Annotated in this window: 54 protein-coding genes and 5 tRNA genes (1 of these 59 running past the window's edge); 18 read left to right on the top strand and 41 right to left on the bottom strand. The window is 55.9% G+C overall.

The window, feature by feature from the left end; translation table 11 throughout:
* Together recQ and pldA are read right to left on the bottom strand one after the other, a co-directional pair.
* Positions 1-828: the beginning of an ATP-dependent DNA helicase RecQ gene (recQ, locus tag AC2CGP_RS22840; protein ID WP_213760033.1), read on the bottom strand. The gene continues 999 nt to the left of window position 1, outside the view; the window shows 828 of its 1,827 coding nt (coding positions 1-828); its start codon is at positions 826-828; the stop codon falls past the left edge of the window.
* Between the two features lie 67 nt (positions 829-895).
* Positions 896-1,768 (bottom strand): phospholipase A, encoded by an 873-nt coding sequence (pldA, locus tag AC2CGP_RS22835; protein ID WP_213760034.1) that lies wholly within the window; start codon positions 1,766-1,768, stop codon positions 896-898.
* A 153-nt stretch (positions 1,769-1,921) separates the two neighbouring features.
* On the opposite strand from pldA, the gene yigI reads away from it, so the two are divergent.
* Together yigI and rarD are read left to right on the top strand one after the other, a co-directional pair.
* Positions 1,922-2,386, top strand: a complete 465-nt coding sequence (yigI, locus tag AC2CGP_RS22830; RefSeq protein ID WP_004097567.1) for an acyl-CoA thioesterase YigI — start codon at positions 1,922-1,924, stop codon at positions 2,384-2,386.
* A gap of 48 nt (positions 2,387-2,434) precedes the next feature.
* Positions 2,435-3,328 carry an EamA family transporter RarD gene (gene rarD / locus AC2CGP_RS22825; protein WP_047036941.1) on the top strand — a complete coding sequence of 298 codons (894 nt, stop codon included), beginning with the start codon at positions 2,435-2,437 and terminating at the stop codon, positions 3,326-3,328.
* Positions 3,329-3,416: 88 nt separating this feature from the next.
* On the opposite strand, the gene corA is transcribed toward rarD, so the two are convergent.
* From corA to lptM, 8 genes are all read right to left on the bottom strand, one after another.
* Complete coding sequence (gene corA / locus AC2CGP_RS22820) at positions 3,417-4,367, bottom strand: magnesium/cobalt transporter CorA (RefSeq protein ID WP_002883400.1); 951 nt, start codon at positions 4,365-4,367, stop codon at positions 3,417-3,419.
* A 150-nt stretch (positions 4,368-4,517) separates the two neighbouring features.
* Positions 4,518-4,574 (bottom strand): YsgD/CorL family protein, encoded by a 57-nt coding sequence (ysgD, locus tag AC2CGP_RS22815; RefSeq protein ID WP_349815745.1) that lies wholly within the window; start codon positions 4,572-4,574, stop codon positions 4,518-4,520.
* A 148-nt stretch (positions 4,575-4,722) separates the two neighbouring features.
* Complete coding sequence (uvrD, locus tag AC2CGP_RS22810; protein ID WP_032709535.1) at positions 4,723-6,885, bottom strand: DNA helicase II; 2,163 nt, start codon at positions 6,883-6,885, stop codon at positions 4,723-4,725.
* 63 nt (positions 6,886-6,948) lie between these two features.
* The gene (yigB, locus tag AC2CGP_RS22805; RefSeq protein ID WP_015368862.1) at positions 6,949-7,665 is read right to left on the bottom strand and encodes a 5-amino-6-(5-phospho-D-ribitylamino)uracil phosphatase YigB; all 717 of its coding nucleotides are present in this window, start codon (positions 7,663-7,665) and stop codon (positions 6,949-6,951) included.
* Positions 7,665-8,567, bottom strand: coding sequence for a tyrosine recombinase XerC (gene xerC / locus AC2CGP_RS22800; RefSeq protein ID WP_015703983.1), 903 nt, complete (start codon positions 8,565-8,567; stop codon positions 7,665-7,667). Before xerC ends, yigB begins: the two co-directional genes overlap by 1 nt.
* On the bottom strand, positions 8,564-9,271 hold the full coding sequence (locus tag AC2CGP_RS22795) for a DUF484 domain-containing protein (RefSeq protein ID WP_015368864.1): 708 nt from the start codon (positions 9,269-9,271) through the stop codon (positions 8,564-8,566). Before AC2CGP_RS22795 ends, xerC begins: the two co-directional genes overlap by 4 nt.
* Positions 9,268-10,092 (bottom strand): diaminopimelate epimerase, encoded by an 825-nt coding sequence (dapF, locus tag AC2CGP_RS22790; RefSeq protein WP_015368865.1) that lies wholly within the window; start codon positions 10,090-10,092, stop codon positions 9,268-9,270. The genes AC2CGP_RS22795 and dapF overlap by 4 nt, the downstream gene beginning before the upstream one ends.
* Positions 10,093-10,127: 35 nt before the next feature.
* Positions 10,128-10,331: an LPS translocon maturation chaperone LptM gene (gene lptM, locus AC2CGP_RS22785; RefSeq protein ID WP_020077593.1), complete on the bottom strand. Its 204-nt coding sequence runs from the start codon at positions 10,329-10,331 to the stop codon at positions 10,128-10,130.
* A 139-nt stretch (positions 10,332-10,470) separates the two neighbouring features.
* Here lptM and cyaY point away from each other — a divergent pair, with 139 nt between their 5' ends.
* Positions 10,471-10,791: an iron donor protein CyaY gene (gene cyaY / locus AC2CGP_RS22780; protein ID WP_015368867.1), complete on the top strand. Its 321-nt coding sequence runs from the start codon at positions 10,471-10,473 to the stop codon at positions 10,789-10,791.
* A 133-nt stretch (positions 10,792-10,924) separates the two neighbouring features.
* On the opposite strand, the gene cyaA is transcribed toward cyaY, so the two are convergent.
* Positions 10,925-13,477 carry a class I adenylate cyclase gene (gene cyaA, locus AC2CGP_RS22775; RefSeq protein ID WP_015368868.1) on the bottom strand — a complete coding sequence of 851 codons (2,553 nt, stop codon included), beginning with the start codon at positions 13,475-13,477 and terminating at the stop codon, positions 10,925-10,927.
* A 350-nt stretch (positions 13,478-13,827) separates the two neighbouring features.
* Between cyaA and hemC the strand changes: the two genes are divergently transcribed.
* Genes hemC through AC2CGP_RS22750 form a run of 5 tightly spaced genes read left to right on the top strand, consistent with a single transcriptional unit; the run spans position 13,828 to position 18,533 of the window.
* A complete protein-coding gene (hemC, locus tag AC2CGP_RS22770; RefSeq protein ID WP_032715387.1) occupies positions 13,828-14,769 on the top strand; it encodes a hydroxymethylbilane synthase in 942 nt (313 codons plus the stop codon).
* Positions 14,766-15,506, top strand: a complete 741-nt coding sequence (gene hemD / locus AC2CGP_RS22765) for a uroporphyrinogen-III synthase (RefSeq protein WP_015703978.1) — start codon at positions 14,766-14,768, stop codon at positions 15,504-15,506. The genes hemC and hemD overlap by 4 nt, the downstream gene beginning before the upstream one ends.
* Positions 15,507-15,527: 21 nt before the next feature.
* Positions 15,528-16,700: a uroporphyrinogen-III C-methyltransferase gene (hemX, locus tag AC2CGP_RS22760; protein ID WP_015703977.1), complete on the top strand. Its 1,173-nt coding sequence runs from the start codon at positions 15,528-15,530 to the stop codon at positions 16,698-16,700.
* A 3-nt stretch (positions 16,701-16,703) separates the two neighbouring features.
* Entirely contained in the window at positions 16,704-17,900 is a 1,197-nt protein-coding gene (gene hemY / locus AC2CGP_RS22755; RefSeq protein ID WP_475702420.1) for a protoheme IX biogenesis protein HemY, read from the top strand.
* Positions 17,901-17,960: 60 nt separating this feature from the next.
* Entirely contained in the window at positions 17,961-18,533 is a 573-nt protein-coding gene (locus tag AC2CGP_RS22750; protein ID WP_042894672.1) for a hypothetical protein, read from the top strand.
* 393 nt (positions 18,534-18,926) lie between these two features.
* On the opposite strand, the gene AC2CGP_RS22745 is transcribed toward AC2CGP_RS22750, so the two are convergent.
* The 20 genes from AC2CGP_RS22745 to trxA all read right to left on the bottom strand — a co-directional run bounded on the left by AC2CGP_RS22745 (position 18,927) and on the right by trxA (position 35,997).
* Positions 18,927-19,003 (bottom strand) — tRNA-Pro (locus tag AC2CGP_RS22745).
* Positions 19,004-19,045: 42 nt separating this feature from the next.
* Positions 19,046-19,132, bottom strand: a tRNA-Leu gene (locus AC2CGP_RS22740).
* A gap of 22 nt (positions 19,133-19,154) precedes the next feature.
* A tRNA-His gene (locus AC2CGP_RS22735) sits at positions 19,155-19,230 on the bottom strand.
* A 55-nt stretch (positions 19,231-19,285) separates the two neighbouring features.
* Positions 19,286-19,362, bottom strand: a tRNA-Arg gene (locus AC2CGP_RS22730).
* 102 nt (positions 19,363-19,464) lie between these two features.
* On the bottom strand, positions 19,465-20,850 hold the full coding sequence (gene thrP / locus AC2CGP_RS22725) for a bifunctional threonine/serine APC transporter ThrP (protein WP_015368873.1): 1,386 nt from the start codon (positions 20,848-20,850) through the stop codon (positions 19,465-19,467).
* A 205-nt stretch (positions 20,851-21,055) separates the two neighbouring features.
* Positions 21,056-21,796 (bottom strand): lipopolysaccharide N-acetylmannosaminouronosyltransferase, encoded by a 741-nt coding sequence (gene wecG, locus AC2CGP_RS22720; RefSeq protein ID WP_047057116.1) that lies wholly within the window; start codon positions 21,794-21,796, stop codon positions 21,056-21,058.
* 11 nt (positions 21,797-21,807) lie between these two features.
* Positions 21,808-23,154 carry an ECA oligosaccharide polymerase gene (gene wzyE / locus AC2CGP_RS22715; RefSeq protein WP_213760036.1) on the bottom strand — a complete coding sequence of 449 codons (1,347 nt, stop codon included), beginning with the start codon at positions 23,152-23,154 and terminating at the stop codon, positions 21,808-21,810.
* Complete coding sequence (locus tag AC2CGP_RS22710) at positions 23,151-24,227, bottom strand: TDP-N-acetylfucosamine:lipid II N-acetylfucosaminyltransferase (protein WP_213760038.1); 1,077 nt, start codon at positions 24,225-24,227, stop codon at positions 23,151-23,153. The genes wzyE and AC2CGP_RS22710 overlap by 4 nt, the downstream gene beginning before the upstream one ends.
* Positions 24,224-25,474, bottom strand: a complete 1,251-nt coding sequence (gene wzxE, locus AC2CGP_RS22705; RefSeq protein WP_015703974.1) for a lipid III flippase WzxE — start codon at positions 25,472-25,474, stop codon at positions 24,224-24,226. The genes AC2CGP_RS22710 and wzxE overlap by 4 nt, the downstream gene beginning before the upstream one ends.
* A 1-nt stretch (position 25,475) precedes the next feature.
* Complete coding sequence (rffA, locus tag AC2CGP_RS22700) at positions 25,476-26,606, bottom strand: dTDP-4-amino-4,6-dideoxygalactose transaminase (RefSeq protein ID WP_015368878.1); 1,131 nt, start codon at positions 26,604-26,606, stop codon at positions 25,476-25,478.
* A gap of 4 nt (positions 26,607-26,610) precedes the next feature.
* Positions 26,611-27,285, bottom strand: coding sequence for a dTDP-4-amino-4,6-dideoxy-D-galactose acyltransferase (gene rffC, locus AC2CGP_RS22695; RefSeq protein WP_042894670.1), 675 nt, complete (start codon positions 27,283-27,285; stop codon positions 26,611-26,613).
* Entirely contained in the window at positions 27,263-28,144 is an 882-nt protein-coding gene (gene rfbA / locus AC2CGP_RS22690) for a glucose-1-phosphate thymidylyltransferase RfbA (protein WP_015368880.1), read from the bottom strand. The genes rffC and rfbA overlap by 23 nt, the downstream gene beginning before the upstream one ends.
* Positions 28,145-28,162: 18 nt before the next feature.
* Positions 28,163-29,230 carry a dTDP-glucose 4,6-dehydratase gene (gene rffG, locus AC2CGP_RS22685; protein ID WP_015368881.1) on the bottom strand — a complete coding sequence of 356 codons (1,068 nt, stop codon included), beginning with the start codon at positions 29,228-29,230 and terminating at the stop codon, positions 28,163-28,165.
* Positions 29,227-30,489: a UDP-N-acetyl-D-mannosamine dehydrogenase gene (gene wecC, locus AC2CGP_RS22680; protein WP_015368882.1), complete on the bottom strand. Its 1,263-nt coding sequence runs from the start codon at positions 30,487-30,489 to the stop codon at positions 29,227-29,229. Before wecC ends, rffG begins: the two co-directional genes overlap by 4 nt.
* On the bottom strand, positions 30,486-31,616 hold the full coding sequence (gene wecB, locus AC2CGP_RS22675) for a non-hydrolyzing UDP-N-acetylglucosamine 2-epimerase (RefSeq protein WP_015703970.1): 1,131 nt from the start codon (positions 31,614-31,616) through the stop codon (positions 30,486-30,488). The genes wecC and wecB overlap by 4 nt, the downstream gene beginning before the upstream one ends.
* Before the next feature lie 55 nt (positions 31,617-31,671).
* Positions 31,672-32,718: an ECA polysaccharide chain length modulation protein gene (gene wzzE / locus AC2CGP_RS22670; RefSeq protein ID WP_032715380.1), complete on the bottom strand. Its 1,047-nt coding sequence runs from the start codon at positions 32,716-32,718 to the stop codon at positions 31,672-31,674.
* A gap of 13 nt (positions 32,719-32,731) precedes the next feature.
* Positions 32,732-33,835, bottom strand: coding sequence for a UDP-N-acetylglucosamine--undecaprenyl-phosphate N-acetylglucosaminephosphotransferase (wecA, locus tag AC2CGP_RS22665; RefSeq protein WP_015368885.1), 1,104 nt, complete (start codon positions 33,833-33,835; stop codon positions 32,732-32,734).
* 241 nt (positions 33,836-34,076) lie between these two features.
* A complete protein-coding gene (rho, locus tag AC2CGP_RS22660) occupies positions 34,077-35,336 on the bottom strand; it encodes a transcription termination factor Rho (RefSeq protein WP_002883293.1) in 1,260 nt (419 codons plus the stop codon).
* 86 nt (positions 35,337-35,422) lie between these two features.
* Positions 35,423-35,524 carry a rho operon leader peptide gene (locus AC2CGP_RS22655; protein WP_049245627.1) on the bottom strand — a complete coding sequence of 34 codons (102 nt, stop codon included), beginning with the start codon at positions 35,522-35,524 and terminating at the stop codon, positions 35,423-35,425.
* A gap of 143 nt (positions 35,525-35,667) precedes the next feature.
* On the bottom strand, positions 35,668-35,997 hold the full coding sequence (gene trxA, locus AC2CGP_RS22650) for a thioredoxin TrxA (RefSeq protein ID WP_002883224.1): 330 nt from the start codon (positions 35,995-35,997) through the stop codon (positions 35,668-35,670).
* Positions 35,998-36,340: 343 nt separating this feature from the next.
* On the opposite strand from trxA, the gene rhlB reads away from it, so the two are divergent.
* From rhlB to AC2CGP_RS22625, 5 genes are all read left to right on the top strand, one after another.
* A complete protein-coding gene (gene rhlB, locus AC2CGP_RS22645) occupies positions 36,341-37,606 on the top strand; it encodes an ATP-dependent RNA helicase RhlB (protein WP_015368886.1) in 1,266 nt (421 codons plus the stop codon).
* A gap of 89 nt (positions 37,607-37,695) precedes the next feature.
* Positions 37,696-39,201: a guanosine-5'-triphosphate,3'-diphosphate diphosphatase gene (gppA, locus tag AC2CGP_RS22640; RefSeq protein ID WP_162182314.1), complete on the top strand. Its 1,506-nt coding sequence runs from the start codon at positions 37,696-37,698 to the stop codon at positions 39,199-39,201.
* Between the two features lie 19 nt (positions 39,202-39,220).
* Positions 39,221-40,138, top strand: coding sequence for a LysR family transcriptional regulator (locus AC2CGP_RS22635; protein WP_063410736.1), 918 nt, complete (start codon positions 39,221-39,223; stop codon positions 40,136-40,138).
* 131 nt (positions 40,139-40,269) lie between these two features.
* A complete protein-coding gene (locus AC2CGP_RS22630) occupies positions 40,270-41,268 on the top strand; it encodes an amidohydrolase family protein (RefSeq protein ID WP_015368889.1) in 999 nt (332 codons plus the stop codon).
* Between the two features lie 61 nt (positions 41,269-41,329).
* Positions 41,330-42,052, top strand: coding sequence for a DUF554 domain-containing protein (locus AC2CGP_RS22625; RefSeq protein WP_015368890.1), 723 nt, complete (start codon positions 41,330-41,332; stop codon positions 42,050-42,052).
* Between the two features lie 4 nt (positions 42,053-42,056).
* Here AC2CGP_RS22625 and rep read toward each other — a convergent pair whose 3' ends face one another.
* Positions 42,057-44,078: a DNA helicase Rep gene (rep, locus tag AC2CGP_RS22620; RefSeq protein ID WP_213760039.1), complete on the bottom strand. Its 2,022-nt coding sequence runs from the start codon at positions 44,076-44,078 to the stop codon at positions 42,057-42,059.
* Positions 44,079-44,190: 112 nt separating this feature from the next.
* Between rep and ppiC (AC2CGP_RS22615) the strand changes: the two genes are divergently transcribed.
* Complete coding sequence (gene ppiC, locus AC2CGP_RS22615) at positions 44,191-44,472, top strand: peptidylprolyl isomerase PpiC (protein WP_015368892.1); 282 nt, start codon at positions 44,191-44,193, stop codon at positions 44,470-44,472.
* 51 nt (positions 44,473-44,523) lie between these two features.
* Positions 44,524-44,805, top strand: coding sequence for a peptidylprolyl isomerase PpiC (gene ppiC, locus AC2CGP_RS22610; protein ID WP_213760040.1), 282 nt, complete (start codon positions 44,524-44,526; stop codon positions 44,803-44,805).
* Between the two features lie 202 nt (positions 44,806-45,007).
* Here ppiC (AC2CGP_RS22610) and ilvC read toward each other — a convergent pair whose 3' ends face one another.
* Entirely contained in the window at positions 45,008-46,483 is a 1,476-nt protein-coding gene (ilvC, locus tag AC2CGP_RS22605) for a ketol-acid reductoisomerase (RefSeq protein ID WP_015703965.1), read from the bottom strand.
* A gap of 155 nt (positions 46,484-46,638) precedes the next feature.
* Between ilvC and ilvY the strand changes: the two genes are divergently transcribed.
* Positions 46,639-47,529 (top strand): HTH-type transcriptional activator IlvY, encoded by an 891-nt coding sequence (gene ilvY, locus AC2CGP_RS22600; protein WP_484502458.1) that lies wholly within the window; start codon positions 46,639-46,641, stop codon positions 47,527-47,529.
* Here ilvY and ilvA read toward each other — a convergent pair.
* The 6 genes from ilvA to ilvL all read right to left on the bottom strand — a co-directional run bounded on the left by ilvA (position 47,526) and on the right by ilvL (position 54,072).
* Positions 47,526-49,070, bottom strand: a complete 1,545-nt coding sequence (gene ilvA, locus AC2CGP_RS22595; protein ID WP_015368895.1) for a threonine ammonia-lyase, biosynthetic — start codon at positions 49,068-49,070, stop codon at positions 47,526-47,528. The genes ilvY and ilvA overlap by 4 nt on opposite strands.
* Before the next feature lie 2 nt (positions 49,071-49,072).
* Positions 49,073-50,923, bottom strand: a complete 1,851-nt coding sequence (gene ilvD, locus AC2CGP_RS22590) for a dihydroxy-acid dehydratase (protein WP_015368896.1) — start codon at positions 50,921-50,923, stop codon at positions 49,073-49,075.
* Between the two features lie 60 nt (positions 50,924-50,983).
* On the bottom strand, positions 50,984-51,913 hold the full coding sequence (locus tag AC2CGP_RS22585) for a branched-chain amino acid transaminase (protein WP_008807980.1): 930 nt from the start codon (positions 51,911-51,913) through the stop codon (positions 50,984-50,986).
* A gap of 19 nt (positions 51,914-51,932) precedes the next feature.
* The gene (gene ilvM / locus AC2CGP_RS22580) at positions 51,933-52,190 is read right to left on the bottom strand and encodes an acetolactate synthase 2 small subunit (RefSeq protein ID WP_015368897.1); all 258 of its coding nucleotides are present in this window, start codon (positions 52,188-52,190) and stop codon (positions 51,933-51,935) included.
* Positions 52,187-53,833 carry an acetolactate synthase 2 catalytic subunit gene (gene ilvG / locus AC2CGP_RS22575; protein WP_484502457.1) on the bottom strand — a complete coding sequence of 549 codons (1,647 nt, stop codon included), beginning with the start codon at positions 53,831-53,833 and terminating at the stop codon, positions 52,187-52,189. Before ilvG ends, ilvM begins: the two co-directional genes overlap by 4 nt.
* 140 nt (positions 53,834-53,973) lie before the next feature.
* Positions 53,974-54,072: an ilv operon leader peptide gene (gene ilvL / locus AC2CGP_RS22570; protein WP_001311244.1), complete on the bottom strand. Its 99-nt coding sequence runs from the start codon at positions 54,070-54,072 to the stop codon at positions 53,974-53,976.
* A 354-nt stretch (positions 54,073-54,426) separates the two neighbouring features.
* On the opposite strand from ilvL, the gene AC2CGP_RS22565 reads away from it, so the two are divergent.
* Positions 54,427-55,947: a YifB family Mg chelatase-like AAA ATPase gene (locus AC2CGP_RS22565; RefSeq protein ID WP_209163002.1), complete on the top strand. Its 1,521-nt coding sequence runs from the start codon at positions 54,427-54,429 to the stop codon at positions 55,945-55,947.
* 23 nt (positions 55,948-55,970) lie between these two features.
* Here AC2CGP_RS22565 and AC2CGP_RS22560 read toward each other — a convergent pair whose 3' ends face one another.
* Positions 55,971-56,309 (bottom strand): MaoP family protein, encoded by a 339-nt coding sequence (locus AC2CGP_RS22560; RefSeq protein ID WP_015368901.1) that lies wholly within the window; start codon positions 56,307-56,309, stop codon positions 55,971-55,973.
* A gap of 118 nt (positions 56,310-56,427) precedes the next feature.
* On the opposite strand from AC2CGP_RS22560, the gene hdfR reads away from it, so the two are divergent.
* A complete protein-coding gene (gene hdfR, locus AC2CGP_RS22555; RefSeq protein ID WP_015703960.1) occupies positions 56,428-57,249 on the top strand; it encodes an HTH-type transcriptional regulator HdfR in 822 nt (273 codons plus the stop codon).
* Positions 57,250-57,351: 102 nt separating this feature from the next.
* Here the strand turns inward: hdfR and AC2CGP_RS22550 are convergent.
* Positions 57,352-57,427, bottom strand: a tRNA-Trp gene (locus AC2CGP_RS22550).
* Between the last annotated feature and the right edge of the window lie 121 nt (positions 57,428-57,548).

Here is a 57,548-nt window from a genome sequence, read left to right as displayed (position 1 = left end):
GGCACGAATATCATTTTCCAGACCAGCATGGTAGGCCGCCGCGCTGATGCCGCGGCTTTGCAGCCTGGCGGCGGTGTCTTCAACTTTAGAACGGCTGTTACAGTAGATAATCCCTGATTTACCGCGCTGATCCTGGACGTATCGCATCAACTGATCGAGCGGCTTAAATTTCTCCATCAGCATATAGCGGATATTGGGGCGATCAAAGCTACTGACCTGAATCAGCGGATCGTTGAGCCCCAGCAGGCGAACAATATCGCGGCGGGTGGTGTCATCCGCGGTGGCGGTGAGCGCCATAAACGGAATATGCGGCATCCGCTGGCGCAGCTGGCCCAACGCGGCATATTCCGGGCGGAAATCATGGCCCCACTGCGAGATACAGTGCGCCTCATCTACCGCCAGCATCGCTAAGTTCCAGTGGCTCAGATGCTCGAGAAAGTTGTCCAGCATCAGGCGTTCCGGCGCGATATACAGCAGACGAACCTGCCCGCTGCGGCAGCCCGCCATCACTTCTTGCTGCTGCTCGCGGCTTTGCGTTGAATTAAGACAGGCCGCGGCGACGCCGTTCGCCAGCAGCTGATCGACCTGGTCTTTCATCAGCGAAATCAGCGGCGACACGACAACCGTCAGGCCGCCGAGGACCAATGCAGGTACCTGGTAGCACAGCGACTTACCGCCGCCGGTCGGCATCACTACAAGGCAATCGCGGCCTTCCAGCGCCGTGGCGATGATCGATTCCTGGCCCGGGCGGAACTGCTGGTAGCCGAAGGTCTCTTGTAAAACCTGCTTAGCCAGCGATTCCTGATTTAATACTTCCGCCTGTGCCACGTTGACCCCATTCGCCTGAAAAGAAAACAGGCGCTATTTTCAGCGCCTGCGAGCCAGAGTGCAACGATTAAAACAGATCGTTGAGCATCACGCCGACGCCGACGCGCGTCTGATTGAAGTTATAGTCGATGAGCGACTCGCCATAACCGCTGTACACCTGAGTATAGGCGCGCACGTGCTTGGTAATAGGGTAACTGACCCCGATTTCCGCGCCGCCGTAGCCGGTATTCCAGTTATATTGCCCCTGAGCGCTAAAAATAGCCTCCCCCAGCTGGTAGCCAATCTTCAGGCGGTAGTAACCCATGTATTTGGTGATATCGGGGTTATCATCGGTACTGCCGACCACATACCACGGCTTCACTTCAACCAGCCAGTTACCGTTTTGCGCCATCAGGCGAGTATACAGGCGGTTCCAGCTACGTGACGTTGGATCGGAACGGCCGTTAGAGTCGTGGTTATAGCCGACTTCGATATCGCGCAAGGTCCAGCCGGCAAACTCATAATCCGTCGCGAAGCCAAGGAAGAGCTGAGGCTCGTAGTTGGTTTCGCGAAACGGCGCCGAGCCTTTACTGTTAGAGAGCTGCCACCAGGATTTTTGCTTATAGGAGGCGCCAAGCAGCGAATTATCGCCGAGAATACCGCGCCATAACGGGAACGCCAGGCTGAGCTGGAACTTCACCTCATCCTTACGCGCGTCATCGGCCCAGTCGTAACTACGAATTGCCTCTTTATTGAGATCGCTGGTCCATGTATAGAGCAGATAGTTGCTCTCATAAGGATAAAGCAGGAACGGATTATCATGATCCTGCAGCAGGTTGGCGATAATACTGCCCCGTACCGCGGGTTTGTCATGAACGGTTTGTTCAATCGGCGCGTCCTGCGCCAGAACGCCTGCTGGTAACGCGCTAAGCGCCAGCAGCCAGGCTAAAGAGATACGCATTACTGTTCTCCTGAAGAATGGTTCTTATTAATGTTTTGTCCTGCTGCCATTCTACCTATTTATCTACCTCCCGCTGCGTTATCGCCTCCGAAAGTGGAAATCAATATTTTTGAAGCATAAAATCAACATTTCATTAACGAATGGACCCCTGCTATGTCTGAACTGACCGCCGCCGCCGCGCTAAAGCTGGTGGGAGAGATTTTTGTTTATCACATGCCTTTTAACCGTGCCCTTGGGCTGGAACTGGAACGGTATGAAAAGGAGTTTGCCCAGCTCAGCTTTAATAATCAGCCGATGATGGTTGGCAACTGGGCGCAGAGTATTCTGCACGGCGGCGTTATTGCGTCTGCGCTGGATGTCGCCGCGGGGTTGGTCTGCGTCGGCAGCACCCTGACTCGCCATGACACCATCAACGAAGAAGAGCTGCGCCAACGCCTCTCGCGGATGGGAACTATCGATTTGCGCGTCGATTATTTACGCCCTGGCCGCGGCGAACGCTTCACCGCGACCAGCAGCCTGCTGCGTGCCGGAAACAAAGTCGCCGTGGCTCGCGTCGAGCTGCATAACGAAGAGCAGGTTTATATCGCCAGCGCCACGGCCACCTATATGGTGGGTTGATTGCCGCAGATCGAGTAACATCACTCTCTTTGGCAATGGATTCTACCAATGGACGCAAAACAAACGCGGCTGGGCGTTATGCTGGCGCTGGCCGCCTATTTTATCTGGGGTATCGCGCCGGCGTACTTCAAACTTATTTACTACGTTCCCGCCGATGAAATCCTGACGCATCGCGTGATCTGGTCTTTCTTTTTCATGGTGGCGCTCATCAGCGTCAGCCGCCAGTGGCCGCAGGTAAAAAAACTGCTAAAAACCCCGCGCAAGATCTTCCTGCTCGCGCTCTCTGCAGTGCTGGTCGGCGGCAACTGGCTGCTCTTTATCTGGGCGGTCAATAACCACCATATGCTGGAAGCTAGCCTCGGCTACTTTATTAACCCGCTGGTTAATATCGTGCTCGGGATGATTTTCCTCGGCGAGCGCTTCCGCCGCATGCAGTGGCTGGCGGTTGTGCTGGCTGCCTGTGGCGTGCTGGTGCAACTATGGACCTTCGGTTCGCTGCCGATCATCGGTCTGGGGCTAGCCTTCAGCTTTGCCTTCTACGGACTGGTACGTAAGAAAATCGCCGTCGATGCGCAGACCGGCATGTTGGTGGAAACGCTATGGCTGCTGCCAGTGGCGGCGATCTGGCTTTTCGGCATCACCGATAGCCCAACCAGCCATATGGGAGACAACCCCTGGTCGCTCAATTTACTGCTGATGGCCGCGGGCGTGGTAACTACCATCCCCCTGCTGTGCTTTACCGGTGCGGCAACCCGCCTGCGCTTGTCGACGTTGGGCTTTTTCCAGTACATTGGCCCGACGCTGATGTTCCTGCTGGCGGTAACGTTCTACGGTGAAGTGCCGGGCACGGATAAGATGGTAACCTTCGCCTTTATCTGGGTGGCGCTGGCGATATTCGTGATGGATGCGGTATATACGCAAAGACGGGGGCGCCGGGGATAGGATATTACCCGATGTCGGCTACGCCTTATCCGGCCTACAAAAGCACAACACGTAGGCCCGGATAAGCGAAGCGCATCCGGCACAACAACTACAGCCAGTTTTTACGCTTGAAGTAGAGATACGGCGCCAGGCCGGCCAACATCATAAACACGATGGCTCCCGGATAACCAAAGCTCCAGTGTAGTTCCGGCATAAACTCAAAGTTCATCCCATAACTGGACGCCACCAGCGTCGGCGGCAGGAACACAACCGAAACCACCGAGAAGATCTTGATAATGCGGTTCTGCTCGATGTTGATAAAGCCCATCGCCGCCTGCATCAGGAAGTTCACCTTCTGGAACAGCGATTCGTTGTGCGGCAGCAGGGATTCGATATCTCGCAGGATCTCTCGCGCCTGTTCCAGCTGGCCTGCCGGCAGGCGCGCCTTGCGCACGAGGAAGTTTAGCGCGCGCTGGGTATCCATCAGACAGAGGCGAACCTTCCAGCCGATATCTTCCAGTTCCGCCAGCGTCGACAGCGCTTCGTCGTACTCGTCGCCCTGGTGGCCTTCCATAATCACGCGGCTCAGCTTTTCCAGGTCGCTGTAGATGTTTTCTATCTCATCCGCCAGCTGTTCGATTTTGGTCTCGAACAGATCTAACAGCAGCTCATAGGCGTTGCCGTCGACCAGCGTCTGGTTACGCACGCGCATGCGGTACAGGCGAAAAGCGGGTAGTTCACGCTCGCGCAATGTAAACAGGCGGCCTTCGCGGATGGTAAACGCCACGGTTGAGTTACCGGCGTGATCGTCGGCATCTTCGAAAAAGAAAAAGGAGTGGATGTGTAAACCATCTTCGTCTTCAAAGAAACGCGCTGACGCTTCGATGTCTTCCAGTTCCGGGCGCGTCGCCAGGTTCTGGCCTAACTCCGTTTGCACACGGCTACGTTCGTCATCGTCTGGCTCGACCAGATCGACCCACACCGAGCTGGCGAGATGCTTGATCTCATCGGCCTCAAGGCGCGTTAAACGATTATTTTCCAGTTGAAATGCGCTCAGCATGACCGGGACTCCCAATACAAAAAATTTATCGGACAGTTCGATGGGCACACAGAAACTATTTGGGTTTCAGACCATTAAGCCTGACTCAGAGCGACGGGGATAGGACGAGTCGCCGACAACCGCTAAGGCTATCGGCATAAGGGGATAGCCTTAGGAGTTGTTCCTGAATGACAGGAAGTTGAGCCAGCATCTACTGGGTGTGTCCAAGGCGAATGTCCTCTTAGCGTAATCGTGCGCGCATGTTACGCCAGCGCCAAAACGGCGTCAACACGCAAGGGAACGCTAAAGAGCAAATCCTGCCCTTTAGCATATAAGGCTAGCAGATTATTACAAAAAAATTATATTTTTCTTAAAGTTACACCGTTTCCAGCCGGGCATAGGCGGCAACCAGCCATTTAATTCCCTGCCCCTGGAATGCCACCTGCAGCCGGCTATGTTCACCGCTGCCCTCAAGGTTTACGATGGTACCTTCGCCGAACTTCGGATGCCGGACCCGCTGACCCAGTTTATAGCCGGTATCGTTCTCCGCCACCGGGGTACCGAGGCGCTGATGGTTAACCGGGCGGCTCACCGTCGCCCGTAACCGCACCTCTTCCACGCACTCTTCCGGCAGCTCGCCGATAAAGCGCGATGGGCGATGGTAAACCTCTTTGCCGTATAAACGACGGGTTTCGGCGTAGGTCAGCGTCAGTTTCTGCATCGCGCGCGTCACGCCGACGTAGGCCAGACGACGCTCTTCCTCCAGACGACCGCCCTCATCAAGCGCCATCTGGCTCGGGAACATCCCCTCTTCAACGCCGACGATAAACACCTGCGGGAACTCCAGCCCTTTTGCCGAGTGCAGAGTCATCAGCTGTACCGCATCCTGCCAGGTATCCGCCTGCCCTTCGCCGGCTTCCAGCGCGGCGTGGGAGAGGAACGCCTGTAGCGGCATCAGATCTTCATCTTCTTCGTTGTAGCTGAACTGGCGCGTCGCCGTCACCAGTTCCTCTAAGTTTTCGATACGGGTCTGGCCCTTCTCGCCTTTTTCCTGCTCGTACATCATACGCAGGCCGGAATCTTTAATGACCCGGTCAGTCTGGACATGCAGCGGCATATCGGCAGTTTCCTGCGCCAGCGCGTCGATAAGCTCCATAAAGCGCTGCAGAGCGCTGGCCGCGCGGCCTGCCAGCACTTTCTCTTTGAGCAGCTCGCGGCAGGCCTGCCACAGCGTCAGCTGACGATCGCGCGAGGTCTGGCGCACCACATCCAGGGTACGATCGCCGATGCCGCGGGTAGGCGTATTGACCACGCGCTCAAACGCCGCGTCATCGTTGCGGTTGGCAATCAGACGCAGATAAGAGAGCGCATCTTTGATTTCCTGACGTTCGAAGAAGCGCATGCCGCCGTAGATACGGTACGGCATGCTGGCCTGTAGCAGCGCCTCTTCCAGCACGCGCGACTGGGCGTTGCTACGATAGAGAATGGCGCACTGCTCCAGCGCTCCGCCGTTCTCCTGCCAGGTTTTAATTCGGTTAACCACGAAACGCGCTTCATCAAGATCGTTGAAGGCGCAGTACAGCGAAATGGGTTCGCCGTCGGCGCCGTCGGTCCACAGTTTTTTGCCCAACCGCCCGTTGTTGTTTTCAATCAGGGCGTTGGCGGCGCTGAGAATATTGCTGGTCGAACGATAGTTCTGCTCCAGACGAATAGTTTCCGCCCCCGGGAAGTCATTCAGGAAGCGCTGAATGTTTTCAACCTGCGCGCCGCGCCAGCCGTAAATCGACTGGTCATCATCGCCGACAATCATCACTTTGCCGGTATCGCCCGCCAGCAGGCGGATCCAGGCATATTGAATGTTGTTGGTATCCTGGAATTCGTCGACGAGAATATTGGTGAAGCGCTCGCGGTAGTGCTGCAGGATGTGTGGTTTGTTCAGCCACAGTTCGTGCGCGCGCAGCAGCAGCTCGGCGAAGTCCACCAGCCCGGCGCGATCGCAGGCTTCCTGATAGGCCTGATACACCTTCTGCCAGGTTTGTTCGACCGGGTTGCCGTAGCTCTGAATATGGTGCGGGCGCAGCCCTTCATCTTTTTGGCTGTTGATGTACCACATCGCCTGACGCGGCGGCCATTGCTTCTCATCCAGGTTCATCGCCTTAATCAGGCGCTTCAGCAGGCGTAGCTGGTCTTCGCTATCGAGGATTTGGAAATCCTGCGGCAGGTTGGCATCCAGATGATGGGCACGTAGCAGGCGATGGGCCAGGCCGTGGAAGGTGCCGACCCACATACCGCCCTGGGTGGTGCCCATCAGTTGGCCGATACGGTGGCGCATCTCCGCCGCCGCTTTGTTGGTAAAGGTCACCGCCATAATGGAATACGGCGAGCAGTTCTCCACGCTCAGCAGCCAGGCGATACGGTGCACCAGTACGCGCGTCTTACCACTGCCCGCCCCTGCCAGAACCAGCATATTGGTGCGCGAGGCCGCTACGGCTTCACGCTGTTTGTCATTAAGGCTGTCGAGCAGGTAAGAAACGTCCATTGGCACCGCCGGAAGAGAAGGGGTTCCACGAACCCCTGTTAATATATACAGAGTTACTGGTGATTATATCAGCGAGGTCAGAGATGCCAACCGTGAAATTTCAATATGCGGCAGCAGGCGGCTATCGGCGGTTTTCATCAACGACGCGTCCTGCGGCTTGATCCAGCAGGCCTGCATTCCACAGCGAATAGCGCCAGCCACGTCGGTGGTCAGATCATCGCCGACGTGCAGAATCTGCCCGAGGGGTAAATCCAGGCGCTCCGCCGCCAGATGGTACATATCGGCAAACGGCTTGGAGCGACCATCCGGACCCGCGCGCAGCACGAAACGGAAATAGTCATTCAGCCCGAACAGTTCTGGCTGAGCGTTACCGTTGGTGATAGCCACCAGCGGCCATTTCTGCGCCAGCTTCGCCAGCGTATCGTGCGTCTCCTGCGGCACGTCGACGCGACTGCGCCAGTGGGCGAAGTTTTCCATCGCCGCATCGGCGCCGGCTTTCGCCTCGGCGGCGGAGAGCCCGGCATTACGCATCCCTAACTCCAGCGCGCGGTGGCGCCAGACGGTGACATCGTGATAAATCTCAGGTTCTGAGGACAATAGCGTTTGTCGCAGTTGATTAAGCGCATGGGCATCAAACTGGCTCAGCGCCGGATGGTAATTGCGCACAAACGTCAGCGATTCCTGCATCGTCCGGTCAATCACCGGGCGGTTATCATAAAGGGTGTCATCCAGGTCGAACGTCAGCGCGGAGATCGGGCCCAGAGGTCGGTAAAAACGCATTATTTCCCCCGTTTAGCGCGCGGATGCGCGGCATCGTACACCGAGGCAAGGTGTTGAAAATCGAGATGGGTATAGATTTGGGTGGTGGAGAGATTGGCATGCCCCAGCAGCTCCTGCACGCCGCGCAGATCGCCGCTCGACTCCAGCATATGCGTCGCGAAGGAGTGCCGCAGCTTATGCGGATGCACGTGGCTATTGAGCCCCTGCTTGATCCCCCATTCGGCAAACCGCTTCTGCACGTTGCGCGCTGAAATTCGCTTACCCAGCTTCGACAAAAACAGCGCGTCGTCATCACCGCCGAACAGGCCGCGCAAATCCAGCCAATGTTCGATCCACGCCACCGCGTTGCGTCCAATTGGCAGGCGGCGCTCTTTGCTGCCTTTACCCATCACCCACACTTCCCCTGACTCAAGATCAAGGTGCTGAATATCAAGGTTAACTAACTCAGAAAGACGCAGCCCCGCGCCGTACATCACTTCCAGCATCGCCCGGTCGCGCACCGCGAGCGGGTCGTTAAGGTCGATATCCAGAAGCCGATTCACATCATCAACGTCGATATTTTTCGGTAAGTGGCGGGGAATTTTTGGCGCCGCAATCCCCTTCGCCGGGTTAGCCGCTAACTCGCCCTGGCTGACCATCCAGTCGAAGAAGCTGCGCAGGGCGGAAAGCCGCAGCGCCAGGCTCGCCGGGCCTAAGCCCGCGCGGCGGCTACGCACGGCAAAGCTACGTACCTGAGCGGCGTCGCACTGCTGCCAGCTTTTTAAGCCAGCATCATCCGCCAGCGCGATCAGCGCTTCCAGCTGACGCTGGTAATTCGTGAGCGTAATCGGGCTAAGCTGGCGCTCTACGCCGAGATAGCGCAGGAAGCGGTCGACGCAGGCGAATAGCGGGGAGTCGGTCATGCGCGTTCAATCCAGCGCTCCAGCAGGCCGGGCAGCATGCGCGCAATCTCCTGCAGTAGCTGCGTCCCCTGACCTTGCTGATAATGTTGTGGATCGCGGCTGCTGAAGAACATCACCCCCGGCGCGTCGTCATCGCCCAGTAGCGACATCGCCACCGAGCCGATAGCTTTCGCATCCGGCAGCACCACCAACAGCTCTGGCCCGTTCAGCGGACCAAGATAGTGACGTGCCTGGCCCAACCGTTGGATACGAATGGGTTCGAACGCCTGCCGGCTCAACGCCAGATGGGTGAATTTAGACGGCGCGCCGAGATGCCAGCTGTCCGGAAACAGGCGCACCGTCGCGCCCGCCAGACCCAGCTCGCGCGCCCAACGATGAAAGCGGTTGAGCATTTCATCCAGGCTATCGGCGGACGCCAGGCGCGTCTGGAGATGGAACAGGCGCTGAAACAGGCTTTGATTGGCCGTCGCCTGTTCCATCAGCAGCGTCATATTTTCTTCCAGCACGTTGATATGGTTACGCGCCCGCAGCATATGCCACTCGACCAGCGAGATGGTGCCGCGCACCGGATGCGGGACGCGGATATGCTCTACCTGCGCTGCATTACGAATAAAGAACTCAGGATTTTGCAGCAGATAATCTACTACCGCGCTGTCGTCGAGCGCTGTGGCGAGTTCCTGCTGTTCTTCCCCGATCTGTTTCATAGATGAATAAATCCGTCGTAGACGTGTGCCGCCGGGCCAGTCATATACAACGGTTGACCCGGACCTTTCCAGGCGATGTCGAGACGCCCGCCTGGCAATTCCACGCGTACCTCTTCGCCGAGTAATCCCTGTTGGATACCGACCGCCACCGCCGCACAGGCGCCGCTGCCGCAGGCCTGCGTTTCACCTGCGCCGCGTTCATAGACGCGCAGACGAATATGAGAGCGTTCCACTACCTGCATAAAGCCGATATTGGCGCGTTCCGGAAAACGTTCGTGGCTTTCCATCACCGGACCGAGGGTTTCAACCGCGGCGGTGTCCACGTTATCGACCTGAATCACGCAGTGCGGGTTGCCCATTGAGACGACGCCGCACAATACTGTCTGTTCAGCCGCGCGCATAATATAGGTCTTTTCCGCTTTGTTGGCGCGGAATGGGACCTGAGACGGCTCGAAATTCGGCTCGCCCATGTTAACGCGCACCAGATCATCTTCCGTTACGCTTAATACCATACGCCCATTGGCGGTGCTCACACGGATATCACGTTTATTGGTCAGGCCTTTTAAACGGACAAAGCGGGCGAAGCAGCGCGCGCCGTTGCCGCACTGCGAGACTTCGCTACCGTCAGCATTGAAGATACGGTAGTGGAAGTCCAGATCGGGATCGTACGGCGGCTCGACAACCAGCAGCTGGTCGAAGCCGACGCCAAGATGCCGATCCGCAAGGCGACGAATCAGCTCCGGTGAGAAGAAAACATTCTGCGTTACCGCATCAACAACCATGAAGTCGTTGCCGAGGCCATGCATTTTAGAGAACTGCATTATCTACTCCAATTGCGCGGAACAGAACGTTATCGTTAATAGTTAACCTGGGTCGGACCGCCATTATCGCCGCGATCGTTCCGATCCGGCGTCGCGCTCTGAATGCCTGGGTTAACCGGCTTGGTCGGCGGCGGCGCGGTTTTGTCCGCCGGCGGGAAATACAGCGGCCCTTTCAAACCGCAGCCGGTCAGGCTGAAGATTGCAAACAGAACGGCAAGCGTGGGTAAAACGTTTTTCATTGATAGTTGCCCATGATTCATTCGTTACTGCTTTCTATCATCGCAGGAGAAGACGTAAAAGCAAGCGTTTAGCATCTGACTGCACGCGCTTTTGTTTCGCGCTATACTGCGGCCATCTTCAAAAAAGCAGGATAGAACCATGAACGACAGTGAATTCCATCGCCTGGCCGATAGCCTGTGGATGACCATCGAAGAACGTCTGGACGACTGGGACGGCGACAGCGATATCGACTGCGAAATCAACGGCGGCGTGCTGACCATCAGCTTCGAAAATGGCAGTAAAATCATTATTAACCGTCAGGAGCCACTGCATCAGGTCTGGCTGGCGACCAAGCAAGGCGGCTATCACTTCGATCTGCAAGGCGATGAGTGGATCTGCGATCGCAGCGGCGAACGCTTCTGGGATCTGCTGGAGCAGGCGGCAAGCAATCAGGCCGGTGAGACGGTGAGCTTCCGTTAATGAGGTGTTTCCCGGATGGCGGCGCATCGCGCCTTATCCGGGCTACCCGACGACATACAACCGTAGCCCTGCTAAGCGCAGCGCCAGCAGGGAATATCTCCGGATAGCGGCTCGCGCCTTATCCGGGGCAAATCTACGAGTAGCGCTGCTGCAGCACCGGTGAGGCGACCGCTTCCTGGCCCGGCGGCACCGCGGCGGCAATCGCCTGACTGCGGAACGGGATCACCTGCGTGCGTCCGTCAACTTCGACTATCTGATAGAACTGCGGCAGGTTGAAGTTAATGAAGCTGGAGCCGTAGGTGAAGCGATCGTGCGATGACGAGTAGAAGCGGCTGACGTCGCGGACCAGCTCTTCTTTGCTGCCTTCGCAGTGGTGATAGACCTCTGCGCGGTTGCTTTCATCGAGAATGTAGATGTTAAAGCCGCTATCATTGTTATCCGCATCTTCAAAGAAGAATTGAATTATCCCTTCGCTGGCGAAACCATCCACCACCGCCGGCAGCTTAACGTGATTGGTTTCTACCTGTACCGACAGGCCGTGGAGCTTGTTGTGCGAGATAGCGCCGTAGAACTCAATGGCGTTTTCCAGCTTCTGCACCGAAACGTTCAGGCGTTCAAAGAACAGGCCCCAGGTCTGGCCGGAGACGCGCAGCGCTTTGAAGCGCCCGGTATCCTGACGGGTACTGGAGAGACGCAGTTCGATGCACTCGGAGACCATCTGCTGCACGCGGGTGCGAATAAGGCCGCGCAGATGCTGGCTGTAGCAGAAAACCTCCACGCTATCCGGCGGCGCGGCGTCCTGATGCATTTTGCCAAGGATAGTTTTCAGTGCTTCGATCATCGCCTGCTCGCCGTTAAAGTGCAGCGTACGCACTTCGTTCCACGAGTTGCGATACAGCAGGTCGACACTGCCAATCAGGCATTTTTGCTCTTCGCCGAAGCTGAAAACGTCGAGCTTACGGAAGTCGAAATGCACCACCTGATTGCGGAAAGCCGCCGTCGGGTCATATTCGAGGTTAACAATAATCGCCAGGTGGCGAATTTCACACGGGCTGTACAGCGCTTTTGGCGTCGGCGCCGGCAGGCGCAGCGGGAAGTGGTGCGACACGTCGGCCACCATCTCCTGCAGCTTCGGCAAATCGACGATACCGTTGCCCTTAATAAACAGACGGGTGCGTGAGGTCAGCAGGCCGTTAAACCAGGCCCAGGCCACCAGCTTATTAAGATAACGGTTATATTCCAGCGGCTGATGGCTGATGATCGATTCCATATCCGGCGCGCGGTTATACAGATACCAACCGGTACGGTTGGCGCGGCCCGGCGGCACGTGGATAAAGGTCAGATTCGGTTCCGACAGGTCTGGTGAAATTTGCGGGTTTACCAGGGTAACCTTGCCCGGCAAGGCTTCAAAGGCCGCATACAGCTTACGCGTCAGCACGCCGATATCCTGCGGGCTGGCGGAGACGCTGAGGTTATTGCGACGCGCGAAGCGGATCAGATTACGATAGCTCTGCATCATCGCGTCGAGCAGTTCGTTGTGCGCTTTGCGCACTTCATCGATTTTCCAGTTAGCGCGGTTATCGAGCATCATCAGACGCTTTTCATCCCAGCCCCACTCTTTCACCAGTTGGCTGACCACTTCACGACGCCAGCCCACACAGGCGCGCTCGCGGCTGAGTTTTTCACAGACTTTCAGATAGAAGCAGCGGCGTACCAGATCGAGACGGGTGTCGTCTTCGATAGCCTGCAGATAGGCGGTTACGCGCTCCAGCATCATGCAGTAGGGGTCGAGACCGAATGAGACAATCTCGCCATCGTGCAGGCGCTGTTTAATATCTTTCGCCAACAGGCGGTTGTTGGGGTATTCCCACGAGTAGGCTTCCAGCAGCAGCGTTTTCAGCACCGCTTTATACGGGGAGTCGATGCTCTTATACAGCTGCCACAGGCTGGCGCCGAAGTACTCTTCCGCCGACAGCGAACTGAGGCCACCGAGATCGAGCCATTCGTTTGGCGTCAGCACGCCCTGGGCATACAGCCCCATCACGTAATCATCGTAATGGTCTTCTTCATCGCCCGGCACCATATTCCACAGAATACGTTTCCCGGCGAGACGCACGGCGGTGCGGTAAAATTCATCGAGCAACAAAATATGCTGGGTCGAACCACAGTCTTCGCCACCGAGGCTGCCGCTTTCGTTGTGGCGGAAGCGGTTTTCGTCGATCAGGAAGAAACTGACCTCGACGCCAAGCGACGCCGCCCAGCTTTCAAGCAGGCTGCATTTACGCTGCAGCAGTTGGCGTTCTTCGTTATCCAGCCAGGCCTGATGGCATACCCAGATATCCAGATCGGAAGAGCAGCTTTGCCCGACGGAAGAGGTACTGCCCATCGAATAGACGCCGGTAATCGGCAGTTCGCCTTTCGGCGGCTCCTGCGTTAGCAGGCCGCGATGCAGTTCGAGTTCGTCAAGATAGTGGCGTTGGGTTTCATCAGGCGTGTAGAGGCAAATGCCGCGGGGAACGTTACCGTCAAGGTAACCCGGCATCAGCGGGTGATGATAATGTAGTAATGTCGGCAGAAGACTGTAAACCTGCTGGAAAGCGGGTCCCATGGCAGCAAGCGCGCGATCCACGCGCAGTTGGTTGATGGCATCCAGTCTCTGTTTCAGTGTCTCAATATAGAGGTACAAGACATATCGCCTGATGTTCAAAAATCCGACGTACAATAGTACGGAGGATTTCAGTATTTCAACAAGAACCGTCACCATTCGTCATCGGTGTGGTTGTGATGAACTGCTGGCTGACAAATGGTTTAAAACGTGATCAATTTAACACCTTGCTGATTGACCGTAAAGAAAGATGCGCTACATACAAGTGTAGCACCGTTTGCCGGGTGTAAATTCCCCACTACGCTTGCGGCAACCGCACGCGCATGAAACGCTAAAGGTCATCATGCCAGCATCCCACATTAACCGCGAAACTAACATCCCTAAAGCAACAATGTTAGGATGGCTCATGGTCGACAATGACGGTAACAAGCATGTTAGACAAAGTTTTGAGAATTGCCACACGGCAAAGCCCGCTTGCGCTATGGCAGGCACATTATGTGAAAGAGCGCCTGGAGTCCTGTCATCCGGGGCTTTCCGTTGAGCTGGTGCCAATGGTCACCCGCGGCGACGTGCTCCTTGATACCCCGCTGGCGAAAGTGGGCGGCAAGGGCTTATTTGTGAAAGAGTTAGAGCTCGCCATGATTGAGGGGCGCGCCGATATCGCCGTCCATTCGATGAAAGATGTCCCGGTCGAATTCCCTGAAGGCCTGGGATTGGTCACCATCTGCGAACGTGAAGATCCGCGCGACGCATTTGTTTCCAATCACTATGCCTCAATTGACGCGCTGCCGGCTGGCAGCATCGTTGGCACATCAAGTTTACGTCGCCAGTGCCAGTTGGCGGCAGAGCGCCCCGATCTGGTGATCCGCTCGCTACGCGGCAACGTTGGCACGCGATTAGGCAAACTCGATAACGGCGAGTATGACGCTATTATCCTTGCCGCCGCCGGTCTGAAGCGCCTGAAACTGGAAGCGCGTATTCGCCAGCCGCTCTCGCCTGAACAATCTCTGCCGGCCGTCGGCCAGGGCGCGGTGGGTATCGAATGCCGCCTTGACGATGAATGGACCAAAGCGCTGTTAGCGCCGCTTAACCATACAGAGACCGCCGTGCGCGTACGTGCCGAGCGGGCGATGAACACCCGTCTCGAAGGCGGTTGTCAGGTGCCGATTGGCAGCTATGCCGAACTGCGCGATGGTGAGCTGTGGCTACGAGCGCTGGTGGGCGCGCCGGATGGTTCGCGGGTCGTGCGCGGTGAACGCCGCGGGCGGCCTGAAGAGGCAGAGGCGCTCGGCGTCTCGCTGGCGGAAGAGCTACTGGATAACGGCGCCCGCGACATCCTCGCGGCGGTCTATGATGGAGAAGCCCCACGATGAGCATCCTGGTCACCCGTCCGCTACCGCAAGGTGAAGAGTTAGTCAGCCGCCTGCGCGCGCTGGGACGCGTGGCCTGGAGCTTTCCGCTGATTGAATTCACGCCGGGGCGAGAACTGGCAACGCTCCCGCGTCAACTGGCGGCATTAGGCGCGGACGATTTGTTGTTTGCGCTGTCGCAGCATGCGGTGGAATTCGCCCATGCCCGTCTGCTGCAGGAGAGCCAACGCTGGCCCTCCGACCCGGCCTATTTCTCGATAGGCCGCACCACCGCGCTGGCCCTGCATACGGTCAGTGGTAAAAATATCCGTTACCCGTTAGATCGGGAAATCAGCGAAGTCTTGCTACAATTACCTGAATTACAAAACATTGCGGGCAAGAAAGCCCTGATTCTGCGCGGCAACGGCGGGCGGGAATTACTCGGCGACACGCTGCGAGATCGCGGCGCCGAAGTAACATTTTGTGAATGTTATCAACGTTGTGCGAAGTACTATGATGGTGCGGAAGAGGCTATGCGCTGGCAATCTCGTGGAGTCACAACGCTGGTGGTCACCAGCGGCGAGATGCTGCAGCAGCTGTGGTCGTTAATACCCCAGTGGTATCGCGAACAGTGGCTGCTGCACTGTAGCCTTATCGTTGTCAGCGAACGTCTGGCCCTTCAGGCCCGGGAATTGGGCTGGCAGGATATTCAGGTTGCCGATAACGCCGACAACGATGCGCTGCTACGCGCATTACAATAACTCTCAACATTGGAAGCCATAATGACGGAACAACAAAATCAATCCGCCGTGGTTGAAGAGACCAGGGAGGCCGTGGAAACCACGCCACAGCCAGAAAACAACGAGAAGAAAAAGGCCGGCAACAAAACCAGCCTGGCGCTCAGCGCGATTGCTATCGCTATCGCCCTCGCCGCCGGTATTGGCCTGTATGGCTTGAATAAGCAGCAGGTTACGCGGCAAAACGAAACCAGCTCTGAATTAGCAAGCCAGCTCGCGGCGCTGCAAAAAGCGCAGGACAGCCAGAAGAGCGAGCTGGAAAGCGTCATCAAACAGCAGGCCGACCAGTTGAGCGAAGCCAAACGTGAACAGGAAACCCTGACGAAACAGCTTGATGAGCTACAGCAAAAAGTTGCCGTGATTTCCGGCAGCGACGCCAAAACCTGGCTGCTGGCGCAGGCTGATTTCCTGGTTAAGCTGGCGGGACGTAAACTGTGGAGCGATCAGGATGTGACGACCGCCGCCGCGCTGCTGAAAAGCGCCGATGCCAGCCTCGCCGACATGAACGACCCAAGCCTTATCGGCGCGCGCCGCGCCATCACCGACGACATCGCTTCGCTGTCGGCGGTAAGCCAGGTCGATTACGACGGCATTATCCTCAAGGTTAACCAGCTGGCGAATCAAATCGACAATCTGCGTCTGGCCGATAATAACGACGATGATTCCCCGATGGATGCCGACAGCGACGAGCTCTCCAGCTCCATCGGCGAATGGCGGGTTAACCTGCAGAAAAGCTGGCAGAACTTTATGGATAGCTTCATTACCATACGCCGCCGCGACGAAACGGCGGTGCCGCTGTTAGCGCCGAATCAGGATGTCTATCTGCGTGAAAATATCCGTTCTCGCCTGCTGGTCGCCGCGCAGGCGGTGCCGCGTCATCAGGAAGAAACCTATAAGCAGGCGCTGGAAAACGTCTCCACCTGGGTACGCGCTTATTACGATACTGAAGACGCCACCACCAAGGCTTTCCTTGAAGAAGTGGATAAGCTCAGTCAGCAGAGTATTACCATGAGCGTACCGGAAACGCTGCAGAGCCAGAGCCTGCTGGAAAAGCTGATGCAAACCCGGGTGCGTAATTTAATGGCCCAGCCTGCGGCAGCCGCTCCGACGCCAGCGCCAGCAGCGACCGCGCCAGCCCCTGCGCCGCAAGGAGAATAACCGATGCTGAAAATTCTCCTGCTTTTCGCACTGCTGATCGCCGGGATCGTCGTTGGGCCGATGATCGCGGGCCATCAGGGCTATGTTCTGATCCAGACCGATAACTACAATATCGAAACCAGCGTGACAGGTCTTGTGATCATCCTGATCCTCGCAATGGTCGTGCTGTTTGCTATCGAGTGGCTTCTGCGCCGCATTTTCCGTACCGGCGCGCGCACTCGCGGCTGGTTCGTCGGGCGTAAGCGCCGCCGCGCGCGTAAGCAAACCGAGCAAGCGCTGCTGAAACTGGCGGAAGGCGATTACCAACAGGTTGAAAAGCTGATGGCGAAAAATGCCGATCACGCCGAACAACCGGTCGTGAACTATCTGTTAGCGGCGGAAGCTGCCCAACAGCGCGGCGATGAAGCTCGCGCCAATCAGCATCTTGAGCGTGCCGCCGAACTGGCTGGCGACGATCTGATCCCGGTCGAAATCACCCGCGTGCGCCTACAGTTGGCGCGGAATGAAAACCACGCCGCCCGTCACGGTATCGATAAGCTGCTGGAAGTGACCCCGCGTCATCCGGAGGTACTACGTCTCGCCGAGCAGGCCTATACCCGCACCGGCGCGTGGAATTCGCTGCTGGACATCATTCCGTCCATGGCGAAAGCCAACGTGGCGGATGAAGAGCACCGCGCCGCGTTGGAACAGCTGGCGTGGATTGGCCTTATGGATAAAGCGCTGGCCGACGGCGGTAGCGAAGGGCTACGCGAATGGTGGCGCAACCAGAGCCGTAAAACGCGCGCGCTGATACCGCTGCAGGTGGCAATGGCCGAACGCCTGATCGAAAGCGACGACCACGATACCGCACAGCAGATTATTATCGATGGTCTGAAGAAACAGTATGACGACCGCCTGGTCATGCCGATCCCACGGCTGAAGACCAATAATCCGGAGCAACTGGAGAAAGTGCTGCGCCAACAGATCAAAGCCGTCGGCGACCGTCCGCTGCTGTGGAGCACCCTGGGCCAGTCGCTGATGCGTCACGGTGAATGGCAGGAGGCCAGTATCGCCTTCCGCGCCGCGCTTAAGCAACGCCCGGATGCCTTTGATTACGCGTGGCTTGCCGATGCGCTGGACCGCTTGCACCAGCCGGAAGAAGCGGCGACCATGCGTCGTGACGGCCTGCTGTTGACGCTACACAATAACCCTCAGCAGTAATTCACGATAACGCTATCGCCTCGTATGGGGCGATAGCTACTCTTCAGAACAGGAGTTCTGATGCGCGTACCCTCTCGTTTTCTCTTTCCTCTTGCTGCCAAACCGCGTTTATCGCTACCCCGACTACTGCTGGCGATCAGCATCGTTGGCGCGCTTATCGGCGGGGTTATCGCCGCACTGGGCTCTGGCGCATGGTGGGTTCTGCTGGTGCTGCTCATTGTTACGATCGTCAGCAATCGCCGCTGGCGAATGCGGAGGGCAAAACTAGCCGAACAGCGCGCCGGCCAGACTATTTGCCAATTCGCGCGTGCCTTCGATATTTCTCTTGTCGATAGCTGGGTGATCCGCGCCGTGTGGTTAACGCTGGATAACCAGCTTAACCAGTCAATGCCATCAGCACCTGCGCTGGCTTTTGCCGCCGGGGATCGGCTGGATGAGGATTTGGAGTTGGTTGGCGATGATGATGACCTGTATGAATTATTACAAGAGGCCGCCCAGCGCTGCGGCCGGGATCTCAGCGGGCTCGAGGATAATCCCTGGCTGCCGGTGCTGACGGTGGGCGATATGGTGCGAGCCCTCAACGCCCAACCGATGACGCCCGCTCGCCAACAGCGGATCGTTATCCACCCCTGAAAGAAAAAAACGCCTGCGCTGAAATCAGGGCAGGCGTTAAAACAGGTCTGTTTGACAACAAATTGGGTGCTTCACTCAACGTTATGTCCATGGTGTTTGATGAGACATAAAATGCGACATCTATCAGTGGACGATAAGCACCGTAAGTACGGCTCTGCATCATTCCCGAGTTTATGAGGCACGAAGGCGAACATAAGAGATGGAATGAGCATCTACCCGGTTATTATCGCACAGGATCCGGGGGGATTGCATCTATCGCAACGATCATTTGGGACAATTCCGGGCAATAATTCGCAGAGATAGAAACGATTTTTTACGAGGGAGATCAGCGGGATAAAAGGTGCCTGAAGAAAATCGGAAAACAAAAAACCCCGCCGAAGCGGGGTTCAAAATTGGTCGGCGAGAGAGGATTCGAACCTCCGACCCACTGGTCCCAAACCAGTTGCGCTACCAAGCTGCGCTACTCGCCGAAATACTGCTTTTTGAATTTTTAGTTCAATTCTTTAAAGTCGTGGTGCGAGGGGGGGGACTTGAACCCCCACGTCCGTAAGAACACTAACACCTGAAGCTAGCGCGTCTACCAATTCCGCCACCTTCGCAATTCACAACTCTATCAAATAATGGGGTGGCTAATGGGATTCGAACCCACGACAACTGGAATCACAATCCAGGGCTCTACCAACTGAGCTATAGCCACCACAACAATTCTTTTACGCGGTATTAAAACCACCGCAGCTCCAGCACCGGGTAAATGGTGCGCCCGACAGGATTCGAACCTGAGACCTCTGCCTCCGGAGGGCAGCGCTCTATCCAGCTGAGCTACGGGCGCTTAGCGCCGTTGCGGGGGTGGATAATACGGACTTCCCCCACCCCTGTCTAGTGCCTTTTTAAATAAAATTTCTATTTGCTCACAGTTTGTGCGCTTTGGCGCTTATTCCGCCGTTTTATCGAGATTTCCCCGCTTGCCGAGGCCGAAAACCTTATAAATAAGGGTCACCGCGGCGAGGAAAATCATTCCGACAAAGAGCGACATCCGGGTTTCATCGTTAATTCCCATGCCGATCAGCACACAAACGAGGAAAGCCATCGTCAAATAGTTTGCCCACGGGAACAACAATGAACGGAACGGATGGCTGGCCATCGCCTGCTGATGCTCGCGGCGAAAACGCAGCTGGCTAATCAGGATCACAAACCACGGCACCATCCCCGGCAACACGCTGGCGCTATAGACATAGACAAACACGCGCTGCGGGTTAGGAATAATGTAGTTCAGGCACGAACCGATTAGCAGAATCACGATCGACAGCGCGACGCCCGCCACCGGCACGCCCTGACGCGATACTTTGGCCATTGCCGCCGGTAGCTGACGGTTGCGCGCCAGCGCGTACAGCATACGCCCACAGCTATACATCCCGCTGTTACAGCCCGACAGCGCTGCGGTCAGCACCACGAAGTTGATAATCCCCGCCGCCGCGGTAATGCCGATTTTGGCGAAAGTGAGAACGAATGGGCTACCGGTCGATCCAATCTGGTTCCACGGGAAGATAGTCACGATAACGAAAATCGCGCCAACGTAAAAAATCAGGATACGCCACAGCACCTTACCCACCGCGCTACGCAACGTGACCTGCGGGTTTTTCGCTTCCCCTGCGGTGATACCGATAAGTTCAACGCCCTGATAAGAGGCGACGACAATACACAGCGCCGTCAGGAAGCCTTTCCAGCCGCCGGCGAAGAAGCCGCCGTGCTCGGTCAGGTTGCCAAAACCGATCGACTGTCCGCCGTTGCCGAAGCCAAAGAAGATGACGCCCAGGCCAATGACAATCATCACGATAATGGTGGTGACTTTAATCATCGCAAACCAGAACTCGATCTCGCCGTACAGACGCACTGCCGCCAGATTCGCTAGTGCTACCAACCCAACGGCAATTAGCGCCGGGATCCACTGCGCCATCTCCGGGAACCAGAACTGGACGTATACCCCGATGGCGGTGATCTCTGATATTCCCACCGCCATCCACATAAACCAGTATGACCAGGCTGTGAGATAGCCGAAGAACGGGCTCATATAACGGTGCGCGTAAACGGCGAATGAGCCGGTTACCGGTTCGAGGAACAACATTTCGCCCATCGAACGCATGATAAAGAAAACAAATAAACCGGCGATAATATACGCCAGCAGGACGGATGGACCGGCCCACTTCAGCGTACTTGCCGCGCCCATGAATAACCCTACGCCAATCGTCCCGCCTAGCGCGATTAGCTCAATATGCCGGGCCTCCAGTCCACGCTGGAGTTCCGCTTTTTTCTCAGTCATAAAGCCTCTTGTGTTTGCTGTACTCCGGGTACTCCCGGTTATTGTTATTAATTGAAACCATAGCCTTGCCGACGCGCAGGTCTCCCCCACGCGTTTGAAGCATGCGAATGGTTAATTAATTTTACGGAAATGGCAAATAAAGTATCAGGCGAGTGAAGAGATTACACAGAATATGTATGCAATCTCGCCTGGTTGCAGTGGAATATCAGAGCTTGCCGGAATAATGCCAACGTAAATAGCGCAGTAAACGGAACTGTCTTTTGATACGGCTCGGTTGCAGGAGCAGGCGATAGAACCACTCCAGCCCCAGGTTCTGCCAGAATTTTGGCGCCCGGTGAACGTGGCCGGTAAAGACGTCATAAGTGCCGCCAACGCCCATATACAGCGCGGCGGGATACACCAGCCGGCAGTCGCGCATTAGAATTTCCTGGCGCGGCGATCCCATCGCGACGGTGACAATTTTCGCCCCGCTGTCGCGCACCCGCTCAAACAGCTGCTGACGCTGATCGGCGGAAAAATAGCCGTCCTGACTGCCGACGATATTGACCTTCCAGCGCTCACGCAGCTTCGCTTGCGTCTCCGCCAGCACCTCGGGCTTGCCGCCGATCAGGAACACCGGCGTTCCCTGAGCGCCAGCCCGCTCCATCAGCGCTTCCCACAGATCGGCACCGGCAACGCGCGACACCTCAGCGTGCGGATATTTTTTACGTAATGAGCGCACGACGCTGATGCCGTCGGCATATTTAAACTCGGCGGCCTCAATCAGCGCACGCACTTCCGGGTTATCTTCTACCGCCAGCATCTTTTCGGCGTTGATCGCAACCAGCGTACCCTGACGCAGCTCGCCGTCGGCGAAGAGATAGTTGAGCGCATGCTGCATGTCGCGCCAGCCAATCAGCTGCAGCCCTCGCAGCGCATACTGCGGCGCGGAAGTGTTATCAGTCATGTTCATCCTTATCAGACCTGCGGTTGCGAAAGCGGCTTCACCCGCTTATGAATCAATCCTGCGCTGTCCAGGAGCCAGTACAGCAGTTTCGCCGCTAACAAGCAGATACCAAAGATCACGAGGAAAAACACCACGCGGGAGCCGAACGAATCCAACCCTTCGCGCGCCAGCACTATCATGTTGAAGATAGCGCCGAAACAGAAACTGTGCAGGATAGCCGCTTTGTAGCGATTGCTCTCCCGGTTGCCCAGTTCGTACAGCCAGTCGAACCATTTAATGATGAACCCTACCGCGACGGCGCCCAGCGGTACGAACCATACGCCGCCCATCACCACCAGCGAACCAATTAGCGTCGGCGATATCGCCAGCCCCGAATGGTTATTTAACACTTCCCAGGTGAAGTAATTGGCGGTATTCAGCACCATTGTCGGGCGACCGTGCCACATCCAGCTGGGGATAAAGACGTAGAAGTCGCGGATCATCGGCGCCAGCCCCTGGAACTCAATCTTGTCGTAGTTCTGCAGCAACAGCGCCAGGTTCTCCCACGGCGAGAAGGTATCGCGCGTGAGATAGAGGAATGTATAAAACGCTTCATCGCCGCTAACGTTCATCCCATAGCGCTTCAACGCCAGCCAGAACATGCCGACAATACCCAGCACGCCCGCCGCCGCCAGCATCCACAGGCTGATCCAGCCGCGAATAATGCCGATAAACAGGAAGATAGCGAAAGCGATAATGATGTTGGCGCGGGTACCGCCGACGATCGCGTAGGTCAGCAGACCAAAGGCGACGGTGCTCACCAGGAAGAAAATCCACGCCTTGTAATCCTGACGCAGGAAATAGATCACCAGCATCGCCGGAATAAAGAAGTAGAAGAAGCGCTTCAACGCCACGCCGGACACTTCCGCGGAGAATATCTGGCTGTATGAATTGAGCTTAAATAGCAGGAAACCGTTGTGGGCGAAGAAGATACCGACGCACAGCAGCGCCAGCCCCATCAAAATCCCCCAGGCCAGATGGGTTTCAACCCGGTTCATGGTAAACAGCGGACGACGTGGAACATCGCGCGATGCCGGACGCAATCGCGTTTTGTAGGTCACGTAGTAGATGGCATAGAAGCATACCGCAACCAGCAGCGTCTGCAGCAAAATCTCCGGCGGCGCCACGCTGACGTCAAAGCGGAATACCAGGATACTGGTTAACGGGAAGCCGAAGAAAAAGGTGAGCAGGAACAACAACGAGAAAAAGACGTTGAAGTTAAAGCGCACGCGGCGGAACTCAAACCAGGTGGCGGTGGCGATAAACAGCGTCGACAGCAGCCAGACCACCAACAGCCCGCTAAATTGCATTAACGTCATACCCGCGCCTCCGCTGCCAGCTGTAGCGCCCGCTGCCAGCCCGCCAGATAGTTCGGGCGGAAGAAGGCGATTTGCGTTTTATCAACGCTCGCTAACTGGCGCTGTGCTTCGCGCACCACGTCGACATCCAGGGTATCGCTGGTAAACAGCACCGGGATCTGTTGTTCGGTCATATCCTGCCAGAACGGATTTTCGCGATTGAGCACGCAGGGAATACCCGCCTGAATCAGCAGGCACAGCGTGCCGATACCCTGCTGGCGCGCAAACAGGAAATAGCCCAGGTCGCAGCGGCGCAGCAACGCCAGATAATCATCAAACTCAAGCTTCTCGCTGAGGATCTGCAGATGCTCGCGACTAAACAGCGCCGCTCCCGCCTGGCGCACTTCGTCAATGTACGCTTCATTGTTGGCCGGATAGCCCATCGGTACGATGACATTCACCGTATCGCCAAACTGCTGATGAATCGCCCTTAGCGCCGCAATATGCTCATTACTACGATCGCCGGAGTTCCCCACTAAAATGGTCAGGGTGTCACCGCGCGGGGCGGTATCGGCAAGGGAATTTAGCGACGGATCCATACGCGTCGGGAAGTACAGCAGTTCGCCCGGCACTCGCGGATGGCGGTTAGCAAACCAGCTGAGATCGCCGCGGGTGGCGAAAACTCGTCCTACCCGCCCTTGCGCCATGCGGCGCAGAGGATAAAACAGACGGAATTTCAGGCTGGCTGAGTTTTCATACAGATCCGCGCCCCAGATATGCCAGTTAAATTGCGACGGGCGGATCCCGCCGCTCAACAACGCCAGCCATAGACCGGTATTAAACTGGCCGTGGAAAAAAAAGCGCTGCTGGCGATCGGCTTTCGCTTTGGCAATCACCGCCTGCGCCAGCGATTTCTTACCCGGATAGCAGGTAATTTCCAGCGCCGGATACGCCTCGCGCATACCTGTCGCATCACCCACGACCATAAACGTCCTGGCCCGCGCGTCGGCGGCCAGTTCGTCGTTAAAGAACCGCAATACGGTCTGGTTGTGGTGCGGGATATCCGATCCCAGTACGTGTATCAGTGCTGTCATGCCCGTTTACGCCAGAGTAAAAACACGCCACTACAAAGGGCGAAATAAACAATATAAGTGGCCATATACGCCTGCGCCGCGCCAAGTGCGCCGTGCGCCGGAATAAGCCAGTGTGAAAATGCGGTCAGCAGCGTGAACTGGCTGATTTCCGTCAGAATATAAAAGCGCAATGACGCTTTGGCGATCACCAGATAGCCGTAGACGTAAGCGCCAACTTTTAAAACATCGCCCACCAACTGCCAGGCGAACAGGTCGCGCATCGCGGTGAAGCGCGCGGAAAACAGTAACCAGATGGCAAAATCGCGCAGCAGCCAGACCGTCAGGCTTGCCGCCGCCACCGCCGGCAGGACGAATTTCAACGACTTCACTATCTCACGCGTGATGTCCGTTTTGGCGCTCAACCGCGACAACGTCGGCAGCAGATACACGCTAAAGGAAGCGGTAATAAACTGCAGGTAGGCATCCGAGATACTGCTCACCCCCTGCCAGATGCCGACCGCCTCCCAGCCGTAATGCGCCGCCAGCAGATTACGCATCATCACATAGGCCACCGGCAGCGTCACCGAGGTAATCAGCGCCATCAGGGTAAATTTCGATAGTTGCCCCGCAAGCCCGTTATCCCAACGCGGACGTAGCGCGTTCAGCGGGATCGCGCCGCGCCGCCAAAGCATAATGGCGGCCGGAACCACCACCAGCGCGGGAACTAAGGCCAGCCCTAACAGCGCCCCCTGATAACCACCGAAGTAGTAACAGGCGTAGTAGGCCGCCACGCCAATCAGACTCCCGGCAATCAGCGAAAAAGCGTTACCCGCCGCATCGCGAAAACCTTTCATCAGCGCCAGCAGATAGTTGGCCCACGCAATTCCCATCTGCACCAGCGCCACCAGACGTACCAGATTCTGATAGTGCGAATGGCCGAACAGCGCCTGGCTTATGGGCGCCGCCGCCAGCAAAAAGACCAGCGCCAGCAGGGTGGAAAAACCGAGCACCATTGATGACGAGGTTCCAACCACCTGCTTCAGGCGTAGCGGATCGTCGTGATGTTGGGCAACCAGCTTAGTGACGCCATTAAAAATCCCGGCGCCCGCCAGGACGCCCAGAACGGTGACCAGTTGCCGGAAGTTACCGGCCTGGCCTACGCCCGCCGGGCCAAATGAGACCGCCAGCAGCTTTACCACCAGCAGACCGGCGCCTATTTTGACTAAGGTGGACGCCGCGGTCCACAGTGATGCTTTTGCCAACGACATATCAGGAGAAGTAGCTCAGCAGTGAATTAATCACCGTCCGTTGGTTTACCGCAGACAGGTTGTAGAACAGCGGCAAACGCAGCAGGCGTTCACTCTCCTGGGTGGTATAACGATCTTCGCCGCAGAACTCGCCGAACTGTTCGCCAGCCGGGCAGCTATGGAGCGGAATATAGTGGAACACCGCCAGAATTTCTGCCTCTTTCAGCCAGTTAATCAGCGCCGCGCGGTCATCGTTATCCCGCAGCTTAATGTAAAACATATGCGCGTTTTGCCCGCAATCCGCCGGCACCGCCGGCAGATCGATACGACCCGCGCGCGCCAGCGGCAGCAGCGCGTCATAATAAGTTTGCCACAGCGTCAGGCGCTGCTGGTTAATCCGCTCCGCGGCTTCCAGCTGCGCCCAAAGATAGGCGGCCTGCAGATCGGACATCAAATAGCTGGAACCGATATCGCGCCAGGTGTACTTATCCACCAGACCGCGGAAGAACTGGCTACGGTTAGTGCCCTTTTCGCGAATGATTTCCGCGCGTTCCACCAGTTTACGATCGTTGATAAGCGTTGCGCCGCCTTCACCACCGGCGGTGTAGTTTTTCGTCTCATGGAAGCTAAAGCAGCCAATATGGCCGATGGTGCCCAGCGCGCGACCCTTATAGGTGGACATCACGCCCTGCGCGGCGTCTTCCACCACGTACAGATTATATTTGGCGGCGAGCGCCATGATGGTGTCCATTTCACAGGCCACGCCCGCATAATGCACCGGCACGATCGCCCGGGTTTTATCAGTGATTGCGGCTTCTATCAGCGATTCATCAATATTCATCGTATCGCGACGGATATCGACGAAGACGATTTTCGCCCCGCGCAGCACAAAGGCATTGGCGGTGGAAACAAAGGTATAGCTGGGCATGATGACTTCATCGCCAGGCTGAATATCCAGCAGCAGCGCCGCCATCTCCAGCGACGCGGTGCAGGATGGCGTCAGCAGCGCTTTGGCGGTGCCGAAGCGCTGTTCAAACCACTGCTGGCAGCGACGGGTAAAACCGCCGTCGCCGCAAAGCTTGCCGCTGTTCATCGCCGATTGCATGTAATCGAGCTCAGTCCCCACCACCGGCGGTGCGTTAAATGGAATCATCGTGTCACCTGTATAACCAGTACGCGGTGCTTTCCACATTCGCACCGCTGAGAATATAACGTTTAAGCGCGGCGGTGTTGCCCATCTGGGTCGCCACCCGCAGTGTAGAAAGCCCGCGTTGCGCCGCCCAGTGGCGCGCCGCCTGCATAAGCTCGGCGCCAGCGCCGCGCCCGGCCAGCAGGCCGATACGCGCGTCGGTGTCGTTGAGCTGACGCAAAGAAACAAATGCGCGGATGTCGCCATCGGACGCGCGAAATAGCAGACACTGGTGGTCAAAGGTCCCCAGCACCGCGTTTTCAATCCATTGCGCGTAGAATCGGCCGCTGGCATCAGCGGCGTACCAGGGAGCGCGAAAACGGCTCATAGCAAAGGCCTGCGCCGCCAGTTCGCGCAGTCGCGCAATATCGCCTTCAACGGCCCATTCGGCGCCGGCATCAGCCGGCTCGCCTACCGGCAACGCCAGATCGACCTCGCCTTCCACCAGTTGAAAACCGATCTCCTGTAGCGCATCCAGCCGGGCGGTGTCGCTGGCAGCGACTTTCGCCTGCACTCGCGACCATCCCGCCAGGGTTTCAGCGGTGAGCTGCGGCGCGCGTTCGTCAAAGCGAACGATGCCGCTATTAACGGCGAAGAAGCGGTTTTCCCACTCCAGCGCTTCAATACTGGCGCGGGCGGGCACGGAGGAGATCCAGCAAGTATTGGCCATAGCCGGTTTTTTCCAGCCGCTTCGCGGCGCGTTTGACGCCGTCATCGTCAAGCCAGCCGTTACGCCAGGCAATTTCTTCCAGACAGGCGATTTTAAAGCCCTGCCGCTTTTCTACCGTCTGCACAAACATGCTGGCTTCAATCAGACTATCGTGCGTGCCGGTATCCAGCCACGCAAAGCCGCGCCCAAGCAGCTCGACGGTTAACGCGCCATCCTCAAGATACATCTGGTTGATGGAGGTAATTTCCAGCTCGCCGCGCTCGGACGGTTTGACCCGTTTGGCATACTCGGCCACTTTTCCATCGTAGAAATAAAGCCCGGTGACCGCCCAGTTCGACTTCGGTTGTTTCGGCTTTTCCTCCAGCGACAAGGCGCGGAAGTTGTCATCAAACTCCACCACGCCGAAGCGCTCAGGATCCATCACCTGATAGCCAAATACCGTCGCCCCTTCGGTGCGGGTTGCGACGCTACGCAGCTTAGGGCTAAAGCTCTGGCCAAAGAAGATATTATCGCCCAACACCAGGCACGCCGGTTCGCCGTTGAGAAACGCTTCCCCGATGATAAACGCCTGGGCTAAACCATCCGGCGTCGGCTGAACGGCATAGTGCAATTGGATACCAAACTCGGAACCATCGCCGAGCAGGCGTTGGAAATCGCGCTGATCTTCCGGCGTGGTGATGATAAGGATTTCACGGATCCCAGCCAGCATTAACACCGACAGCGGGTAGTAAATCATCGGCTTGTCGTAAATTGGCAGCAGCTGTTTCGACACGCCGCGCGTGATGGGATGCAGGCGCGTACCGGAACCGCCTGCCAGAATAATACCTTTCATCATGCCCCCCTGGGCCAGTTAGCCGTGCAGCCCAAGACGCTCGCCCTGATAGCTACCGTCCTGAACCTGTCGCCACCATGCCTCATTTGCCAGATACCACTGGACAGTTTTGCGCATACCGGAAGTAAAGGTCTCATCCGGCGTCCAGCCCAGCTCGCGTGCAATCTTCGCCGCGTCAATCGCATAACGCAGATCGTGGCCTGGCCGGTCAGCGACGAAGGTAATCAGATCGCGGTAACGCGCCACGCCCTGCGGCTTATGCGGCGCCAGCTCTTCGAGCAGTTCGCAAATGGTTTCCACCACCTCGATGTTTTTACGCTCGTTATGACCGCCGATATTGTAAGTTTCGCCCGGCTCGCCGCGGGTCGCTACCAGATACAGCGCTCTGGCGTGATCCTCGACGTACAGCCAGTCGCGAATTTGTTGGCCATTACCGTAAACCGGTAGCGGTTTTCCCGCCAGCGCGTTGAGAATAATCAACGGGATCAGCTTCTCCGGGAAGTGATACGGGCCGTAGTTATTCGAGCAATTAGTGATAAGCGTCGGCAGGCCGTAGGTACGCTGCCAGGCGCGCACCAGATGGTCGCTGCTGGCTTTCGAGGCCGAATAAGGGCTGCTTGGCGCATAAGGCGTGGTCTCGGTAAAGAAATCATCGCTGCCATGCAAATCGCCATACACTTCGTCCGTCGAGATATGATGAAAGCGAAACGCCGATTTTTGCTCCGCCGCCAGCGTATTCCACCAGCTGCGCGCGGCTTCCAGCAGCGTATAGGTACCGACGATATTAGTCTCAATGAACGCCGCCGGGCCATCAATAGAACGATCGACATGGCTTTCCGCCGCCAGATGCATCACCGTATCGGGTTGATGCTGTTGGAAGATGCGATCCAGCTCGGCTCGGTTACAGATATCCACCTGTTCAAAGGCAAAACGCGCATCCTGCGCCACCGGCGCCAGCGACATCAAATTGCCGGCATAGGTCAGCTTATCCACGACCACGACGCGATCGGCGGTGTGCTGGATGATTTCACGCACTACCGCGGAGCCAATAAAGCCCGCACCGCCGGTGACCAGAATCGTTCTCACCGCCACACTCCTTTGGTGTCGATGATATAGGCCTGAGTAACGCTATCGCCGCTAACGGCTTTAAACTCGTTGTGATCGACCAGCATCACCAGCACATCGGCGCTCGCCAGCGCATTATCAAGGGTCGCCAGCGTACACAGGCCATCAAGCTTCTTCGGCAGCGTGTGAATGTTGGGCTCAACCACCTGCGTCACGCCGCTGTGCCAGCGGGCGATCTGCGCGGCAATTTCCATCGCCGGGCTTTCACGTAGATCATCAATGTTAGGCTTAAAGGCCAGGCCGAAGCAGGCAATAGTCAGTTCACTGGCGCGTTTATTGCTGGCATTCAGGCACTCGGCAACCTGTGCTTTCACCCGTTCGATAACCCATTCCGGCTTGTGGTCGTTAACCTCGCGCGCGGTGCGAATCAGACGCGCCTGCTGCGGGTTTTGCGCCACGATAAACCACGGGTCGACGGCGATACAGTGGCCACCGACGCCCGGACCCGGCTGCAGAATATTGACGCGCGGATGGCGGTTCGCCAGGCGGATCAGTTCCCAGACGTTGATCCCCTGGTCGGCGCAAATCAGCGATAGTTCGTTAGCAAAGGCGATGTTGACGTCGCGGAAGCTGTTTTCCGTCAGCTTGCACATTTCCGCAGTGCGCGAGTTAGTCACTACGCATTCGCCTTCAAGGAAAATTTTATACAGCTCACTGGCACGCGCCGAGCAGACCGGCGACATGCCGCCAATAACGCGGTCATTTTTGATGAGCTCGACCATCACCTGCCCCGGCAGTACGCGCTCCGGACAGTAGGCGACATTAACGTCAGCCGCCTCGCCCACCTGCTGTGGGAAGCTGAGATCGGGGCGCATCGCCGCCAGCCACTCGGCCATCTGTTCAGTCGAACCGACCGGCGAGGTGGATTCCAGGATCACTAACGCCCCTTTCTTCAGGGTCGGGGCAATAGATTTAGCGGCGGATTCAACAAAGGCCATATCTGGTTCATGCCCGCCTTTAAACGGCGTCGGGACGGCAATCAGGTAGGCGTCAGACTCCACCGGCACGGTGGTGGCGCTTAAATATCCCTGTTCAACCGCCGTTTTTACGACGCTCGCTAAATCCGGCTCGACGATATGAATCTCACCACGGTTAATGGTCTCAACGGCGTGTTGATTGATGTCCACGCCAACCACCCGCCGTTGCCGGGAAGCAAATGCGGCAGCGGTTGGCAGACCAATATACCCAAGGCCAATCACTGAAATGGTAGAAAAACTCATAGCGTTACCTGATTATTTTTAAGAGCGGATAAAATACGATCGCATGCCTGACCATCGCCGTAAGGGTTATGGGCCCGACTCATTGCCTGCCAGGCGGCATCATCCTGCAGCAGACGGGTGACTTCATCGACGATACGCTGCCTGTCGGTGCCGACCAGACGTACGGTGCCAGCGGCGACCGCCTCCGGGCGCTCCGTCATTTCGCGCATCACCAGTACCGGTTTCCCAAGCGACGGCGCTTCTTCCTGAATCCCGCCGGAATCGGTCAGAATCAGCCACGCGCGATTCATCAGCCAGACGAATGGCAGGTAATCCTGCGGATCAATTAATTTCACGTTAGCGACATGGCCGAGAATACGGTTAACCGGCTCGCTGACGTTCGGGTTCAGGTGAACCGGATAAACAATCTGTACATCAGGGTGATGGCTGGCGATATCCGCCAGCGCATGGCAAATGTGCTCGAAGCCGAGACCAAAGCTCTCGCGACGGTGGCCGGTCACCAGAATTAATTTCTTATCCTCTTCGAGGAACGGATAGCGCTGCATCAGTTCATTGCGCAGCGCCTCGTCGCCAAGGACACGATCGCGAACCCAGAACAACGCATCGATCACCGTATTGCCGGTGACGGTAATGCGCTCTTCGTTAATATTTTCCCGCAGCAGGTTATCGCGCGAGGTGGCGGTCGGGGCGAAATGGTACATCGCCAGACGCCCGGTCAGCGTGCGGTTACCCTCTTCCGGCCACGGCGAGTTCAGGTCGCCGGTACGCAGGCCCGCTTCCACGTGGCCCACCGGGATGCGCTGATAAAACGCCGCCAGGCTGGCCGCCATCGTCGTCGTGGTATCGCCATGTACCAGCACCACGTCCGGCTTAAACGACTCCAGTACCGGCTTTAAACCTTGTAGAATGCGGCAGGTGATCTCGGTTAATCCCTGACCCGGCTGCATAATGTTCAGATCGTAGTCCGGCGTAATCGAAAACAGTTTCAACACCTGATCGAGCATCTCCCGATGCTGCGCGGTTACGCAAACCTTTGCCTCAAAATGAGGATCCTTTGCCAGCGCATGGACCAGCGGCGCCATCTTGATGGCTTCTGGTCTCGTGCCAAATACAGTTAGTACTTTCACATCGATTCTCTTCGATTAGGTGATGATGGCGCGGAGCCTTCATCACAGGCCCCATTCACTGGACACGACGACGTGCTAACGCCACGCCTGCGCCGATGAGCGCGCCCACAATCCCCCACATGATCATCAGAAATACACGCCGCGGGCTATCGCGTTTTACAGGTTCTTCCGGCGTACGCAAATATCTGTAAGTCTGAAAACGTGGATCCAGCGTCGGGCCAACGTTTAGCGTGTTCAGCATGGCGCGGTTCTGGTCATAGTCGAGATCGTATTCCGGCCCTACGGCCTGCAGATTTTCGAGGCGCGCCTGCAGCATCGGCCGGCCAAGTAAGAAGAGTTCGGAGGCCGGCAGCTGTTCCGCCGGAACATCGGTCTCGCTGCGGGAAATGTTATGTTGCTGGGCGATTTTCAACGCCTGCTCGACGCTCTGCACGCGGCGGTTGTAGATCTCGCTTGCCACCTCTTCCTGACGCTTCACCTGCGCTTTCATCTGTACCGTACGCGCCGCCCAGGCGCCCTTCAGCTCATCATTAAGATGACCAGCGGCGCGTTGGCTGGCGAAAGCGACATACTGACGCAGCAGATTATTGGCATCTGGCGCGGTCTCCGCCGTCAGCTTGATGCTGTCATTGACGCTTTTCAGCGGGTCGCCGGGGATAAACTGAATATCGTTAATCAGATCGTCAAGCATCGCGGCATCCGCGCGTGAGTTGCCTGACTGGCGCTGCTTGTAGTAATCGGTCTGCAGCCAGAAGTCACGGCGGGTATCCCATGACGCCTGTTGCATAATAAACTCTTTGTATGCCTCATCCATGGCGGAAGGTTGGTCTACCGAAGCCAGATCGGCTTTGATATCCAGGTTACGTAAGAACTGCTGTTGCGAATAGTATCCGCCCAGCATATTGACGGTCGGCCGGTCGGTAATTGCCGTCGCGCTCCACTCCTGGCGAGCAAAAAAGGAATAAATAAGAACGATCAGCGCGAACAGCACGGCGATGCCGACTATCCAGCCTTTTCCTGCCCATAAGGCGCGAAACAGCCCGCGAATATCCAGTTCGTTCTCAACGTTCACTGCTTGTGCTCCCGGTAATGGTTGAGTCATCACTTCCCCAGTTTTACTTTGTTAAATTTGGATTATTGCCGCTGTGTCGCCGAATTCTGCGTCTAATGCGCTTAACCAGACGCGCCACTTTCCATGCGCGCTTAATGCAGTAGCCATAAAGTAAAAAAGCAAACAAAAAGAGTATTAACATCACCCATTCAGGAACAATACGGGTGTATTCCGCCACTACGCCGACCAGCGCCAGTAAAGCGGCAGCCAGCGTAATCAGGACAAAGGCCTGCCGGGAAGTAAACCCGGCACGCATGATCAAATGATGAATATGCTGACGATCTGGCGAGAACGGGCTCATCCCCTTTCGCAGGCGGCGATACATAATCGCCACCATATCCATCAGTGGAATCGCAATAATCCACAGCGCCGTCACCGGGCTGATGGGATGCGTTTTGCCCTGCGTCGTCTCCAGCAGGATCCAGATAATGGTGAAGCCAATCATGGTACTGCCGGCATCACCCATAAACACTTTATAGCGACGTCCAAGCGCGCCAAGATTAAGTAAAATATAGGGCAGAATGGCGGCGATCATCGCAAAACACCACATCGCCAGGCTGTACTGGCCATCAAACCATAAGATGATGCCGGTTGCCGCGAAGGAGACGGACGAAAGCCCGCCGAGCAACCCGTCAATGCCATCCACCATATTGAAGGCGTTGATTGCCGCCCAAACGGCGAAAAGCGTGAGGAAAAAACCAAAGGGGCCGAGGACTAACTCCCACGAACCGAAAATATAGCCGAGGCTGCTGAGATGCAGATTACCCGCCGTCATCATGATAACGGCTATCGCGGCCTGAATAACCGCACGAATTTTTACGCTGATATCAAATCGGTCATCCAACGCGCCGACCAACACCAGCACCCCCGCGCAGGCCAGATACAGCGTGGCATGAGGGATATAATAATCGGCAATCGCAAAGGTAAAACAAATACCGGCATAAACTGAGATACCACCAACTAACGGAATCAAACCTTGATGCCGTTTCCGATAGTTTGGCTTATCCACTAACCCAATTTTTTTCGCTGCTTTACGGGCAACAAATATAAACAGGGTCGTGAATAAGAAAACACTGATTAATTCAGTAATAGCAGTGAGTAAATTCACAACACATGTGCTCTCAGCATAGTTAATCCGGGGAGTATAACGATGATGTCTCCACTCCTGAAGGGGAAAAGCAGAACATTACAAATTTATTGTATATATTTTAGACTGTTAAAGTCCTTTCTGCTTAACCCGCCGCGCATATCATACGTCAACGCTGGCGGTGCTTTTCCCGCCTGGATCATACAAAGCTACAAAACAAAACGCCACGCAATCGCGTGGCGTTTTTTCGGCGTATTCCGTCCTACGAACGCTTCATCATATCGAAGAAGTCGTCGTTAGTTTTGGTCATCGCCAGCTTGTTAATGAGGAACTCCATTGCGTCGATTTCACCCATTGGATGGATGATTTTGCGCAGGATCCACATTTTCTGCAGCTCTTCTTGGGTGGTCAGCAGCTCTTCTTTACGGGTACCGGAACGGTTGTAGTCGATAGCCGGGAAGACGCGTTTTTCCGCAATCTTACGGGAGAGGTGCAGTTCCATGTTACCGGTACCTTTAAACTCTTCGTAGATAACTTCATCCATTTTAGAGCCGGTATCGATAAGCGCGGTAGCGATGATGGTCAGGCTGCCGCCCTCTTCCACATTACGCGCCGCACCGAAGAAACGCTTCGGACGATGCAGGGCGTTGGCGTCCACACCACCGGTCAGCACTTTACCGGAAGCCGGAACCACGGTGTTGTAGGCACGAGCCAGACGGGTGATGGAGTCGAGCAGGATAATAACGTCTTTTTTGTGCTCAACCAGACGTTTCGCTTTCTCGATAACCATTTCGGCAACCTGCACGTGACGAGATGCCGGTTCGTCGAAGGTAGAAGCGACAACTTCACCTTTAACCAGACGCTGCATCTCGGTCACTTCTTCCGGACGTTCGTCGATAAGCAACACCATCAGCACGCAGTCAGGATGGTTGTACGCGATGCTCTGCGCGATGTTCTGCAGCAGCATGGTTTTACCGGCTTTCGGCGGCGCGACGATCAGACCACGCTGGCCGCGGCCAATCGGCGATGCCAGATCCAGTACGCGAGCGGTTAAGTCTTCGGTAGAACCATTACCACGCTCCATACGCAGGCGTGAATTCGCGTGCAGCGGCGTTAAGTTCTCGAACAGAATCTTGTTACGCGCGTTTTCCGGCTTGTCGTAGTTAACTTCGTTAACTTTCAGCAGCGCGAAGTAACGTTCACCCTCTTTAGGAGGACGAATCTTACCGGAAATGGTGTCACCAGTGCGGAGGTTGAAGCGGCGGATTTGGCTGGGGGATACGTAGATGTCGTCTGGACCGGCGAGGTAGGAGCTGTCTGCTGAGCGGAGGAATCCAAATCCATCCTGCAGTATCTCCAGTACGCCATCGCCAAAGATATCTTCGCCACTCTTTGAATGCTGCTTGAGGATGGCAAAAATAATATCCTGCTTACGCATACGAGCCAGGTTTTCCAGCCCCATATTTTCGCCGAGAGTAATCAGCTCAGAAACCGGCGTATTCTTTAATTCGGTAAGATTCATAGTGGTGTGGGTTCTTAAACTCGGGGTAAATCTCGAACTTAATGTTGTGAATGGTATGGCAGGAACATCCATGCCTGTTAGCGGCTTCATCTCGTGTCTGTACGTTGCCTGGTCACAGGAAAGAACGCAGAACTGAAACGACAAGACGGAATGAGTGATAAGCCCGGAATTATTAGCCTCACGCGCATAGTCTGCGGGACGCTTTGGGTAAAACAAGATTCAAACAATAGGTATGTTTAAAACGAAGTCTGGAATTAACTTAGCACGACTCAGGCCGGGCGTCCAGAGTTCCACAAAAAATAGGAATCCGGACGCCGGAATGGCAAACCGATTACGCCAGGTTGGCGTCGAGGAACTCTTTCAGTTGGCCTTTGGACAGCGCGCCGACTTTAGTCGCCGCGACTTCGCCGTTTTTGAACAGCAGCAGCGTCGGGATGCCGCGGATGCCGTACTTCGGCGCCGTGCCCGGGTTCTGATCGATGTTCAGTTTAGCCACGGTCAGTTTGCCTTGATACTCTTCAGCGATCTCATCCAGAATCGGGGCGATCATTTTGCACGGACCACACCACTCTGCCCAGAAATCGACGAGGGTCAGCCCGTCAGCCTTGAGTACGTCCGTGTCAAAACTGTCGTCAGTCAGGTGAATAATTTTATCGCTCATATATAACTCCACAGGAATAAGCCTGGTGTGTTGGTGTCGCAGTCATCAACGACGTGTTGATGCTACGTTATGCACGCTATTCTTCAGGATGCCTCTTTTATAAGCTACCTGCGGGAATGGATCCACCATGGACCACCACCGCCGATGCTTAAGCGCACTGTCTGCAAATCTACCTGCGGCAGATTTACCGCCCCCGTTGCGCTTAGTAGTCTAAGCTTTCCGGGATCCATTCAGTAGCCGGAGACGCACCTTGAATAATTTCGTATATCGCCAACGAAAGGTTGACGTTATTTCACCGGATACGCTTTCTTAATGCAATAGTTAGCTGATATTCTACCACACTATGAGCAAAACACATTTGACAGAACAGAAGTTTTCCGACTTCGCCCTGCACCCGGCAGTTGTCGAAGCCCTTGAAAAAAAAGGGTTTCATAATTGCACACCCATTCAGGCTCTCGCCCTTCCGCTCACGCTGGAAGGCCGCGATGTCGCCGGGCAGGCGCAAACCGGTACCGGTAAAACGATGGCGTTTCTGACGTCAACGTTTCATTATCTTCTCTCTCACCCGGCCATCGCAGACCGCCAGGTTAACCAACCGCGCGCGCTGATCATGGCGCCAACGCGCGAGCTGGCGGTACAGATTCACGCTGACGCCGAACCGCTGGCGCAGGCCACCGGTCTGAAGCTCGGTCTGGCTTACGGCGGCGACGGCTACGATAAGCAGCTGAAAGTACTGGAAAGCGGCGTTGATATTCTGATCGGCACCACCGGTCGTCTGATTGATTACGCCAAACAAAACCACATTAATCTCGGCGCCATTCAGGTTGTCGTGCTCGACGAAGCCGATCGCATGTACGATCTCGGCTTTATTAAAGATATCCGCTGGCTATTCCGCCGCATGCCGCCGGCCACTCAGCGCCTGAACATGCTGTTCTCCGCCACGCTGTCTTATCGCGTACGCGAACTGGCATTCGAACAGATGAACAACGCCGAGTACGTTGAAGTCGAACCGGAACAGAAAACCGGCCACCGCATTAAAGAAGAGTTGTTCTATCCTTCCAACGACGAAAAAATGCGCCTGCTGCAGACGCTGCTGGAAGAAGAGTGGCCCGACCGCGCTATTGTTTTCGCCAACACCAAGCATCGTTGTGAAGATATCTGGGGCCATCTGGCGGCAGATGGACATCGCGTCGGCCTGCTGACCGGCGACGTGGCGCAGAAAAAACGCCTGCGTATTCTCGAAGAGTTCACCCGCGGCGATCTCGATATTCTGGTTGCGACCGACGTAGCCGCTCGCGGCCTGCATATCCCAGCCGTCACCCATGTCTTTAACTATGACCTGCCGGATGACTGCGAAGACTATGTCCACCGTATCGGCCGTACCGGCCGCGCGGGCGCCAGCGGGCACTCCATCAGCCTGGCCTGCGAAGAATACGCGTTGAACCTGCCGGCAATCGAAACCTATATCGGCCACTCGATCCCGGTCAGCAAGTACAATCCGGACGCGCTGATGACCGATTTACCGAAGCCGCTGCGTTTAACGCGCACCCGCCCAGGTAATGGCCCGCGCCGTAATGGCCCGCCTCGTAATCGTCGTCGCTCAGGTTAATATCTATGCCATACACGAAATTTTTCAGGATGCGCCACGGAGATTATCCCGGGCAACGAAGCCCAGTCGACACAGGAGCTGCCTGAAAGATGAAGAGTATGAGTTCCACCTCGCTGTATGCCGCCATCGACCTTGGCTCCAATAGTTTTCATATGTTGGTGGTGCGCGAGGTGGCGGGCAGTATTCAGACCCTGAGCCGCATTAAGCGCAAGGTGCGTCTGGCTGCCGGCCTGAATAGCGACAATGCGCTCTCCGCAGAAGCGATGGAGCGCGGCTGGCAGTGCTTACGCCTGTTTGCCGAACGTCTGCAGGATATTCCTTCGGCGCAAATTCGCGTCGTCGCCACCGCCACCCTGCGACTGGCGGTCAACGCCGGCGAATTTCTGGCGAAAGCGCAGGAAATCCTCGGTTGCCCCGTCCAGGTGATTAGCGGTGAGGAAGAAGCCCGCCTGATCTACCAGGGCGTAGCCCATACCACCGGCGGCGCCGATCAGCGTCTGGTGGTGGATATCGGCGGCGCCAGCACTGAACTGGTGACCGGCACCGGCGCGCAAACGACCTCGCTGTTCAGCCTGTCGATGGGCTGCGTCACCTGGCTTGAACGCTACTTTGCCGACCGTAGCCTGACGAAAGAAAACTTCGATCTCGCTGAAGCGGCGGCGCGCGATGTGCTGCTTCCAATCGCTGATGTCCTGCGTTACCACGGCTGGAAAGTGTGCGTCGGCGCTTCAGGCACCGTGCAAGCGCTGCAGGAAATTATGATGGCGCAGGGAATGGATGAGCGCATCACCCTCAGCAAGCTACAGCAGCTTAAGCAGCGCGCCATCCAGTGCGGCCGACTCGAAGAGCTGGAAATCGAAGGGCTGACGCTCGAACGCGCACTGGTTTTTCCGAGCGGCCTTGCCATTCTGATTGCTATCTTTAGCGAACTGAATATTCAGTGCATGACGCTGGCTGGCGGCGCATTACGCGAAGGCCTGGTCTACGGCATGTTGCACCTTTCTGTCGATCAGGATATTCGTAGCCGCACGCTGCGTAATATTCAGCGTCGCTTTATGATCGATACTGAACAGGCGCAACGGGTGGCTAATCTGGCCACCCATCTGGTTGATCAACTGGACAGCGGCTGGGAGCTGGATCCGCTAAGCCGTGATTTGCTCGTCAGCGCCTGTGCGCTTCATGAAATTGGCCTGAGCGTCGATTTCAAACGCGCGCCGCAGCACGCCGCCTATCTGGTCAATAACCTCGACCTGCCCGGTTTTACCCCGGCGCAGAAGAAGCTCATCGCCACGCTGCTGCTCAACCAGACTAACGCCATCGATCTTTCTTCGCTCCATCAGCAAAACGCGGTACCGCCGCGCGTTGCTGAACATTTGTGTCGCCTGCTGCGACTGGCGATTCTGTTTGCCAGCCGCCGGCGCGACGATCTCCTGCCAGCCATTCAACTTGCCGCCGACGACGAAAAACTGACGCTGACGCTGCCGGATGACTGGCTGAAGGAACATCCGCTGGGCCGGGAAATGGTTGAGCAAGAGTGTCAGTGGCAAAGCTATGTTCATTGGGTGCTGTTGATCAACGACGACGCGGCGAGGTAATTTCCGGCCAGGAGGGCGCATGCGGGAAGAACTGGATTTCAAATCACTACGCTTTTTCTCCGCGCTCTACCGTTTGGGGAATGTCTCTCCGGCGGCGGAAGCGCTCGATATCAGTCAGCCAACCGGTAGCCTGCTGCTAAAAAAGCTACGCGAGCACTTTGACGACCCGCTGTTTGTGCGCGTTGGACAACGCATGGCGCCAACGCCGCGCGCGGACGCAATCGCCCCCACCATTTTTACTCTTTTGCAACTGGCCGATACCGATCTGGCGGCTAAGCCGGAATTTATCCCGCAGGAGAGCAACCGTAACTTCACCATCGGCATGACCGATATCAGCCAGATGACGCTTCTTCCTTTGCTGCAAAGCCAGCTCCAGCGGCTGGACGCCAGCGGCATCACCTTTACGGTGCTGAATATTGACGATCAGACGCTTAGCGCGCTGGAATCAGGGAAATGTGATTTGGCGATCGGCTATCTTACCCAACTGCCGGATAGCGTCTATCAGCAGCATCTGTTCGATCAGTCGTATGTTTGTCTGGCAGCGGACAATCACCCGCGCATTCGTCATCGGTTCAGCACCGAAGACTGGCGTCAGGAAAAGCACCTTGCGGTTCGCGTCAACGGCACCGCCCACGGCGACATTGATAAACTGCTGGCGGAACACAGTATGCCGCGGCGTATCGCATTGACGCTGCCCAGCTTTTTAGGCGCGGGCGAGCTGGTTGCCGGCAGCGAGATGATCGCGGTGGTGCCGGAGCAGCTGGCGCGCCACATCACCAGGCGTTACCCCTGCAGCAGCTGGCCGCTACCTTTCTCACTGGCTAACATCGCGATTCGCCAGGTCTGGCACCAGCGTCTGCACCGCGATCCTGGGCATATCTGGCTGCGCAAGCAGATTGTAGATCTTGCCGCCTCAGGCGGTTCTATTAGCATTTAAATCATAAAATAATCGGCTGTATTAGGATTCCTGATACGCCATATTCTATCTGGTTTATTGCTGTCAATACGTCAAAAATTTTAATCTCCTCGCATCAGTTCATATCGACCGAATAAATAAAGGAACCTATCATGCGCGGAAAAATCGCTTTAGAAGAACATGTATCTACTCCTGAAAATAACCGTTTATGGGATTCAACCGGTGAAGCTAACCGTAACGGTAGCGAATATATGCAAGACGTAGAGCGCCGCCTGCTTGACCGCAGCATTCAACTCGAAGAAATGGCGCAACGTAATATCGACCACGTTATTCTTTCTCTGACTTCACCCGGCGCGCAATCTATTTTAGATAAAGCCAAAGCGGTCTCTTTCGCTCGCGACACTAACGACTTTATCGTTGATAATTATGTAAAACCGAATCCGGATAAATTTAGCGCGTTCGCCACGCTGGCGTTACAAAACCCGGAAGCTGCGGCGGAAGAGCTGGAGCGCGCGGTGAAAAAACTGGGCATGAAAGGCGCGCTGATTAACGGCTACACCAACGTCAAAGACAGCGAACATGGCCTGTATCTTGATGATGAATCCATGCTGGTATTCTGGGATAAAGTCAACGAGCTAAACGTGCCGGTGTACCTGCATCCGCGTGAACCGCTGGAAGGCCCGGCGCGCGGGATTTATACCGGTTACGAAAGCCTAATCGGTTCCGCCTGGGGCTTTGCGCAGGAAACCGCCGTTCACGCTATTCGCCTGATGATGAGCGGCCTGTTCGACCGTTATCCGAATCTTAACCTGGTGCTGGGACACCTCGGTGAAGGGCTGGTACACATGCTGCCGCGCACTCAACATCGCCTCTATCGTCAGCGTTTCGGCTGCGGTTTGGGCAAGGCGGAAAAACCGTTAATGCACTATCTGCAAAATAACTTTATTGTCACCACCAGCGGTCACTTTAATACTCACTCGCTAAATAATGCGATTGAAGTAATGGGTGCCGATCGCGTGATGTTCTCCGTAGATTACCCTTATGAAGATATTCATCAGGCCTGCGACTGGTTTGATCCGTTAGAAATGGATGAAGGGCTGAAAGAAAAAATAGCCTGGGGCAATGCCAGCCGCGTATTTAATATCAAATAATAAAAAATAAATCGACAGGGCCTGTTCTCAGGCCCTGATTTTATTACAGGGAGAATATACTATGCCGGTAGGTATTTTTGTTTGCAGCGGTTCATTACTCGTCGGCGCGATTGCAGGCGCCTCACTCAACCGATTTATCCCGGATCACTTTAAGAAAACGCTACCGCTTATTTCCGGGTTAATCTCTATCAGTATGGGCGTGTTCTTCCTTAACAAACTCATCAATCTGCCACCCATTGCGCTGGCCGTTATCATCGGCACGATTATTGGCGGCCTGTTGAATATTGAGAAGTGGATTGAGCGGGCGGGAACACAGCTGCGAACGCCCATCGAGCGCATTTTTCCAGGCCAAAACAACGCAGGCGTAGAAGCGGAGGATTTTATGAACCAGTTTATCGCGGTGCTGATCCTGTTCTGCGCCAGCGGTACCGGTATTTTTGGCGCCCTAACCGAAGGGATGACCGGCGACCCGACCATTCTGCTGACCAAGTCGATACTCGACTTTTTCACCGCCGCTATTTTCGCTTCCACGCTGGGCTACATTATCACCGCAATTTTTATCCCCCAGCTGATCATCTTCGTGATTCTGTTCTTCGCCGCCACGTTTATTATGACGTTGATAAGCCCATCGATGATCGCTGATTTTACTGCCTGCGGCGGTATTATTATGCTGGCGACCGGTTTTCGGCTTTGCGGTATTCGCCATTTCCCCACCGCCAACATGCTGCCGTCGCTGCTGCTGGTGATGCCATTTTCCACCGCCTGGCAGCAGTTTGTCGCCTGAAACGTTAGCCCTTTTTCGCCTTCGCCAGCATCGCCTTGATATTCGCGACGTTGGCCTGGCCTTTATGCATACGTTCTTCCGCAGAGATGACTTTCCGCTCCTGCTCCCAAATCAGATCGTCTTGCGGGAGCTCAAGCAGAAAACGGCTCGGCTCCGGGCGCACCAGCTCGCCATACTGACGACGCTCCTTACAGAGCGTAAAGGTTAACTCTTTCTGCGCGCGCGTGATACCTACATAGGCCAGTCGCCGTTCTTCATCAACATTATCTTCATCGATACTGCTCTGATGCGGCAGCAATCCCTCTTCCATTCCCACCAGGTAAACATACGGGAACTCCAGCCCTTTTGAGGCATGCAGGGTCATCAACTGCACCTGATCCAGCTCTTCATCCGATTCGCCGCGTTCCATCATATCGCGCAGGGTAAAGCGGGTAACCACCTGCGTCAGCGTCATCGGCTCATCTATCTCGCTGCCTTCCAGCATTTCGGTCATCCAGGTGAACAGCTGGTTGACGTTTTTCATCCGCATTTCCGCGGCTTTCGGGCTCGGCGAGGTTTCATATAGCCAGGACTCATAATCAATCCCGCGAATTAAATCCCGCACGGCATTGACTGGTTCACGTTCGGTCAGTTGCTGAATTTCCCGCAGCCAGTGGGTGAAACGAGTGAGGGATTCATACCCGCGCCCGGTCAGCGTCTGGCTTAACCCCATATCAAAGCTGGCGGTGAATAAGCCTTTATTGCAGCTCATCGCCCATTCGCCCAGTTTTTGCAAGGTCGCCGGGCCAATCTCTCGCTTCGGCGTATTGACGATACGCAGGAAGGCGCTGTCGTCATCCGGGTTGGTGAGTACGCGCAGATAGGCCAGCAGATCTTTAATTTCCGGACGCGAGAAGAACGACGTGCCGCCCGAGATTTTGTACGGGATGCGGTTCTGCATCAGCATCTTTTCAAAGACCCGCGACTGGTGATTGCCGCGATAAAGGATGGCGTAATCTTTGTAGTTTGTTTTATTAATAAAGTGGTGGGCAATCAGTTCGCCAGCGACGCGCTCCGCTTCATGATCTTCGTTATTGGCGGAGAGCACTTTCAGCTCGGTACCGTAGCCAAGTTCCGAGAACAGCCGCTTTTCAAACACGTGCAGGTTATTGGCGATCAAAATGTTGGCAGCCTTCAGAATACGCCCTGATGAACGGTAGTTCTGTTCAAGCTTGATCACCTGCAGCGCCGGAAAATCCTGGCTTAACAGCACCAGGTTCTGCGGCCGCGCGCCGCGCCACGAGTAGATCGACTGATCATCATCACCCACCACGGTAAAGCGCGCGCGCTGCCCCACCAGCAGCTTCACCAGCTCATACTGGCTGGTGTTGGTATCCTGATACTCATCCACCAGCAGGTAACGGATCTTGTTCTGCCAGCGTTCGCGCACCTCTTCATTGCGCTGCAACAGAAGCGTCGGCAGTAGAATAAGATCGTCAAAATCAAGGACGTTGCAGGCCTTCATATGCGCATCATAGAGCCCATAGCAGTGGGCGAAGATGCGGTCCCGTTCGCCTTTCGCGCCAGCCGCCGCCTGCGCCGGCGTTTTCAGATCGTTTTTCCAGTTGGAGATCGTCGAGATCAGCTGCTGCAACACCACTTTGTCATCTTCGATCAACCCTTCGGTGAGCTCTTTGAGCAGCGCGACCTGGTCGGTATCATCGAACAAGGAAAAGTTAGATTTCATTCCCAGCGCGGCGTATTCACGTTTGATGATGTCCAGTCCCAGGGTGTGGAAGGTGGAAATCATTAGCCCGCGCGCCTCTTTTCGCCCCAGCGTTTGCCCGACGCGCTCTTTCATTTCGCGCGCGGCCTTGTTAGTAAAGGTGACGGCCGCGATATGGCGCGCCTGATAACCGCAGCCGCGGATCAGGTGGGCGATTTTATTCGTAATTACGCGGGTCTTACCGGAACCGGCGCCCGCCAGCACCAGGCACGGTCCGGTAACGAATTCGACGGCTTGTTGTTGGCCAGGGTTTAAACGCATGGGAATATTGCTCAATCTTCGAACGGGGTGTGGATTGTAGCAGAAAGCGAGGCCGAGATTTACCGGCTGATGGTAAAGTGTCAGCCACGCAATTCATCCTGAGGCTCCGGTAATGGCAAAAAGCGCAGCGGCCCTGCATATTCTGGTCAAAGAAGAAAAACTGGCACACGACATCCTCGCCAAGCTGGAACGGGGCGTCAGCTTCGATCATCTGGCGAAGCGCTACTCAAAATGTCCGTCAGGACGCCATGGCGGCGATCTGGGGGAGTTCCAGCAGGGCGCAATGGTCGCTCCGTTTGATAAAGCCGTGTTCAGCTGTCCGCTGCTCAAACCCTATGGCCCGGTACAAACCAAATTTGGCTACCATATCATCAAGGTGCTGTATCGCCGCTAGCGCGTGTTACTATGGCGCCCTGATTTATCCCAACTCAATCAAGGCGCAATCATGGCTAAAACAGCGGCAGCACTGCATATCCTGGTAAAAGAAGAGAAACTGGCTCTCGATCTGCTTGAGCAGCTCAAAAACGGCGCCGACTTCGGCAAGCTGGCGAAAAAACACTCTATCTGCCCGTCAGGAAAACGCGGCGGCGATCTGGGCGAATTCCGCCAGGGCCAGATGGTTCCGGCATTCGATAAAGTGGTTTTCTCCTGCCAGGAACTGGAGCCAACCGGCCCGCTGCATACCCAGTTCGGTTACCACATCATCAAAGTGCTGTACCGGAAATAATAAAAAACCCGGGGATCTTAATCTCCGGGTTTTTGCCTGATGGCGCTTCGCTTATCAGGCCTACTAAACAAATCCATTCCTCTATGGATTTCGGCTTGCCGGAAGGCGGCAAGGAAGTACATCCCCAGGAACATAGATTCCTATGTGACTGGGGTGTACGTACCGTAGCCAACGCATCGGCAAGTCGAAAGACGACGAGGAATCAGCCGGCAACCGCGATACGCTTCATATCGGTCATATAACCGCGCAGTTTTTTACCCACCGCTTCGATAGCGTGGCTGCGAATCGCTTCGTTCACGTCACGCAGCTGAGCGTTATCCACCGCACCTTCGGCAATCGCTTTGCCCAGGTCGCCGGTCTGCAGAGTGGTCATGAACTCTTTCAGCAGCGGTACGCAAGCATAAGAGAACAGGTAGTTACCGTACTCCGCGGTGTCGGAGATAACCACGTTCATTTCATACAGGCGCTTACGGGCGATTGTGTTGGCGATAAGCGGCAGCTCGTGCAGCGATTCGTAGTAAGCGGACTCTTCGATGATGCCGGAATCAACCATGGTTTCGAAGGCCAGTTCAACGCCCGCTTTCACCATTGCAATCATCAGAACGCCTTTATCGAAGTACTCCTGCTCGCCGATTTTACCTTCATACTGTGGCGCGGTTTCGAACGCGGTTTTACCGGTCTCTTCACGCCAGGTCAGCAGTTTTTTGTCGTCGTTCGCCCAGTCAGCCATCATGCCGGAAGAGAATTCGCCGGAGATGATGTCATCCATATGTTTCTGGAACAGCGGCGCCATGATCTCTTTCAGCTGTTCTGACAGCGCGTAAGCACGCAGTTTCGCCGGATTAGACAGGCGATCCATCATCAGGGTGATGCCGCCTTGCTTCAGCGCTTCGGTGATGGTTTCCCAACCGAACTGAATCAGTTTTTCCGCATACGCCGGATCGGTACCTTCAGCCACCAGCTTATCGAAGCACAGCAGAGAACCCGCCTGCAGCATGCCGCAGAGGATAGTCTGCTCACCCATCAGGTCAGATTTCACTTCCGCCACGAAGGAGGATTCCAGAACACCCGCACGATGGCCGCCGGTCGCCGCTGCCCACGCTTTAGCAATGGCCATACCTTCGCCTTTCGGATCGTTTTCCGGGTGTACGGCGATAAGCGTCGGCACGCCGAAACCGCGTTTGTACTCTTCACGAACTTCGGTACCCGGGCACTTCGGCGCCACCATCACCACGGTGATGTCTTTGCGGATCTGCTCGCCCACTTCAACAATGTTGAAGCCGTGGGAGTAACCCAGCGCCGCGCCGTCTTTCATCAGCGGCTGTACGGAACGCACAACGTCAGAGTGCTGTTTGTCCGGAGTCAGGTTGACGACCAGGTCAGCCTGCGGGATCAGCTCTTCATAGGTACCCACTTTGAAGCCGTTTTCGGTCGCTTTACGCCAGGATGCGCGCTTCTCGGCGATCGCTTCTTTACGCAGCGCATAGGAGATATCCAGGCCGGAGTCACGCATGTTCAGCCCCTGGTTCAGGCCCTGCGCGCCACAGCCGACGATGACTACTTTTTTACCCTGAAGATAGCTTGCGCCATCGGCAAATTCATCGCGCCCCATAAAGCGGCATTTGCCCAGCTGAGCCAGCTGCTGGCGCAGATTCAGTGTGTTGAAGTAGTTAGCCATGGTGATACCTCGTGATGTTGTGTTGTCGTGCTTATTGTTCGGTTCGCGTTTTGCGAGAATGAACCCACTATATGACAGGAATTTCGTTGCGAAAATTGATATATTCACAACATCACATTGCAATAACTGCAACGTTATTCTCAGGGGATTGAGCCATGGATTTACGCGATCTGAAAACCTTTCTGCATCTGGCGGAAAGCCGCCATTTTGGCCGCAGCGCGCGGGCTATGCATGTCAGTCCCTCCACGCTTTCGCGGCAGATTCAACGCCTGGAAGAGGACCTCGGCCAGCCGCTGTTCGTTCGCGATAATCGCACCGTAACCCTAACCGAGGCCGGCGAAGAACTCCGCACCTTTGCCCAGCAGACTTTATTGCAGTATCAGCAACTGCGTCACGCCATCGACCAGCAGGGGCCGTCGCTCTCCGGCGAGCTACATATTTTCTGCTCCGTGACCGCCGCTTACAGCCATCTGCCGCCGATTCTCGACCGCTTTCGCGCCGCGCATCCTTCGGTAGAGATAAAGTTATCGACCGGCGACGCCGCTGATGCGATGGAAAAAGTGGTCACTGGAGAAGCCGATCTGGCCATTGCCGGTAAGCCGGAGACGCTGCCGGGCTCGGTGGCGTTTTCGATGCTGGAAAATCTTGCGGTGGTACTGATTGCCCCGGCGTTGCCCTGCCCGGTGCGCAATCAGGTGACGGTCGAACATCCCGACTGGGCAGCGGTGCCGTTTATCATGGCCGATCAGGGCCCGGTGCGCCGCCGCATCGAGCTGTGGTTCCGTCGCCATAAAATCAGCAATCCATCCATTTACGCCACCGTCGGCGGCCATGAAGCCATGGTATCTATGGTCGCCCTCGGCTGCGGCGTGGCGCTACTGCCGGAAGTGGTGCTGGAAAACAGCCCCGAGCCGGTCCGCAATCGCGTGATGATCCTCGATCGCAGCGATGAGAAGACGCCATTTGAGCTGGGCGTCTGCGCACAAAAAAAGCGGCTGTACGAGCCGCTTATTGATGCGTTCTGGAAAATCCTGCCTAACCACTAGCCCGCGAGGAAAAAGCGGAACGCCGGGTTATGGGTTTCGTCATGACACTCGTAGCCCAGTTCATTAAGACGGGTTTCGAAGTCCGGCTCATGCTCGCCAAGCTCAAACGCCGCCAGAACGCGGCCAAAATCGGTGCCGTGGCTACGATAGTGGAACAGCGAAATATTCCAGTGGGTGCCGAGCGTGTGCAGAAACTTGAGCAGCGCGCCTGGTGATTCCGGGAACTCGAAGCTAAACAGGCGCTCCTGCAGCGGTTTAGACGGCCGTCCGCCGACCATATAGCGCACGTGTAGTTTCGCCATTTCGTCATCGGAAAGATCGACCACGCTGTAGCCGCCTTCGCTCAGTAAATCGAGGATCTCTTTACGCTCATCCAGCCCGCGGCTCAACCGCACGCCAACGAAAATACAGGCATCTTTGGCATCGGCAAAACGGTAGTTGAACTCGGTAACCGAACGGCCGCCCAGTAGCTGACAGAACTTAAGGAAGCTGCCTTTCTCTTCCGGTATCGTCACCGCCAGCAGCGCTTCGCGCTGCTCCCCGAGCTCGCAACGCTCAGAAACGTAGCGTAGTCCGTGGAAGTTAACGTTGGCGCCGGACAGGATGTGAGCCAGACGCTCGCCGCGGATGTTATGCTGGGCGATATACTTTTTCATCCCCGCCAGCGCCAGCGCGCCGGAGGGCTCCGCTACCGCCCGCACATCTTCGAACAGATCTTTCATCGCCGCGCAGATAGCATCGCTATCGACGGTGATGATGTCGTCCAGATACTCCTGGCATACACGGAACGTTTCATCGCCGATGCGCTTCACCGCCACGCCTTCAGCGAACAAACCGACGCGCGGCAGATCCACCGGGTGACCGGCATCCAGCGCCGCTTTCAGACACGCCGAGTCTTCCGCTTCCACCGCTATCACTTTAATCTGCGGCATCAGCTGCTTGATAAGCACCGCCACGCCTGCCGCCAGACCGCCGCCGCCAACCGGGACGAATACGCGGTCAATGTGGGCATCCTGCTGCAGCAGCTCCAGCGCCAGCGTTCCCTGACCGGCGATGACCATCGGGTGATCGAACGGCGGCACCCAGGTAAACCCCTGCTGCTGCGCCAGCTCAATCGCGCGGGCTTTCGCTTCGTCAAAGTTGGCGCCGTGCAGTAGCACTTCGCCGCCAAAGCCGCGAACGGCATCGACTTTGATATCGGCGGTCGCTACCGGCATCACGATCAGCGCCTTAACACCCAGCCGGGAGGCAGAGAACGCCACGCCCTGCGCATGATTACCCGCCGAAGCGGTGATCACGCCATTTGATTTTTGTTCCGCCGTCAGGCCGGACATCATCGCGTAGGCGCCGCGCAGCTTAAAGCTATGCACCGGCTGGCGATCTTCGCGTTTCACCAGAATAACGTTATCCAGCCGCGAAGAGAGCTTATCCATTTTTTGCAGCGGCGTTTTCTGCACCGCTTCATAAACCGGCGCGCGCAGTACCGCCCGGAGATACTCCGCCCCCTCAGGGGCGGCGGATAGGGGTTGCGACTCGGCCATGATTAACCCCCAAGTTTTGATTTATCGCGCACGGCGCCCTTGTCGGCACTGGTCGCGAGGCTGGCGTAAGCGCGCAGCGCGAAGGAGACCTGGCGCTCGCGGTCTTTCGGCGTCCACGCCTTATCGCCACGCGCTTCTTGCGCTTCGCGACGGGCAGCGATTTCGGCATCGCTGAGCTGCAGCTGAATACCGCGGTTCGGAATATCGATAGCAATCATGTCGCCATCTTCGATGATAGCGATGTTGCCGCCGCTCGCGGCTTCCGGCGATACGTGGCCGATGGAAAGCCCGGAGGTGCCGCCGGAGAAGCGGCCATCGGTGATCAACGCGCACGCTTTGCCAAGCCCCATGGACTTCAGGAAAGTGGTCGGATAGAGCATCTCCTGCATTCCCGGCCCGCCTTTCGGCCCTTCATAGCGAATAACCACGACGTCGCCTTCCACGACTTTGCCGCCGAGGATAGCCTCAACCGCTTCGTCCTGGCTTTCATAAACTTTCGCCGGGCCGGTAAATTTCAGGATGCTATCGTCGACGCCAGCGGTTTTGACGATACAGCCGTTTTCGGCAAAGTTACCGTACAGTACTGCCAGGCCACCGTCTTTACTGTAGGCATGTTCCAGAGAACGGATACATCCCTCAGCGCGATCGTCATCCAGCGTATCCCAGCGGCAATCCTGCGAGAACGCCTGGGTAGTACGGATCCCCGCCGGACCGGCGCGGAACATTTTTTTCACCGCGTCGTCCTGGGTCACCATCACATCGTACTGTTCCAGGGTCTGCGGCAGCGTCAGGCCAAGGACGTTTTTAACATCGCGGTTGAGTAACCCCGCGCGATCCAGCTCGCCGAGGATACCCAGCACGCCACCGGCGCGGTGCACGTCTTCCATATGGTATTTTTGCGTACTCGGCGCCACCTTACACAGCTGCGGCACTTTGCGGGACAGCTTGTCGATATCACTCATGGTGAAGTCGATTTCGGCTTCCTGCGCCGCCGCCAGCAGGTGCAGTACGGTATTGGTTGAGCCGCCCATTGCGATATCGAGAGTCATGGCGTTTTCAAATGCCGCCTTGCTGGCGATATTGCGCGGTAGCGCGGAAGCGTCGTCCTGCTCGTAGTAGCGTTTGGTCAGTTCAACGATACGTTTACCGGCGTTGAGAAACAGCGCTTTACGGTCGGCATGGGTCGCCAGCAGAGAACCATTACCCGGCTGCGACAGGCCTAATGCTTCGGTCAGGCAGTTCATTGAGTTCGCGGTGAACATCCCCGAGCACGAACCGCAGGTCGGACAGGCGGAACGCTCCACCTGTTCGCTCTGATCGTCAGAGACTTTCGGGTCTGCCCCCTGGATCATGGCATCAACCAGATCCAACTTGATGATTTTGTCAGACAGCTTGGTTTTCCCGGCTTCCATCGGACCGCCGGAGACAAAGATCACCGGAATATTCAAACGCAGGGAGGCCATCAGCATCCCCGGGGTGATTTTGTCGCAGTTAGAGATACAGACCATAGCATCGGCGCAGTGGGCGTTAACCATGTACTCGACTGAATCGGCGATGAGCTCGCGGGATGGCAGTGAATAGAGCATACCCCCGTGCCCCATGGCGATCCCATCATCCACCGCGATGGTGTTGAATTCTTTAGCAACGCCGCCCGCAGCTTCAATTTGCTCGGCAACCAGTTTGCCGAGATCGCGCAGATGCACGTGCCCTGGTACAAACTGGGTAAAGGAGTTAACAACGGCGATGATCGGTTTGCCGAAATCGGCATCGGTCATTCCGGTCGCGCGCCACAGCGCGCGGGCGCCCGCCATATTGCGGCCATGTGTGGTGGTGGCGGAACGGTACTTAGGCATGCTCTTTTTACTCCCATCTCTGTTTATGCAATGGGACGGTGCGTGCCGTCCCATTTTTAATCACTTACTTACCGGATCCAGCCAGCCCCATTTATCTTCCGTTTCACCGGTGAAGAGGCCAAAGAAGGCTTCCTGAATGCGTTTGGTCACCGGGCCACGGCGGCCTGCGCCAACTTGGATACCGTCAACGCTGCGTACCGGCGTGATTTCCGCAGCGGTACCGGACATGAACACTTCATCCGCCAGGTACAGAGATTCGCGGGACAGCACCTGCTCGCGGACTTCGATACCGAGATCTTTCGCCAGTTTGATGATGGCGTCGCGGGTGATACCCGGCAGCGCGGAAGAGGTAAACGGCGGAGTAAACAGCACGCCATCTTTCACCTCAAACAGGTTTTCGCCTGCGCCTTCGGAGATATAGCCGTTAACGTCCAGCGCGATACCTTCCTGATAACCGTGACGACGCGCTTCGCTGCCGACCAGCAGAGAGGAGAGATAGTTGCCGCCCGCTTTCGCTGCGGTTGGGATGGTGTTTGGCGCCGCGCGGTTCCAGGAAGAAACCATCGCATCGATCCCCTGCTCCAGCGCTTCTGCGCCAAGGTATGCACCCCACGGGAACGCCGCGATGATAACGTCGGTTTTATAGCCGTCCGGCGGGTTAACGCCCATGCCAACATCGCCAACAAACACCAGCGGACGGATATAAGCGCTGGTCAGTTTATTGGTACGGATAACTTCGCGGCAGGCTTCCATCAGCTCGTCAACGCTCTGAGAAACCGGGAAACGGTAGATTTTTGCTGAATCATGCAGACGCTGCATGTGTTCACGATGGCGGAACACCACTGGCCCTTTGTGAGAATCGTAGCAGCGGATACCTTCGAATACCGAAGTCCCGTAGTGCAACGCGTGGGACATGACGTGTACTTTCGCCTCGCCCCATGGGGTCATCTCGCCATTGAACCAAATGTAATCAGCTTTCTTCGTCGTCATTGTTTTTATTCCTCTGCGCTCAGGCGCGGATTTGTTGTGATGTGGGTTGCTGGATCTCGACGCAGGCGACGTCGACCAGTTTGCGTAACTGACTAAACAGTAATTCGACGGGCCGCTGGCTGGCAACGGTCAGCTCGATATTTATGTTTTGCGCATCCGACGCGGTTTCCATATTCATTGAGCAAATTTGAAAACCGCGATGGCGCACCACGCGCAGCACGCGTTCTAAGGTTTCGGGGTTGAAGCGAGCCTGTAAAGCGACCTGATGTTGCATCATGATAATTTCTCCAGCATTTCTGCATTACTGGCGCCGGGCGGCACCAACGGCCAGACATTCTCAAGTTCATCGATTGAGACATGAAGCAGGTATGGCCCCTGGCTCGAAAGCATGGTGTCGAGTGCCGCTTCAACCTGGTCTTTACGGGTGATGTGCTGGCCTGGAATGCCAAAAGCGCTGGCCAGCGTAAGAAAATCAGGATTATCGGTAAGCGTGGTTTCGCTGTAACGCTCCTGGAAAAACAGCTGCTGCCACTGGCGAACCATGCCTAAACGTTGGTTATCCAGCAGCACGATTTTCAACGGTAATTGCTTGCGCTTAACGGTGCCCAGCTCCTGTACGTTCATCATGAAAGAGCCATCGCCGGAGATACAGATAACCGTATCGTCCGGGCGAGCCACCTGCGCGCCAACGGCTGCCGGCAGACCAAAACCCATGGTGCCGAGGCCGCTGGAAGTGATGAAGTTTTCCGGGCGGGTATAGGTCATGTGCTGGGCCGACCACATTTGGTGCTGGCCGACATCGGTCGTCACGACGCAATCCGCCGGTTTGCGATCGGAAAGCTGCTTGAGCAACAGCGGCGCGTAGATTGCCTCGCCGGGATGATCGTAACGCCAGGCGTGCTCCGCGTGCAGCTGCGCGTTGTGCTCGCGCCACGCATCGATGGCCAACGGCTGCTGCAACGCCGGCAGCATGGCGTTTAAATCTCCGGTTAAGGCGACGTGCGCCTGGCGCAGTTTGTTCAGCTCGGCCGGGTCAATATCCATATGGATTACTTTGGCGTGCGGGGCAAAGGTATTCAGCTTGCCGGTAACCCGGTCATCAAAACGGGCGCCGACGGCGATTAATAAATCGCACTCCTGCACCGCCAGGTTTGCTGCCTTGGTTCCGTGCATACCCAGCATGCCAAGGTAATACGGATAATCCGCGGCGACGGCGCCCAACCCTTTCAGGGTGCAGGTTACCGGCATCTGCGTCACCGCCAGAAATTCGCGCACGGCCGGTACCGCCTGTGCCATTCCAACACCGCCGCCCACGTACAGCATTGGCTTGTGGGACTGCGCAAGCATCGCTAACGCCTGCTCGACTTGTGTGTGCGGGAACTCAACATCGTCAGGAACGGTGGAGAAATGCGGATCTAATTCGCCTTTAGCCAACTGGATATCTTTTGGAATATCAACCAGTACCGGGCCAGGACGGCCTGAGTTTGCCACCTGGAAAGCTTCCGCAATGACGCGCGGCAGCTCTTCCAACGACTGCACGAGGAAACTGTGTTTGGTGCAGGCCAGCGACAAACCGAGAACGTCCACTTCCTGAAAAGCGTCAGTGCCGATAAACGGCGCCGCCACTTGACCGGTGATGGCGACAACAGGTACAGAATCAAGTAACGCGTCAGCCAAACCGGTGATCAGGTTGGTGGCGCCAGGGCCGGAAGTGGCGATGCAAACACCAGTTTTGCCGGTCGCGCGGGCATAACCGATGGCGGCCATTGCGGCGCCTTGCTCGTGCCGACACAGCAGGTGTTCCACGCCGCCGTCATACAAAGCATCGTAAACCGGCATAATCGCGCCACCCGGATAGCCAAATACCGTGTCGACCCCCTGTGTTCGCAAAGCATGTACCACCCACTGCGCCCCGTTCATAGTTACTTCCCCGTCATAGATCGGGAGAAACAGAATTTTATGCTAAAACTCATCTTCTGCTCCTCGCTTATGTTTTTTAAGTTATAAAAAAACCCCCGGACCTTTCGGTGCGGGGGTCTTAGTTCGTTAAGGCTTGATTTCTAAGCCTTTCCTCGTCCAAGTGCAGCCCCGCACGGTGGGATAATAATCACCACCACGCTAATCACGACCAGGCTAATCACTCGTAGAAGGGCTGTCATTTTCTGTTCTTTCTGGCTTCTTGTTCGAAGGAATACCTAAAGAGTTATCACAGACATCACATTAAGCACAAGATTTTTTTATGTTCCATTTTCTGATCTTGCTAACGATTTTTATTAAACCAGTTGTTTTTAAAAAGAAAAAAATAAAATGAAAAAAATTCAGCTTATTCTCGCGTTTGCATCCGTGTTTTACGGCATTAAAACGGCGTCATGACGGATTTGCGTATGCCCTCCCAAAATAATAAAAATGCAAAACTTTGCAGACAATTGTCTGGAACAGGCGTCGTAAAGTTAAATATTCCCAGGTTCATGAAACTCTATGAATAGACATAATCATTCCGCTCAGGAGGCGTTATGTCACTCGCAATTGTCTATACCCGCGCGGCGCTCGGGGTCAGCGCGCCGCTAATTACCGTCGAAGTCCATATCAGCAACGGACTACCCGGTTTGACGATGGTCGGTCTGCCGGAAACCACGGTAAAGGAAGCCCGCGATCGGGTACGTAGCGCCATTATTAACAGCGGCTACAGCTTTCCGGCAAAGAAGATAACCATAAACCTTGCCCCAGCCGATCTGCCGAAAGAGGGCGGGAGATATGATTTACCTATCGCTCTCGCGCTCCTGGTCGCTTCGCAGCAGCTTGCCGCCCCGAAACTTAATCAGTATGAGTTTATTGGCGAATTAGCGCTTACAGGCGCGTTACGCGGCGTTCCTGGGGCAATATCCAGCGCTATGGAAGCGATAAAAGTCGGGAGGCAGATTGTCGTTGCTGGAGATAACGCCGAAGAGGTCGGCTTGATTAACGGCAATGAGTGCCTTATAGCAGGCCACCTGCAGGAAGTCTGTGCGTTTCTGGAAGGGAAACATACTCTGCAGCCGCCGACTGATGAAATAACTGCGGGAGAGGACGATTATGACGATCTCGGCGATGTCATTGGCCAACAGCAGGGAAAACGCGCGCTGGAGATAGTCGCAGCTGGCGGTCACAATTTACTCTTGATGGGTCCACCGGGTACAGGGAAGACGATGCTCGCCAGCCGTTTGCCGGGGCTTTTACCGCCACTAAGCAACCAGGAAGCGCTGGAAAGCGCTGCTATCCTCAGCCTCGTCAATGCTCATTACGTTACGCGTCAGTGGCGTCGGCGGCCTTTTCGTGCCCCTCACCACAGCGCTTCGCTAACGGCGATGGTCGGCGGCGGCTCAATCCCTGCCCCTGGGGAGATCTCCCTGGCGCATAACGGTATTCTGTTTCTTGATGAACTACCTGAATTCGAGCGTCGGGTTCTGGATGCACTACGAGAGCCCATTGAATCAGGAAAAATTCATCTTTCCCGCACTCGGGCTAAGATTGACTATCCTGCGCGATTTCAGTTGATTGCCGCCATGAATCCCAGCCCAACAGGACATTACCAGGGTCAGCATAATCGGGCCACACCGGAACAGACCCTGCGCTATCTGGGCCGATTGTCAGGGCCATTTCTCGACCGCTTCGATCTCTCGCTTGAGATTCCACTCCCTCCACCGGGCGTATTAAGCCGGGGTGGCGTTGGCGAAGAGCGAAGCGCCACCATTCGTCTACGGGTATTCGCGGCGCGCGACAGACAGCTCGCACGGCAGAATAAACTTAATGCACAACTGGACAGCGGGGAGATAAAAGTCTGGTGCAAGCTGAAAGAAGACGACGCGATATGGCTGGAACAGACGCTCTCACTATTAGGGCTTTCAATCCGCGCATGGCAACGTTTACTGAAAGTTGCGCGTACTATCGCCGATCTTAATGAGGATAGGGATATCGAACGTCATCATTTGCAGGAGGCGCTAAGCTACCGGGCTATCGACCGTATGTTAAATCACCTGCAGACGCTGATGGCATAAAAAAAGGGCTTTCGCCCTTTTTTTTAATCGTCGCTTTCAGTGTAGTCTTCAGCGCCTTCAACCTGCGGCTTACCGCCAGATAAGGTGTGAAAACGCTTCGGACGTTTGATTCGCGCCATATACTTAATCCAAACGCGTTCCGCTTCGGTCACCGGCTCACGTTCGCCGTGGCATACCGCAACGAATTGTTTTTCATCTTCGGTAACAGGCTCGCGTTTGCCCAATTCCAGCTCATTAAAGGCGTAACCATGACGTTCAAGCAGTTGCGCCTCTTTGATGGTGAAATCACCGTGACGGGAGAACCCGCGTGGATAATTTTTATTGTCGAAAAAACGATTAGTCGTCGTAAAGCTTTCCGCCATCCTACACGCTCCTGATTCTTTGGCCGAGCTATTTATGGCGCGGAGTATTAGTTACGCTTGACAGAGCGTCAAACAAAACATTTAAATCATCACGACAAATAATTTTGCGGAGAAGAGTGTGGACACGGAATTGCTCAAAACTTTCCTTGAAGTGAGCAGAACTCGCCACTTTGGGCGGGCAGCGGAAGCGCTTTATTTAACACAATCAGCGGTTAGCTTCCGCATTCGTCAGTTGGAGAACCAGCTGGGCGTAAATTTATTCACCCGCCATCGTAACAATATTCGCCTGACGTCAGCCGGTGAGAAACTGTTGCCCTATGCCGAAACGTTGATGAATACCTGGCAGGCCGCGCGTAAGGAGGTCGCCCACTCTTCTCGCCATAATGAGTTTTCGATCGGTGCCAGCGCGTCGCTATGGGAATGCCTATTGAACGGTTGGCTGGGGACGCTCTACAAAGATCCCTATAATCTGCAATTTGAGGCGCGGATAGCTCAACGCCAGTCATTAGTGAAGCAGTTGCATGAACGCCAGCTCGATCTCCTGATCACCACAGAATCACCGAAGATGGATGAATTAAGCAGCCAGTTATTGGGTCATTTCACCCTGGCGCTCTATTGTGCCGCGCCGGGAAAAAATAAGAATGATTTGAACTACCTGCGGCTGGAATGGGGACCGGACTTCCAGCAAAACGAAGTGGGTTTGATCGGCAGCGATGATGTACCGCTACTGACGACGAGCTCCGCAGAACTGGCTTATCAACAGCTCACTACCTTGAATGGTTGTACCTGGTTACCCGTTAGTTGGGCACAGCAGAAAACCGGCTTGCACACGGTGACCGATAGCGCGACCCTTTCACGTCCTCTGTATGCCATTTGGCTACAAAATAGCGATAAGCAGGCACATATTCGCGAGATCCTGAAAAGCAGCATCCTGGAATAGCGATCTGACTCCATGGATGGAGTGGCTAAAAAACTGGAAAGGCAGAGTGATGGGAGAAATTAAAGACAAAAAAAATCCTTTGCCGAAGCAAAGGATTATATATGGCAGGGGCGGAGAGACTCGAACTCGCGACACCCGGTTTTGGAGACCGGTGCTCTACCAACTGAGCTACGCCCCTAAATCTTTCTCGCTATTAAGCCCGCTAATATAGCAGGCTTAATATAAATAAGTGGCGGAACGGACGGGACTCGAACCCGCGACCCCCTGCGTGACAGGCAGGTATTCTAACCGACTGAACT

The organism is Klebsiella sp. SYXHC3 (genome assembly GCF_057196925.1).
The sequence above is the reverse complement of the archived record's forward strand: the minus strand, read 5'-3'. Positions and strand labels throughout refer to the sequence as shown.

Coding starts and splice junctions, on each gene's coding strand:
- wecG (WP_047057116.1), bottom strand. CDS start 21,796: ATGACTGATAACACTTCCGCGCCGCAGTATGCGCTGCGAGGGCTGCAG.
- rep (WP_213760039.1), bottom strand. CDS start 44,078: ATGCGTTTAAACCCTGGCCAACAACAAGCCGTCGAATTCGTTACCGGA.
- corA (WP_002883400.1), bottom strand. CDS start 4,367: ATGCTGAGCGCATTTCAACTGGAAAATAATCGTTTAACGCGCCTTGAG.
- gppA (WP_162182314.1), top strand. CDS start 37,696: ATGAAGAGTATGAGTTCCACCTCGCTGTATGCCGCCATCGACCTTGGC.
- ilvA (WP_015368895.1), bottom strand. CDS start 49,070: ATGGCCGAGTCGCAACCCCTATCCGCCGCCCCTGAGGGGGCGGAGTAT.
- AC2CGP_RS22630 (WP_015368889.1), top strand. CDS start 40,270: ATGCGCGGAAAAATCGCTTTAGAAGAACATGTATCTACTCCTGAAAAT.
- wzxE (WP_015703974.1), bottom strand. CDS start 25,474: ATGTCGTTGGCAAAAGCATCACTGTGGACCGCGGCGTCCACCTTAGTC.
- yigI (WP_004097567.1), top strand. CDS start 1,922: ATGTCTGAACTGACCGCCGCCGCCGCGCTAAAGCTGGTGGGAGAGATT.
- rho (WP_002883293.1), bottom strand. CDS start 35,336: ATGAATCTTACCGAATTAAAGAATACGCCGGTTTCTGAGCTGATTACT.
- dapF (WP_015368865.1), bottom strand. CDS start 10,092: ATGCAGTTCTCTAAAATGCATGGCCTCGGCAACGACTTCATGGTTGTT.
- hemD (WP_015703978.1), top strand. CDS start 14,766: ATGAGCATCCTGGTCACCCGTCCGCTACCGCAAGGTGAAGAGTTAGTC.
- ppiC (WP_213760040.1), top strand. CDS start 44,524: ATGGCTAAAACAGCGGCAGCACTGCATATCCTGGTAAAAGAAGAGAAA.
- ilvY (WP_484502458.1), top strand. CDS start 46,639: ATGGATTTACGCGATCTGAAAACCTTTCTGCATCTGGCGGAAAGCCGC.
- wecC (WP_015368882.1), bottom strand. CDS start 30,489: ATGAGTTTTTCTACCATTTCAGTGATTGGCCTTGGGTATATTGGTCTG.
- hemY (WP_475702420.1), top strand. CDS start 16,704: ATGCTGAAAATTCTCCTGCTTTTCGCACTGCTGATCGCCGGGATCGTC.
- AC2CGP_RS22560 (WP_015368901.1), bottom strand. CDS start 56,309: ATGGCGGAAAGCTTTACGACGACTAATCGTTTTTTCGACAATAAAAAT.
- hemC (WP_032715387.1), top strand. CDS start 13,828: ATGTTAGACAAAGTTTTGAGAATTGCCACACGGCAAAGCCCGCTTGCG.
- rfbA (WP_015368880.1), bottom strand. CDS start 28,144: ATGAAAGGTATTATTCTGGCAGGCGGTTCCGGTACGCGCCTGCATCCC.
- wzzE (WP_032715380.1), bottom strand. CDS start 32,718: ATGACTCAACCATTACCGGGAGCACAAGCAGTGAACGTTGAGAACGAA.
- ilvD (WP_015368896.1), bottom strand. CDS start 50,923: ATGCCTAAGTACCGTTCCGCCACCACCACACATGGCCGCAATATGGCG.
- lptM (WP_020077593.1), bottom strand. CDS start 10,331: ATGAAAAACGTTTTACCCACGCTTGCCGTTCTGTTTGCAATCTTCAGC.
- AC2CGP_RS22795 (WP_015368864.1), bottom strand. CDS start 9,271: ATGAAACAGATCGGGGAAGAACAGCAGGAACTCGCCACAGCGCTCGAC.
- cyaY (WP_015368867.1), top strand. CDS start 10,471: ATGAACGACAGTGAATTCCATCGCCTGGCCGATAGCCTGTGGATGACC.
- ilvG (WP_484502457.1), bottom strand. CDS start 53,833: ATGAACGGGGCGCAGTGGGTGGTACATGCTTTGCGAACACAGGGGGTC.
- ppiC (WP_015368892.1), top strand. CDS start 44,191: ATGGCAAAAAGCGCAGCGGCCCTGCATATTCTGGTCAAAGAAGAAAAA.
- AC2CGP_RS22635 (WP_063410736.1), top strand. CDS start 39,221: ATGCGGGAAGAACTGGATTTCAAATCACTACGCTTTTTCTCCGCGCTC.
- trxA (WP_002883224.1), bottom strand. CDS start 35,997: ATGAGCGATAAAATTATTCACCTGACTGACGACAGTTTTGACACGGAC.
- rhlB (WP_015368886.1), top strand. CDS start 36,341: ATGAGCAAAACACATTTGACAGAACAGAAGTTTTCCGACTTCGCCCTG.
- rarD (WP_047036941.1), top strand. CDS start 2,435: ATGGACGCAAAACAAACGCGGCTGGGCGTTATGCTGGCGCTGGCCGCC.
- AC2CGP_RS22625 (WP_015368890.1), top strand. CDS start 41,330: ATGCCGGTAGGTATTTTTGTTTGCAGCGGTTCATTACTCGTCGGCGCG.
- AC2CGP_RS22585 (WP_008807980.1), bottom strand. CDS start 51,913: ATGACGACGAAGAAAGCTGATTACATTTGGTTCAATGGCGAGATGACC.
- ilvC (WP_015703965.1), bottom strand. CDS start 46,483: ATGGCTAACTACTTCAACACACTGAATCTGCGCCAGCAGCTGGCTCAG.
- ilvL (WP_001311244.1), bottom strand. CDS start 54,072: ATGACAGCCCTTCTACGAGTGATTAGCCTGGTCGTGATTAGCGTGGTG.
- yigB (WP_015368862.1), bottom strand. CDS start 7,665: ATGCGTTTTTACCGACCTCTGGGCCCGATCTCCGCGCTGACGTTCGAC.
- uvrD (WP_032709535.1), bottom strand. CDS start 6,885: ATGGACGTTTCTTACCTGCTCGACAGCCTTAATGACAAACAGCGTGAA.
- rffA (WP_015368878.1), bottom strand. CDS start 26,606: ATGATTCCATTTAACGCACCGCCGGTGGTGGGGACTGAGCTCGATTAC.
- AC2CGP_RS22750 (WP_042894672.1), top strand. CDS start 17,961: ATGCGCGTACCCTCTCGTTTTCTCTTTCCTCTTGCTGCCAAACCGCGT.
- AC2CGP_RS22565 (WP_209163002.1), top strand. CDS start 54,427: ATGTCACTCGCAATTGTCTATACCCGCGCGGCGCTCGGGGTCAGCGCG.
- hemX (WP_015703977.1), top strand. CDS start 15,528: ATGACGGAACAACAAAATCAATCCGCCGTGGTTGAAGAGACCAGGGAG.
- ilvM (WP_015368897.1), bottom strand. CDS start 52,190: ATGATGCAACATCAGGTCGCTTTACAGGCTCGCTTCAACCCCGAAACC.
- pldA (WP_213760034.1), bottom strand. CDS start 1,768: ATGCGTATCTCTTTAGCCTGGCTGCTGGCGCTTAGCGCGTTACCAGCA.
- xerC (WP_015703983.1), bottom strand. CDS start 8,567: ATGACCGACTCCCCGCTATTCGCCTGCGTCGACCGCTTCCTGCGCTAT.
- wzyE (WP_213760036.1), bottom strand. CDS start 23,154: ATGACGTTAATGCAATTTAGCGGGCTGTTGGTGGTCTGGCTGCTGTCG.
- thrP (WP_015368873.1), bottom strand. CDS start 20,850: ATGACTGAGAAAAAAGCGGAACTCCAGCGTGGACTGGAGGCCCGGCAT.
- AC2CGP_RS22655 (WP_049245627.1), bottom strand. CDS start 35,524: ATGCGCGTGAGGCTAATAATTCCGGGCTTATCACTCATTCCGTCTTGT.
- AC2CGP_RS22710 (WP_213760038.1), bottom strand. CDS start 24,227: ATGACAGCACTGATACACGTACTGGGATCGGATATCCCGCACCACAAC.